This window comes from Microbacterium sp. str. 'China' (assembly GCF_002993305.1).
Classification (GTDB): domain Bacteria; phylum Actinomycetota; class Actinomycetes; order Actinomycetales; family Microbacteriaceae; genus Microbacterium; species Microbacterium paraoxydans.
In genome coordinates, this window is record NZ_CP027434.1 from 3,085,970 (window position 1) to 3,141,867 (window position 55,898).

The window sequence follows — 55,898 nt, forward strand, 5'->3', positions numbered from 1 at the left end:
GTCCGCGCTCGCCCGCGATGTCCGTTTCTTCGACACCGCACCGCTGTACGGCTCGGGCGAGAGCGAGCGGAAGCTCGGCCTCGCCCTGCGCGGCGTGCCGCGGGACGACTACGTGATCGCGACGAAGGTCGGCCGGGTGCTGGTCGATGCGGACGGCCGCCCCGTCGCGGGCGCCGCGAGCGGGCACGACTCCGTCGTCGACCTCAGCAGGGACGGCGTGCGGAGGAGCCTCGACGGCAGCCTCGCCCGGCTGGGTGTCGATCGCGTGGACGTGCTGCACCTGCACGACCCCCTGGACGTGGAGGCGGCGTTCGCGACGGCGCTTCCGGCCCTCGTCGAACTGCGCGACGAAGGGGTGGTGCGCGCGATCAGCGTGGGGCTGGGACGGCTCGACCCCCTGGAGCGCTACGTCGCCGAGGCGCCGCTCGACGTGGTGATGGAGGCCGGTCGGCTCACGCTGCTCGACCGCACCGCCCTGGACCGGTTGCTGCCGACCGCGGCGGCCCGCGGCATCGGGGTGCTCGCGGCCGCGGTGTTCAACTCCGGCATCCTCGTCGACCCGGTCGGCTCCCCCTTCTTCGAGTACAAGCCGGCACCCCCGGAGCTCCGAGAGCGGGCACAGCGCCTGCAGGCCGTCTGCGCCTCGTACGGCATGCACCTCGCGGACGCCGCGGTGCAGTTCCCGCTGCGGCAGGGCGCGGATGCGGTGGTCGTCGGGGCACGGACCCGCGCCGAGGTGGACGCGTTCGTGGACGGCCTCGACGCCGCGCTGCCCGCCGCACTGTGGGACGCCCTCGATGCGGAGGCTGCATGACCGCGCGGCCCGGGAGCTGACGTGCGGATCGTCGACGCCCATGTGCACGTCTGGGATGCGGACGCCGTGCCGATCCCGTGGTTCCGCGACGACCTCGGGCTCCCCCGGCAGGCCGCGGCCGCTCGTCTCGGACGGGAGCTGGCCGACGCCGGCGTCTCCTCCGCCATCGCCGTGCAGGCGGCGGACTCGGTGGCGGAGGCGGAGTGGCTGACCGCGACCGCCGCCCGCGACCCGTTCCTGCGGCGCGTGGTGCTGCAGTACACCCCCGCGCCGGGACGAGCCGCCGGCGCCACGGCGGTCGCGTTCTCTCCCGCCGTCGTCGGCGTGCGCGCCGCGGTGCCGCAGTTCGCCGCGGATCTCTCGGATGTGGACGGCCTCGACGCCCTCGCCACCCACCTCGGCGCGACCGCCCGCACCCTCGAACTGCTCATCCGCCCTGACCAGCTGCCCGCCGCCGCCGCCCTGTCCCGACGGCACCCCGACACCGCGATCGTCGTCTGCCACCTCGGCCTCGGCGCCCGGACGGCCGATGGCGCATGGCTCTCCGCCCTCACCGAGGCCGCGTCGGCTCCGGGGGTGTCGGCGAAGGTCTCCGGGCTCGACCTCACGGCGCGCGGGGCGGACGAGTCGCGGGAACTGCTGCGCTCCGCTTTCGCCCTCTTCGGCGCGGATCGACTGATGTACGGCAGCGACTGGCCGATGTCCACGCGGACCACGACCTACGGGGAGGTTCTCGCCGCGACCCGGCAGGCTCTTCCTCCGCTCTCCGCTGCCGAGGCTCGAGCATTCTGGTCCGGCACCGCCGACCGCCTCTCCCCCTTCACCGCGTAGCCCCCGTCGCAGTTTCGCCCCGAGGTCGCAGGGATTCCGGGGATGGATGTGACCGCGTGCCGAATCTGCGACCTCGCGCAGGGACTCCGGCCAGCCATGCGACCTCGGTGCGAAACTGCGACCTTGCGCGGCGGGAAGCGGGGTCAGTCGAGGAGGGTGCCGGCAGCGTGGGCGCGGAACAGGGAGGACGCCGCCTCTTCGTCGCCGGCCTCCAGCGTGTCGAGCAGGCCCTTGTGCCAGTCCGCGACCTCGTGCCAGTCCCCCGTGAAGGTGGGGTCGCCGAGCACGTGCATGACGCGCAGGCTCGGCTCCAGGAGGTCCCACATGCGGGGGAGGTACACGTTGCCGCTGGCCTCGATCACCGCACGGTGGAAGGTGAAGTCGAGCTCGCGGAACCGGGCGAGGTCTTCCGCCTCAGCCGCCTCATGCATCTGCGCGATGAGGCCGACGAGCTCGGCCCGGCGAGCGGGGTCGAGCGCTCCGCAGGCCAGCCGTCCCGCCAGCCCCTCCAGCTCGACGCGCGCGACCTTCGCCTGCGCCGCCTCCTCCGCGGAGTAGCTCGCGACGAAGTTGCCCTGATGCCGCACGTGCGACACGAGCCCCTCGTGCGCGAGCCGCTTGAGGGCGTCGCGCACGGGCGCCTGGCTCACCTGCATCTGCCGGGCGAGCTGCGACTCCACGAGCTGCTCGCCGGGGGCCAGCGTCGAGTCCTTGATCATCGCCTTGATGAGCGCGTAGATCTGATCCGACAGCAGTCCGCGCTGCAGTCCGGCCGTGCCGAGAGCATCCGTCATGACCATCAGTCTACGTCCATTATCGACTATCGCTAATGGACGCGGCCGTGCGCCAGGCATCCGCGATGAGGGCGGATCCGCGGGGCGTCGGGTGCACCCCGTCCGGCGCCAGCTCGACGGCCGGATACTGCTCCGTCGCCGCCGTGAACACCTCGTGCAGGGGCACGAACGCCGCCCCGTGTTCCGCGGCGAGAGCCCGCACCGCCGCCCGCTTCCCGTCGAGGTCGTCGAGCCACGTGCGCTGCTCCTCCGTCACCGGGAGGAAGTACGGCTCCATGAGGATCAGCCGCGGGGCGTGCGCGGCCACCGCGCGGCCGAGGAGGTCGCCGAGCGTCGCGGCGAAGTCCTCGGCCGAGGTCGGGTCGTCGCTGTCGAACCGCCGCCACATGTCGTTCACGCCGACGTACACGGTCAGCAGCTCCGGCGCCGTCGGCAGCAGCTCCGCGTCCCACCGCGCGGCCAGGTCGCGGGCGCGGTCCCCCGCGACCCCGAGGTTGCGGACCGTCGCCCCAGCGGCCTGCAGCTCGGGGGCGAGGAGCGACACATAGCCGTCCCCGAAGGACTCCGGGTCGGAGCGATCGCGCCCCGCGTCGGTGATCGAGTCTCCGATGAAGGTCACCCGCATCGTGGCACGTCCTGTTCGTCGTTCTTGAGCTTCGGTCGCACCGAGATCGGGAGCTCGACGCTCGCGCCAGCGTACGTCACGGTGAGCGTGTGGTGCGGGCGCACCTTGCTGCTGTCGAAGCCGCTGACCATGTCCGCCGTCACCTGCTGGGTGGTGCGGGATCCGTCGCTCCAGTCCACGCCCAGCAGCATGCCGGTCACGTCGAGCTCCTCGCCGCGCACGTAGCGGGTCTTCGGGTCGGCTTCGGGCGCCCAGCAGATGCCGGTCACCGTCGCGGGCGGCGGTGTCGGCCGCACGGCCAGGGTGTTCGTCTTGCCGTAGTGGTAGACGTTGAAGAAGCCGTCCGCACCGATGCGGAGGTTCTCCCTGGCGTCGACCATGTTCCACACCGTCACGTCGTCGACCCGGAGCACGATGCGGGTGCCGCCGTCCTCGGCGACGGCCCCGAACTCGATCCGGTGCGTGGAGTTCGGCTCGATGACCGTGTTGGGGATGCTGTCGAGCGTGGTCTGGCCCGGGGTCCAGCTCTGGAACTCGATCACGTCCTCCTTGATCACCGCGAGGTATCCGGTGTTGGAGTTCTGCCAGGCGGGAAGGCCGGTCTGGTCGGAGCGCGCCTGGAAGCCGTACCAGCCCCCGTCGAAGGCGCCGAACTCCGCCTCGAACTGCAGCAGGGTGTCGCCGAAGCGCTCGGCCTCGTAGCCGTGCACGCCCTGACCGCTGATCACGACACCCGTGTCGTCCACCGCGATGAGGTCGGACTGGCTCCAGTTCGCCCCGTCCTTCAGCTGGCCGTCCAGGCGGGTGGTCGGGTACTCGGCATCGTCCACGGTCACGGTGACCGTGTCGCTGAGGCTCGGATCGGCGACCGAGGTCGCGGTGATCGTCGCCGTGCCGGCCGTGACCCCGGCGATGCGTCCGCCGGAGACCGTGGCGACCTCCGGCGCGTCGGTCGTCCAGGTGACCCGGGCGTCGCTGGCGTCCTCCGGGGCGACCGTGGCCGCGACGGACCGCCGCTCCCCCACGGTCAGTCCCACGGCGTCGGCGTCCAGGCTCACGCCCGTCACCGGCACCCCGGAGAGCGAGAACCCGATGTCGTCGAAGTCGAGCGAGGCGTAGTTCTCCACGTAGAACCCGACCCGACCGGCCTTGCCGGGGCCGGGGTCGGCGCCCTCCAACGCGATCGCCCCGTTCACGGAGATCCGGATCTGCCCGTCCTGCACAGCGATGCGGACGTGCGAGGTCTCCCCGGGGGTCAGGCCCTGCGCCGCCGGCACGACCTTCTCGGCGACGACCTTCCAGGCGTCGTCGAAGATCGTCCAGGTCGGCCCCGCCGCGGCCTGGCGGAAGCGGATGTAGCCGCCGCCCTCGCCGTTGCGGTCGTAGACGATGAGTCCCGCGTTGGCGGGGGTCGTGGCCGGGGCCGTGACGTCGAAGTCGAGCACGAACTCCGTGAAGTCCCGCGGCAGGATGCTGTTGGCTCCCTTGAGGATGCGGTACACCTTGTCGCCCGACGCATCCACCTGGATGGAGCGGTTCGGGTCGGTCGGCCAGCCGTTCGCCCCCGACTCGAAGTCGGTGAAGTGCAGCACGCCGTCGCCCTCCTCGACGATCACCTCGATGGTCGCGGTCTTGGCGGCATCGGCCTTCGCCGTCGCCGTGACCGTGGTCGTGCCGGGGCCCATGCCGAGCACCACGCCCTTGTCGTTGACGGAGGCGACGGCGGTATCGGCCGAGGCGTAGGTCACCGCGGCGTCGTCGGCGTTCCAGGGCAGCGGAACGGCGCGCACGCGCACCTCGTCGCCCGCGTCGATCGTGAGCGTGTCGCTGTCGAACGCGATGTCCTCGAGCGGGATGGTCTGCGGCTGCTGCGTCTGCCCGATCGCGCCGTCGACGCCGATCTCGCCGAACGCGATGGCCTCGAAGCCCGGGATCTGGTCGAACACGGCCGCGTCCGCCTTCAGCGTGTAGTCGCCGTTCGCGGCGTCCACGAAGCCGGGGTCGGCGTCGGCCACCCAGTTGTCCTCGTAGTTCAGGAGGTTCTTCCCGTCTTTCGCGCCGTGCTCGTTGACGCCGGCCATGCGGGCCCGGTTCGGGTTCCACACGACGTTCTCCGCGAACGTGCTGTGGTTCGGGAAGTAGTGGTCGTCCTCGAAGAAGTGCGCGAGCTCGGGGTACTTCGTCAGATACGGCGTGCCGACGAAGTCGTTGTTGTCGGCGAACACCTTCTCCCAGGCCGGCATGTAGTCGCGGTCGACGACGTTGCCCTCCTGGTCGCCCATCCACTGCTCGTAGTTGTCGTACGGGGCGTAGGCGTCGACGAAGACGTTGTTGCGTGCCTCGATGTAGTCGGCCGAGCCGCTCTTGATCGCGCCGTTGCCCATGTTCACGAACACGTTCTTCTCGATCGTGAGGTCCCACGTGAAGTTGTCGGCGTAGATGCCCTCGACGCCCGCCATGCCGACGCCGATGTCGTGGAAGTAGTTCTCCCGGAACACGTGGCCGCGCTGCTGCGGGGTCTTGCCGGAGTTCATGTAGATGGCACCGAGGTCGTGGAACTGCTTGCAGACGTCGTACACCTCGTTGCGTTCGAACAGGTGGTCGTTGCCGTGCACGATGATCCCGGGATGCGGGGCGTCGTGGATCTCGTTGTCCCTGGCGATGTTGCCGACGCCGTCGAACATCACGCCCGGATTGTAGGCCTTGTGGTAGTACGCGAAGTCGGCGATCTCGGAGTTCTCGACCCGGTTGCGGCCGGGTTCGAGCGTCGTCTTGTCGCCGCCCTGGAGCACCACGCCGACGCCGCCGACGTGAGTGAGCCGGCTGTCGGTCACGGCGTGGTCGCGGCCGCCGCGGTTCACCGGAATGCCGTCGTACGTGTAGCGCCCCGGCGAGTTGATGAGCACGCCGCCGTCGGTGAAGTTGCGGATGTCGCTGTGCGAGATCGTCACGTGCGAGCCGCCGAGGATCACCGCGGCCGTCGCGCGGCCGTACTCCATCACGAGGTCGTCGAAGTTCACGTAGGAGGCCCCGTCGGCGCGCAGCATCGGCTCGTCGAGCGTCGTGACCGTCACGGCGCCGCGGCCGGACGTGAAGGCCGCGTTCGGGATGAGGTACAGCTTCCCGGCGTCGCGGTCGATGTAGTACTCGCCGGGGGCGTCGAGCTCCTCCAGCAGGTTCTGCGCGAAGTGGAAGTCGGGGAACCAGCTCTTCATGATCCCGGACATCTCGCCGTAGCGGAGGGTGATGGTCTTCGCCTCGGTGTCGATGCTCTCGATCTTGTTGTACGACCACTCCCAGCTGTAGCCGAAGATGCCGTCCAGCCAGACGTCCTCGGCCTGGGTCCAGTGCTTCGGGCGGTCGTAGCCGTAGCTGAACGTGCCGCCGCGCTCCTGCAGGTCGGCGTCGTTGCGGTCCGGCCCGGCGTCGATGATGTCGCCCATCTGCACGGTCGGGGTGGCCGCGTCGGCGTTGGGCCAGCGCGCGAGGGTCATGCCCTGGCCGTCGATGAACAGCTCCATGGGCGGGGTGGTGCTGACGTCGTTGGCCTTCCAGTAGCCGTGGCGGCTGAGCTGGCCGTAGTCGGTGATGCCGAGGTCGGCGAGGTCGATCCCGACGACACGGTCGCGGGCAGCCGGGTCGATGATGCGCTCGGTCACCGCCGCGTCGTCGACCGCGGCGAACTGGTCGCGCGGCAGCTCGCGACCGCCGGTGAGGGTGGCGGTCTCCCCCGGGTACGAGCGGTAGGTGATGGGGGCGTCGGCAGTGCCCGAGTCCTGCGCGCCGATCTCGAACGACGCCGAGCGGGGGTACGTGCCCTCCCGGAGGTACACCGTGAGGCCGTCGTCCGGGAGCGCGGAGTCCGCCTTCAGCGCGCGGATCCGGTCGCGGGCGCCTTCCAGCGTCGCGAGGGGGTCGTCGATCGTGCCGGAGGCCGCGTCGTCACCTCCCGGCGCGAGGTAGAGGGCGTCGTCGTCCGCGGCCGCAGCCGCCGACGGGACCGCCGCAGCGAGGGCGGATCCGAACACCGCCGCCAGGGTCAGGCTTGCCAGTACACGCTTCATCGCGTCTCCGAACTGTCGCTTCCCGCACGGCCGATGCGCGCGGCGCCGCGGGAGCGGCTGCTCCGACCGTAGCCAATCGATAATCGACTAGCAAGGATCGATACTGATCGTTTCGGTTCGTCGCTGCGTCACGACGCGCGCCCCACGCCGAGCAGGTGCGCCTAATGTTCTCGGGCCGCGAGGAGGGAGGTCGGGATGTGCCCGACCGCGAGGACGACCGCGGCCAGCGCGATCCACGGGTTCTGCAGCCAAGCCGCTGTGCCGAGGAAGGCGGCCACCGGCGCGAGGGCCATCGGGACCGGGATGCCGAGGACGGTGTCGAACAGCGCCGACCCGGGCCGGCCGCGGCGGAGGTAGCGGATCCAGAGGGCCCCGTACGCGAGCACCGCCAGCGCCACCGGCACCGCCCACCCCCACGCGATCGGGCCGGCCGCCGTGATCGCAGGGACCGTCATGCAGAGCGCCTGCCCTGCCCTCTCGAACACCAGGAGCACTCGGGGCACCGCCGGGCTCTCGAGCTTCGGTCTCGGCGGGAAGGGGATCAGCAGCAGGTTCGGCAGGAAGATCGCGAGACTCACCGCCAGGCCGAGCAGTGAGAACCCCATGTCGCGATCGTACCGAGGGCTACTCTCGCGGAATCAGTTCACAAAAGAAACACTTTCCACCAGTTTTTGACTATTGCGCTCTCCAGTTGACGTCGCCGTAATCTGCCGGAAATACTGAGGAAGCCCGAGACCGCACCGCGAGAGTGCGGACACATCACCCCAGGCCAAGGATGACCTAGATGACAGAACAGACCATTTCCTCACAGATAGGAACAGGTCGCCGGCCCCGTCGCCTCTCGGACGGGATGTTCGCGCTCCTCCTCACGGCTCCCGGCCTCGCGCTCCTCGCCGCCGTGGTCGTGTACCCGCTGATCACGGCCCTCATCACCGCGTTCTACAAGCAGAGCCTCGTCGAGCCCGGCCGCGAGTTCGTGGGCTTCCAGAACATCGTCGACGTGCTCACCGGCGAGTTCTTCCCGCTCCTCACCCAGACGCTCGTCTTCACCCTCGGCACGACCATCGCGCCGTTCGTGATCGGCTTCGGCCTCGCCCTCGCCCTGAACACGCGCATCCGCGGCGCCAAGGTGCTCCGCGGCCTCATGCTCATCCCGTGGCTGATCCCCGGCGTGGTCGTGTCGTTCCTGTGGATGTGGATCTTCAACGCCAACTACGGCGTGCTCAACGCGGCCCTGGAGACCGTCGGCCTCATCGACTCCCCCCAGGCGTGGCTCGCGAACCCCACCACCGCCATGATCGCCGTGATCGTCGCGAAGACGTGGCAGTCGTTCCCCTGGATGATGGTCATGCTCCTCGCCGGCCTGCAGACCGTGCCGATCGAGCTGCATGAGGCCGCCGAGATCGACGGCGCCGGCACCATCCGCCGCTTCTTCTCCATCACGGTCCCGCAGATGAGCGGCATCATCGGCCTCGTGATCCTGCTGGAGTTCATCTGGAACTTCCAGCACTTCGACATCATCTACGTCCTCACCGGCGGCGGTCCCGCCGGCTCCACCCAGACGTTCGCGACCGCGGTGTACGAGACCGCGTTCGACGGCTTCGACCTCGGCCACGCCGGGGCGATCGGCCTGCTCTGGATGATCCTGCTGATGGCGCTCGTCGTCGTCTACGTCCGTCTGTCCGAGAAGGGAGAGAAGCGATGACCGCCGTGCTGACCGAGGAGACGGTGGCCGCCGTCTCCGCCCCGCCCGCCGCGCCCCGCCGTCGGCGCCACCGCGCCGACCGCCGTGCCTCCACCGTGAGCGCCTGGATCGCCGTCGTCGTGTTCGGCGGGTTCGCCCTGCTGCCCGTGTACTGGCTGCTCGCGACCTCGCTGACCCCGCGTACCGAGGTGTTCAGCTACCCGCCGAAGCTGTTCCCCACCGAGATCACGTTCGAGGCCTACGCCGCCCTCGCGAACAACCCGGCCCTGTTCGGCTACCTCCGCAACAGCATCGTCGTCTCCGTCATCACCGCGATCCTCTCGGTGCTGGTATCGGCGTACATGGGCTACGCGTTCTCGAAGTTCCGCTACCGCGGCCGCCGCAGCCTCATGTACTTCGTGCTGGCGTCGCAGATGTTCCCGCAGGCGCTGCTGCTCATCACCCTCTACGCGGTGTTCTCGGCCTACGGCCTGCTCAACACCTACACGGCGCTCGTGCTGTCGTTCACGACGTTCACGCTGCCGCTGTGCGTGTGGATGCTGAAGGGCTTCTTCGACACGATCCCGGACGAGCTCATCGAGGCCGCCCGCGTCGACGGCGCCTCCCGCCTGCGCATCATCCACTCGATCGTGCTGCCGCTGGCCGCGCCCGGCCTCATCGCCGCAGGACTGTTCGCGTTCGTCCGAGGCTGGAACGACTTCATCTTCGCCCTCACGCTCGCCGGTCCCGACAAGCAGACCCTGCCGCCGGGACTCGTCAACACGTTCATCGGCGAGGCGTCCACCGCCTGGCCCGAGCTCATGGCGGCTTCGCTCGTGGTCTCGCTCCCCGTGGCCATCGCGTTCATCGCCCTGCAGCGCTTCCTCGTCGGCGGACTCACCGCCGGCGCGGTCAAGGGCTGACCCGCACCACCCCCTCATCCGCAGTCCCTCGAAGAAGAGAGCACCCCCATGTCCGAGAACACCACCGTCTCCCGTCGCCAGCTGCTGCAGTTCGCCGGGCTCGGCGCCGCCGGCCTCCTCCTCGCCGGTTGCATGCCGAGCGGCGGCGGCAGCGGCAGTCCGTCCTCCTCCCCCGGCGCCGGGCTCGGCGCGGGCGACTTCACCGCCACCGACTTCTCCTTCTCCAGCTGGTCGCTCACCGAGGAGGCCGCCGCCCCGGCCACCCGCGCGCTGCTCGACGGCTACAAGAAGACCAACGACGTCGGCATCACCGAGGTCTCCTTCCCCTACAACGAGTACTTCAAGCAGCTCATGCTGCAGGTGCGCGGCGGGCAGTTCACCGGCGCCGCGCACGTCGACGTCGCCTGGCTCGCCTCGCTGGCCGCGCTCGGCAAGCTGGAGGACGTCTCGGCACTCACGAAGGGCCGCGGCTACACCGCCTCGAGCCTGGAGGCCACGCAGCTCGACGGGAAGCAGTACGCGTTCCCGTGGACCATCGGCGCGATCGGGCTCATCACCAACTCCGAGCTCCTGAAGAAGGCGGGGATCTCCACGTTCCCGACCACCGTCGACGACTTCGAGGCGGCGCTGAAGAAGCTCAAGGCCCTCGGCGGCGGCCTCATCCCCTACGCCGCCTCGACCAAGGCCGCCCAGCTCAAGGACGTCCTCATCTGGATGCAGACGTTCGGCAGCGACCTCGTCAAGGACGGCAAGGTCACGATCGGCGACGACGCGAGCATCGAAGCGGTCACCTGGTACAAGTCGCTGTACGACCAGGGGCTCATCGCCGCCGACGTCGACCGCTTCGACGCCCGCTCCCTGTTCGCCCAGGGCCGCGCCGCGATCTACGACGACGCCCCCGTGGGCCGCGCGTCCGTCACGAAGGACTCGCCGGATCCCGACCTCGCCTCCAAGCTCGTGCCCGAGTCCCGCCCGGTGCTGAAGAAGGGCGACACCCCGCGCGCCCTCGTCTGGGGCGGCGCCATCGCCATCGTCGGCGGCGACTCCGGCGACAGCACCCGCACGGCCGCGGACTTCGGCCAGTGGGCCACGAGCGACCTGAAGGCGGTGCTCGGCGACTACGAGCTGCGCGGCCTGCCGCCCGTGACCGAGGAGGCGCAGTCCTCGAAGGAGGTGGCGTCCGACGCGTTCGGCGCCCGCTTCGCCGAGAAGATCACGGCGACCGCCACCACCAACCCGTTCTGGCAGTACCCGCAGTACGCCCAGATCGAGACCGTGATCGCCGACCGCGTGCAGGCCGTCCTCGTCGGTCAGCAGAGCGCCAAGGACGCGATGGCGCAGGCCGGCGACCAGGCGCAGAAGCTGCTGGGCTGAGGAGCATCGCCATGACCCTCCGCTGGAAGGCCGGCGCCACCGCTGCCGCCGCCCTCGCCGCGCTCGTCCTCGCCGTGCCCGCTCCGGCCGCCGCCGCGACCCCCGACGTCGAGACCGTGCCCGTCACGGTCGACAGCTCCAACCAGTCCGGCTGGTGGAACCCGCTCGTCGTCGACGGCGACGAGACGTACTTCGCGTACAACGTGCCCGGCTCCGTGGCCGCGAAGCACCAGGTGAACCTGGCCGTCCGCGCCGCCGACGGCTCGTGGACCTCCGGCTGCCTGCGTCTGGCGACCGGGGCCTGCGCCGAGTACGCGGACGACAACGGCCACAACCAGCCGTCGATCGCGATCGACGGCGACGGCTACATCCACGCGTTCGTCTCGATGCACCACGAGCCCTGGAAGTACTTCCGCTCCACCGCGCCGTACGACGCGACCTCGCTCGTCGATGCGAGCGCGGAGATGCCCGACGCCGGGGCCGCGGTCTCCTACCCGGTCACGGCGCAGGGAGCCGACGGCGACATCTGGCTCATGGTGCGCATCGGCGCCGACCCGCAGGCTCGCCGCGACGGGGTGCTGTACCACTATGACCCCGTGGCCGGGACGTGGACCCGCGAGACGACGATCGCCGCCGCCGTGAACCACTCCTTCTACCCGGACGACCTCGAGGTCGATGCCGGCGGCAAGGTGCACGTGCTGTGGGAGTGGGGCCCGTGGCCCGCCGATCCCTACCGCCACCTCGGCTCGTACGCGGTGTACGACCCGGCCGCAGGCGGCTTCCGCGACGTCGCCGGGCAGGCGCTGCCGACCCCGATCCGCCCGGACACCCCCGGCGCCGTCGTGTGGCGCGGCTACGAGCCCGGCGAGACCATCGGCGACGCCGTGCCCGCGGTGCAGACCGCGAAGATGGCCCTGGCCGACGGCGAGCTCGTGGGCGTGACCTACCGGTACGCGGACGAGACCGAGAACGCCTTCGACGTGCGGTGGGCGACCTGGACCGGCTCCGCCTGGACGAGCGAGACCCTCGTGGACACGGACGCCCTCGGTGGCGGCGTGCAGACCATCGCCGCCCTCGACACCACCACCGCCGGCGGCGAGACCCGCGTCTACGCCGTGGTGTCGGTGCAGGACTGCGGCATCACCCGCAGTCAGACGGTGCTGCTGACCGCCGGAGCGTCCGGATGGACCGCCGACACCGTGGGCGACCCTGTCGTGGGCCAGCAGCGCCTCCGCGCGGCGACCCGCACGGACGGCACCGACGTCGTCTACCTCAGCGCCCCTGCTGTCCCCAGCGGAGGCACGCTGCGGCATGCCGAGATCCCGCGCGACGGCCAGCCCGGCACCACCAACCTCTCCGCCATCGTCGCTTCCCTCCGCGGCGACGCCGGCGGCGAGAACCTGGCGCTCGGCGGCACCGCGACCGCCTCGTCCCAGCTCCGCGCCGACACCGGCCCGGAGAAGGCGATCGACGGCGGCTGCACGGATGCGAGCCGGTGGATCTCGGCGGCCTCCGACACCCAGCCGACCATCACGGTCGAGTGGGACGAGGCCGCGCCGCTCGACGTCGTCCGGGTCCGCAGTGGGTACACGGTCGGCCCGCCGCAGACCTCCGTGCTGCGCGACTTCGCCGTCCAGCTGCGCACCGCGAGCGGCTGGGTCACGGTCGGCACCGTCACCGGCAACACGCAGACGACGGTCGTGGTCGACGCCCAGGGGCGGACGGCCGATGCCGTGCGCCTCGTCATCACCGACCCGTCCGACTCCGCCACCGACGTCGCCCGCGTCTACGAGATCGAAGCGATCGCCGCGCGCTGAGCGGCATCACCACCCCTCCCGAAAGGAACCCATCCCCATGCGCACCCAGACCGTCGAAGCCGACATCATCGTCGTCGGCGGCGGCCTCGCCGGAGTGAGCGCCGCCGTCGCGGCCGCCCGCCTCGGCCGACGTACCGTGCTGATCAACAACCGGCCGGTGCTCGGCGGCAACTCCTCCTCGGAGGTGAGGGTCTGGGTGTGCGGAGCGACCGCCCACGGCAACCAGCGGTGGGCGCGGGAGACCGGGATCATCGGCGAGATGTACCGGGAGAACCAGTTCCGCAACCCCGAGGGCAACCCCGTGTACTGGGACGACGTGGTGCTCGACATCGTGCGCCGCGAGCCCAACCTCACGCTGTTCCTCAACACGGAGGTGCTCGAGGCCGAGGCCACCGGACCCGACGACGCCCGTCGGGTCCGGTCGGTCACCGGTTGGACGATGGGCTCGGAGATCCGCACCGTCTTCCGCGGGCCGCTCTTCCTCGACTGCACCGGAGACGGCCTGGTCGGACGGCTCGTCGGCGCCCGGCACCGACTGGGCAAGGAGAGCCGCAGCGAGTTCGGCGAGGACTGGGCGCCCGAGCAGCCCGTGCGCGAGTTCCTCGGCTCGACGCTCCTCTTCTATACGAAGGATCTCGGGCACCCGGTGAAGTACGTCGCGCCGGAGAGCGCGAAGGACATCTCGACCACCCCGATCCCCTCGTCGCGCATCATCCGCAGCGGCGACAGCGGCGCGCACTACTGGTGGATCGAGTGGGGCGGCACGCTCGACATCGTCGACGACAACGAGGCCATCCGCGACGAGCTGCGGTCGGTGATCCTCGGCATCTGGGACCACATCAAGAACTCCGGCGAGTTCGACGCCGACAACCTGACCCTGGAGTGGATCGGCAACATCCCCGGCAAGCGCGAGTACCGCCGCTTCATCGGCGACTACACGCTGCGCCAGCAGGACATCCTGGAGCAGACGTCGTTCGACGACGGCATCGCGTTCGGCGGCTGGTCCATCGACCTCCATCCCGCCGAGGGCATGTACGCGACGGGGGCGGGCGCGGTGCAGCGCTTCTCGGACGGCGTCTTCGAGATCCCGTTCCGCTCGCTCTACTCCGTCAACGTCGACAACCTGCTCATGGCGGGTCGCGATATCTCGGCCACGCACATCGCCTTCGGTGCCGCCCGAGTGATGGCCACGTGCGCGGCGATGGGCGAGGCCGCGGGCACCGCCGCCGCCCTCTGCTACGCGCACGACGCCACGCCCCGCGAGCTGTACGAGCACCATCGTGCGGAACTCCGGCAGACGCTGCTCCGCGCCGACGCCTCCCTCATCGGAGTCGCGAACGAGGATCCCTCCGACCTCGCCCGCACCGCCGCCGTCACCGCGTCCAGCACCCTGCGCACGATCGGCACCCCGGAGAGCACCCTGGCCGCGGCGACCCCGCACACCCTGACGGACGACCTCGGCATCGTCGTCCCCGTGCACCCGCGCCTCGACACGACCGAGCTGCTGCTCGGCGCCGAGGTCGACACGCAGGTCACGGTGGAGGTCTGGTGCACGGGCCGTCCGCAGAACATCGTGCCCGCGGTGCTCGAGCACCGCACCGTGATCGACGTGCCCGCCGGTGGTCCGTCCTGGGTGCGGGCGGAGACGCCTTTCGCCCCCGAGGACCCGCAGAACGCGATCATCGTGCTCCGCGCGAACCCGCAGGTGCAGGTGCAGCTCGCCGACGAGCTCCCGCCCGGAGTGCTCACCCTCGTGCACCGGGTCGACAACGACGACCGGAACGTGCAGGTCGACCGCGACGGTCTCCTCGTGCAGTGGCCGACCAAGCCGCTGCGCGGACGGGTGCCCGCGTTCCGCACGAGCCCGGACTCCGAGGCGGTCGCGCCGGAGCGCGCCGTCTCCGGGTACAACCGCCCGTTCGGCGGACCGCACCTGTGGGCGTCCGCCCCGGAGGCCGAGGGTCCGCAGTGGCTGCGCCTGGACTGGGAGCAGCCGGTCTCGGCCTCCGAGATCCGCCTCGTGTTCGACGACGACGTGGACCTCGAGCTCAACACCCTGCATCACCACCGCAGCCCCGACGAGGTGCTGCCCCAGCTCGTGCGCGACTACCGGGTCGAGGTGCAGCAGGCGGGTTCCGAGGAGTGGCGCACCGTGGCCGAGGAGCGGGACAACCGTCATCGCCTGCGGGTGCATCCGCTGCCGGATGACCTCGGTGCCTTCACGGCCGCCCGCCTCGTGGTGGAGCGGACGAACGGCGTCGCGGAGGCACGCGTGATCGCGTTCCGAGTGCAATCGTGACGGAGAGCGCTAACGTGAAGGGCATCCGTCGTCCCGGCGGAGACCGTCGTCCCTCCAGGAGGCCGCAGGTGACCACCTCGCCCGGCGGCCGCGTGCTCCCCGTCGCGCGGGCCACCCGCACGGGACTCATCGCGCTCGCGGTGCCGCATCTGGAGGAGCCGTACTTCGCGGAGCTCGGCTCGCGCATCGTCCGCGGCGCCGACGACCGGGGGCTGGCCGTGCTCATCGTGCAGACCGAGGGCGACCACGGCCGCGAGATCGACGTCGCCAACGGCGTCGGTCTGCCGCCCATCGACGGGCTGATCCACATCCCGCGCTCGCTCACGGTCGCCGACCTCACACGCCGCACCTCCCCCGGGCCGCTCGTGCTGCTGGGCGAGCACATCCAGGTGAGCCCGTTCACGCACGTCACGATCGACAACCGGGCCGCCGCCTACACGGCCACCGAGCACCTGCTCGCGGTCGGCTGCCGCCGCATCGGTTTCGTCGGACGCCGCGACGCCCGCCCCTCGGATGCCGCCGACCGTCGGCACGCCGGGTACCTGGAGGCCCTGGCCGCCGCCGGCATCCCGGCCGACCCCGCCCTCACCGCGCAGGTCGACGCCTTCACGGCGGAGGAGGGTGAGCGCGTCGCCGGGGCGATGGCCGCCGCGGTCCCCGACCTCGACGGCATCGTCTGCTCGAACGACTCCGTCGCCCTCGGTGCGCTGGCCGCCCTTCAGGCCCAGGGGCGGAGCGTGCCGGGTGATGTCGCCGTCGTCGGCATCGACGACATCCGGGCCGCGCGCTTCGCCGTCCCCGCCCTCAGCACCATCGCTCCCGACCACGCCCGCCTCGTGGACGCCGCGTTCACGGAGCTCGAACGGCAGATCGCCGCGCCGCCGGGAGCGGATCTCCCGGTGCGGCACGTGACGGTCGGCGCCCGGCTGATCCCGCGGGCGAGCACGGCCCGATGACGGCGGCGGACTCAGTCCGCGAGGGCCGTCGCGAGCGCACGCTCGTCGCCGCCGTCGCGCGGCGCGACGTGCAGGGTGCCGACGTGCGCGGCGAGCAGCTCCCGCGCGCCGTCGTCGAGGCCGTCGTCGGTGACGAGGCGGTCGATGTCGCTGAGGTCGGCCACGGTCGTGAGCCCGACCACGCCCCAGCGGGTGTGCTCCGCGAGGACGACGACCTCCCGGCCCGCGGCCATGAGCGCGCGATTGGTCTCGGCCTCCAGCAGGTTCATGGTCGTGATGCCGGCCTGCTCGTCGAGGCCGTGGGCGTCGAGGAACACGAGGTCGCAGTGCAGGTGCTCGAGGGCGCGAACGGCGACCGGCCCGACGAGCGCCTGGGAGGGCGTGCGCACGCCCCCGGTGAGCACGACCGTCTGCGTGTACGGAGCGTCCGCGCGGTCCGGCGGCGAGAACAGGTCGGAGACCGGCAGAGCGTTCGTGACGATCGTGAGCTCCGGGACGCGCACGAGCTCCCTCGCGAGCGCCAGGGCCGTGGGTCCGCCGGAGATGCCGACCGCCATACCCGGCTCGACGAGGCCCGCGGCCGCCGCGACGATCGCCCGCCGTTCCGCCGAGGCCGCCGGAGCCGGAACCAGACGCTGGAGGCCCCGCGCCCGCACGCCGCCACGGATGCGCTCGACCGCGCCCTCCTCGGCCAGCTGATCGACGTCGCGCCGCACCGTCATCTCGCTCACCTGCAGCGTGGCCGCGAGCTCGCCGATGGAGGCGGTACCGCGATCGCGGGTCAGGGCCAGGATGCGCTCGCGTCGTTCCGTGACCAGCACGCGGTCTCCTTCCGATGGAGCCTCCAGTCTGCCACGCACCCCCGCCCGCCCCACTCCCGGAACAGGACCCCTCAGCCCGCATGACCTTCCCCGAGCCCTACGCCACCTGGTTCCCCGATGCCGCGTTCGACGGCAGCTACGGCCGCACCGAAGCCGACCTCCGCGCCGTCCACCCCGTGCCCGCGCCGCCCGGTTTCGCCGACCGCTGGGGGCGCTGGCGGCGCGAGGCCGCCGCGGTGGACGCGGCCCCCGTCGTCCTCTCCACCTCCGAGGAGCAAGGCCGTCGAGTGTCCGTCGTCGAGCATGCCGGCGTCGACGGTGTGCGGCTGCGGGCCTGGGTGGTCGAGCCCCTCGACGGCTCTCCCCGCGCGGGCGTCGTGCACGGCCACGGCTACGGGGGTCGCGACGCGGTCGATCTCGCCCGGGTGCCGGACGATGTGGCGGCGATCTATCCCGTGGCCCGCGGGCTCGGCGTGCTGAACGCGGGGATCGGAGCGCCCGAGCCGACCCCCGAGCACGTGCTCGCGGGCATCGACGACCCGGAGCGCTACGTGCTCGGCCTCTGCGCCCGTGACCTGTGGCTGGCGGCCGACGTCCTCGCCTCGGTCGTCGGCGCGCTTCCTCTCTACTACGTCGGGGAGAGCTTCGGCGGCGGCATCGGCGCGCTCGCCCTGCCGTGGGACGACCGGTTCGTGGGGGCCACCCTCATCGTGCCGAGCTTCGGCCAGTACGACGAACGGCTGGCGGTGCCGTGCCTGGGGAGCGGGGAGACCGTGCGTCAGCACGTCCTGCGGCATCCCGAGGCCCGCGAGGCGCTGCGCTGGTTCGACTCCTCGACGGCGATCGGCTTCACGGAGGTGCCGGTCCGGGTGGAGGCGGCCCTGTGGGACCAGTACGTGCCGCCGCAGGGGCAGTTCGCGGTCGCCGCCGGGGCGCGCGACCTCGACCTCGCGGTCCTTCCCGCCGGTCACGCCGAGTACCCGGGGTCGGCGGACGTGACGGCGGGCGCCATCCGCGGCGGGCGCGAGCACCTGGAACGGGTGCTCGGCGGCTGACGGCCATCGCGCGCGCGGCCTGCTCCGCGCAGGAGAGCACTGGACGCAACCTGTCATAACAGGTAAAGTGAGCTTGTCATTACAGGTTGCGCGACGACGCAGCACCCGTTTCGAGGAGCATGGATGCCCGAGTACCAGACCCCACCGATCTCCCCGATGGCGATCGCCTTCGACGCCGAGAAGCTCACCCTCTCCCCCGAAGGCCCCACCCTGACCCGGCGGATGTCCGACCTCGAGGGCCTGTTCCGCGATCACGACGCCTGGGCGGCTGCCGCCGCGGGCGAGGACCCGATCGTCTACACGGTCGTCAGCTCCCCTGTCCCCGAGATCGAGCGCGAGCTGCCGCAGTCGATCACCACGATCATGCCCGGCGACACGGGCGGCGAGCTCTGGATGACCAAGGGCCACCAGCACCCCGACCATCAGGGCGAGATCTACCTCGCGCTGCACGGCCGCGGCGGACTGCTCATGTTCGACGGCGAGCGCACCGAGTGGCTCGACATGCTCCCCGGCACCATCGGCTACATCCCGCCGGGCTGGGCGCACCGCTCCGTGAACACGGGCGATGAGCCGTACTCCTTCCTCGCCGTGTACCCCGGCGGCGCCGGCCACGACTACGGCTGGGTGCTGGAGCACGGCATGGGTTCGCGGGCGTTCCGCGCGGAGTCCGGCGTCGACCTGCGCCCCTACGCGGAATAGGCTCCGGCCATGATCATCGCCCACGACCTCGGCACCACCGGGAACAAGGCGTCCCTGCACCACGACGACGGTCGCCTGATCGCCGCGGTCACCGTGCCGTACCCGGCCCACTTCGCGGCCGGCGGCATCGCCGAGCAGGACCCGGCCGACTGGTGGCACGCGGTCGTCACGGCGACCCGCGACCTCGTCGCGCGCACCGGCACCGCCGCCGCCGAGGTCGCCGGCCTCGTGGTCAGCGGACAGATGATGGGCGCCGTGCTGCTCGACGCCGACGGCGAGCCCGCGCGGCCCGCGATCATCTGGGCGGACACCCGCGCCGGCGCCCAGCAGCGCGAGCTCGAGGCGGCGGTCGGCGCCGAGCGCGCCTACGGGATCCTCGGCCACCGCCTGAACCCCACCTACTCCCTCGAGAAGATCATGTGGGTACGCGACAACGAGCCCGCGGTGTGGCAGCGCGTGCGCCGGGTGTGCGTCGCCAAGGACTTCATCGTGCTGCGGCTGACCGGGCGGCTCGCCACGGACCGCTCGGACGCCTCGGGCACCAATGCGTACGACCAGGTCGCGGGCACGTGGTCGCCGGAGATCCTCGCTGCCGCGCGACTCGATCCCGCCCTCTTCCCCGAGATCCTGGAGTCGACGCAGATCGCGGGCCCGCTCACGCCCGCCGCGGCCGAGGCGCTCGGGCTGCACACCGGCGTCCAGGTCGTGATGGGCGGGGGCGACGGACCGCTCGCCGCGGTCGGCTCCGGCGTCGTGGCGCCGGAGGACGGCGCCTACGTGTGCCTCGGCACCTCCTCGTGGATCTCCTTCGCGGCCGACGCCCCGCTGCACGACCCCGCGATGCGCACCTTCACGTTCGACAACGTCGTCCCCGCGTCGTTCGTGCCGACCGCGACCATGCAGGCCGGCGGCGCCTCGGTGCAGTGGATCGCCGAAGCCCTCTCCGTCGACCCCGCGCACCCGGAGACGGGGCGCCTCGTCGCCGAGGCCGCGAGCGACATCGACACCGACGACCTCTACTTCCTCCCCTACCTGCTCGGCGAGCGCTCCCCGCTGTGGGACCCGGATGCGCGCGGGGCCTTCGTCGGTCTCGCCCGCCACCACGGGCGGGCCCACCTCGTGCGCGCGGTCCTGGAGGGGACGGCTTTCAACCTCCTCACCTGCATCCAGGCGTTCCGCGAGGCCGGCGCGACGATCGACCGCATCGACGCCGTCGGCGGCGGGGCGCAGAGCGACGTCTACCTCGCCGTCCTCGCCGACGTGTGGGGCGTGCCGGTGCGACGCCGCACGATCGTGGAGGAGGCGAACAGCCTCGGTGCCGCGGTCACGGGAGCCGTCGGCCTCGGCCTCACCGACTTCTCCGCCGCCCGGGCGCTCAGCGAGGTCACCGCCGAGTTCACGCCCGACCCGTCCCGGCATGCGGTCTACGCCGAGCGTCACGCCCGCTTCACCGACGCGTACACGGCCCTCGCACCGTGGTTCGCCGGAAGGCAACGCTGATGGGCGTCATCCTCGTCACGAGCCGCTCCTTCTCGGACGGCGACCTCGACCTGGTCGGGCGCGCCGCGCAGGCCGGACACCGCATCCTCCGCGGACCGGCCCATCACGACCTCGACGAGCTGCGCGTGCTGCTGCACGGCGCCGACGCCTGGATCGCCGGCACCGGACCGATCACCGACGCGCACCTCGCTGCCGGCCCGAAGCTCAAGGTCGTGGCGCGCTACGGGGTCGGCACGGAGGCGGTGGACCTCGCGGCGGCGCGCGACCGCGGCATCCCGGTCACGAACACCCCCGGCGCGAACGCGGATGCGGTCGCCGACCACGCGGTCGGCCTCATGCTCGCCGCCCTGCGCACCATCCCGGACGGCGACCGCCGCGTGCGGACCGGCGACTGGAGCGTGCGCCGCGGACGGGAGCTCGGCGCCGCGACCGTCGGCATCGTCGGCTTCGGGCGGATCGGCCAGGGGGTCGCGCGGCGACTGAGCGGGTTCGGCCCGCGGCTGCTCGCCTCCGACCCGTTCCTCCCCGCCGACCTCGTGCGGGACCACGGCGCCGACCCCCTCGGCCTCGATGACCTGTTCCGCACCGCCGACGTGATCACGCTGCACGCCCCCGGCGGTCAGCGACTCGTCGACGCCGAACGCCTCGCCGTGATGCGACCCGGCACCGTGCTCGTCAACACGGCCCGCGGCGACCTCGTGGACGAGCAGGCCGTGGCGGACGCGCTGCGTGACGGCACCCTCGCCGGTTACGCCGCCGACACTCTCGACGGCGACACCGCCGCGCACGACAGCCCCCTGCTCGACCCGGCTCTCGCCGACCGCGTCATCGTCACCCCGCACCTCGGCGCCCAGACCACCCAGGCCGTCGACAACATGGGAGAGCTTTCGCTCGCAGATGTGCTCGCCGTCCTCCGCGGCGCCGACCCCGCCCACCTCGTCCCCGTCCCCGCGTCCGCCCCCGAGGAGAACCGATGACCACCGCCGCGACGTCCGCCCCCTCCACCGCCGACTACATGGGCTTCGTCGGCGTCACCACCGCCTCCTCGTCGATCATGAACGTGTTCCCGCTGTGGGCCGACATCCTCGGCCTCCCCACCCGGACCCTCGTCGGCCACGATCTGCCGATGGATGCCGACCCCGCCCAGTACCGCGCCATGGTCGAGCAGATCCGCGACGACCCGCACCACCGCGGCGCGCTGGTCACCACGCACAAGATGAACGTGTACGCGGCGGCGTCCGACCTGTTCGACGAGCTCGACCCGTTCGCCGTGTCCTGCGCCGAGATCTCCAGCATCGCCAAGCGCGGGTCCACGCTGTCCGGCCGCGCGAAGGACCCGATCACGGTCGACCTGGCACTGCGCGACTTCCTCCCGGCCGACCACTTCGCGCGCACCGGTGCCGAGGTCCTCATCCTGGGTGCGGGCGGATCGGGCACCGCGCTGAGCTGGGCCCTCGCCGAGCGGGAGGATGCGCCGGCCCTCATCACCGTCACCGCGCGCACGCAGGACAAGCTCGACCACCTCCGCGAGGTGCACCGCCAGCACGGCACCCCCGAGGGACTGCTCCGCTACGTCGTCACCGAGACGCCGGAGGAGGCCGACGCCCTGGTCGCCGCTGCGCCCGCGGGATCGGTCATCGCGAACGCCACCGGGCTCGGCAAGGACCGCCCCGGCTCCCCGCTGACCGACGCCGTCGTGTTCCCCGAGGGCGCGTACGTGTGGGAGTTCAACTACCGTGGCTCCCTGGAGTTCCTGCACCAGGCCGAGGCACAGGAGGACGACCGCGGCCTGCACGTGGTCGACGGCTGGCGGTACTTCATCCACGGCTGGTCGCAGGTCGTGGCGGACGTGTTCGACCTCGACCTCACGCCGGAGACCGTCGAGCGCCTCGCGGAGGCCGCGGAGTCGGTGCGCTGATGCCCGCCGTGCGGACCGTCCTCGGCGACCTCGACCCGGCGCGGCTCGGGCGCGTGGACTACCACGAGCACCTCTTCCAGGTGTCGCCGCTGCTGGTCGGGGACGAGCTCGACGACCAGGCCGCGTCCGGCGAGGAGGCCGGTCTGCTGCGGGCGAGCGGTTTCGAGGCCATGGTCGACGCCACCCCGTTCGGCCTCGGTCGCGACCCCGCCGCCGTCGCCCGCATCAGCGCCGCGACCGGACTGCACGTGGTCGCCACGACGGGCCGGCACCGTGAGGCCCACTACGGCCCCGACCACCCGATGCAGGTGTGGGGCGCGGACCGCCTCGCCGCCCTGTTCGTGTCCGACCTCACGCGGGGGATGCCGGCGGACGACACCGCGGTGTTCGAGACGCCCGACGTGCCTCTCGCCGCGGGTCCCGATGGGCAGCCCGTCCGCGCCGGCATGCTCAAGGGCGGGGCCGACTACTGGCGTCTCAGTCCGTTCGAGCGGACGACCCTCGTCGCCGTCGCTCAGGCGCACCGGGAGACCGGAGCCCCCGTCATGGTGCATCTGGAGTTCGGTACCGCGGCCCACGAGGTCCTCGACCTGCTGGGAGCCGAGGGGGTGCCGGCGGATCGCGTCGTGCTGGCCCACGCCGACCGCGACCCCGACCCCGGTCTGCACGTCGCGTTGGCCGAGCGCGGTGCCCACCTCGGGTACGACGGCTTCGCCCGCCCGCGCACCCGCTCCGACGCCGAGCTGCTGGCCCTCACGGTCGCCGTGGTGGAGCGCGGCGCCGGTGACCGGATCCTGCTCGGGGGCGACGTCGCCCGCCGCACCCGATACATCGCGTACGGCGGCATGCCGGGTCTCGCCTACCTGGGCGACCGCTACCTTCCGCGGCTCCGCGAAGCCGTGGGTGACGACGCCGTGCACCGGATGCTCGTGACGACGCCCGCGCGCTTCCTGACCCTCCACTCCTGACCACCCGAACCCGAGGAGTCGTCATGCCCGAACCCACCGTCCTCCACGCCGTCTTCACCGCGCAGCCGGGAGCCGCCGACCGGGTCGCCGCGCTGCTGCGGGACTTCGCCGAGGTGGTCCGCGCCGAGGAGGGCAACATGGTCTTCGACGCCCACCGCCTCGTCGACGACCCTGACCGCTTCTTCGTGTACGAGGTCTACCGCGACGAGGACGCCTTCCAGGCCCACCTGCACGCACCCGCCGGCATCCCCTTCAACGCTGCCCTGCAGGAGCTCATCGTCGAGCCCACCTCGATCCTGACCTTCCTCCGCCCCCTCTGACCCCACCCCTCTCCGTCTCCCTGTTTCAGCCGCACGACCCCGACACGGGTGCACGAGGAGACCAGGGGTCCGATCGTGCAGCCGCCCCGGACCACGGACCGGAGCCGGAGTTCCCCCGGACACGACGAAGCCCCCCGCCCGAAGGCGAGGGGCTCCGTCGTGCGGGTCACTCGTAGAGGACCGCGGCGATCTTGTCGTCCTCGATGTTGTTCTTGTCGTACCAGTAGGAACCGGTGTCGTAGAACTCCTCGACGTCGTCCCCGTTGGCCGCGTCGTAGGCCGCCTGCACGACCTGGGCGCCGATGCCGATCGGGTCCTGCGTGATGGCGCCGGCCATGGTGCCGTCCTTGATGGCGTTGATCTGGGCCGCACCGGAGTCGAAGCCGACGATGGTGATCTTGCCCTTCTCGAGGCCGAGCTCGTTCACGGCGTTCACGACGCCGATGGCCGAACCCTCGTTGGTGCCGTAGATGCCCTTGAGGTCGGGGTGGGCCGCGATGAGCGTCTTGGCGATGTCGGCCGACTTCAGGTGGTCGCCGTCACCGTACTGGATGTCGACGATCTCGATGTCGGGGTAGTCCGCCTCGATCTTCTCGACGAAGCCGTCGCGACGCTCGACACCCGTCGAGTTGATCTGCGAGTGGCCGACGATGGCGACCTCGCCCTCGCCGCCGATCAGCTCGGCCATGTGCTCGGCCGCCAGCGCACCGGCGACCTTGCTGTCCGTCGCGGAGAGGCTGAGTCCGACGTCGCCGTTGCACGGGGCGTCGAAGTAGACGACGGGGATGTCCTTCGACTTCGCCTGCTCGAGCGGGGCGACGCACGCCTCGGGGTCGAGGGCGGCGTAGGCGATGGCGTCCGGGTTCTTGTCGATCGCGGCGGTCAGCATCTCGAGCTGCTGCGCGATCTCGGTCTCGGCGGCCGGGCCCTCGAAGGTGATCTTGACGCCCAGCTCCTGGGCCTTCTCCTCGGCGCCCTTCTTGACGGCCTGCCAGAACTGGTGCTGGAAGCCCTTCGAGACCATGGCGATGTACATCTCGCCGTCGCCGCTGCCGGTGTCGCTGCCCGAGCCCTCTTCGATCACGTCGCCGCCGCCGGCACAGCCGGCGAACACGAGCGCGGATGCGGCCACGAGTGCCGCGAATGCGGTCTTCTTGCCGAATTTCATGGAAACTCCGTTGTTCTGTGTGGGTGCCGGCCAGGACCGGCGGGTGGACATTCGTGGTGCCTGTGCGGAGGTTTTCCGCGGGGTCCGGCCGGAGCCGGGGACGGCGGCGGGCACGGGTTTCGCCGCCGCCGTGTCTCAGGTCCGCTGGCGGTTGCGCAGCGAGTCGAGGAAGACGGCCAGCAGGACGACGACGCCGACGACGATGTTCTGCCATTCGGGCTGGATCGACATGATGCGTAGGCCGTTGACGAGGACGCTCATGATGAGCGCGCCGATCACGGTGCCGAGGATCGAGCCGCGGCCGCCGAGCAGCGAAGTGCCGCCGATGATCACGGCCGCGATGGCCTGCAGCTCGTAGCCGGTGCCGATCTGCGGCTGGGCCGAGTCGAGGCGGGCGGCGATCACGATGCCCGCGATGCCGGTGAAAGCGCCGGCGAACATGTAGATGAGGATCGTCCAGCGACGGGTGTTGACGCCGGAGAGGCGCGTGGCCTCCTCGTTCGATCCGATCGCGAACGTGTAGCGGCCGAGCAGCGTCTTCGACAGCACGAGCCAGGCGACGATCGCGAGGGCCGCGGTGATGAGCACGGCGTTCGGGATGCCGGGGATGAGCACGCCGAGCGCGATCTTCTTGAAGTCGGGAGCCGAGGTCGAGAAGTAGATCGGCGCGACGTTCGAGATGACGAGGGCGAGGCCGCCGGCGATCATCATCATGGCCAGCGTCGCGATGAACGGAGGCAGCCGCAGGAACGTGATGTTGACGCCGTTCACCAGGCCCATGAGCACACCGGTCGCGATGCCGCCGAGCACACCGACCCACACGGGCAGGCCCATGTTGGTGATGAGGACACCCGTCATCACGGCGCAGAGCGCCATGCCGGTGCCGATCGACAGATCGATGCCGCCCGTGATGATGACGAACGTCGTGCCGAGGGCGAGGATGCCGATGACCGCGGTCGACAGCAGCACGGTGGCGATGTTGCTGAAGGTGAAGAAGTTCGGGCTGGCGATCGAGAAGAAGATGACCAGGACGATCAGGGTGCCGAACGCGAGCGACTGCTGGAACTGCCGCTTGAGGAACCCGGCGACGTCGCGCTTGTCGGTGTCCTCGTTGACGGCCGTCTGGATGATCGTCGTCGTCGACGATCCGGACTGCTGTGGGGTGCTCATCAGTCTTCCTCCCCGTGGGCTGCGAGTTGCATGATCTTCTCCTGGCTGGCTTCCTCGTTGCGGAGCGTCCCGGTGATGCGGCCGTTCGCGAACACGGCGATGCGGTTCGCGACCCGGAGGATCTCGGGGAGCTCGGACGAGATGACGATGATGGACTTGCCCGCGTCGGCGAGCTGCTGCATGAGGCGGTAGATCTCCTCCTTCGCGCCGACGTCGATGCCTCGCGTCGGCTCGTCGAAGATGAGGATGTCGCAGTCGCGCATCAGCCACCGGGCGATGACGACCTTCTGCTGGTTCCCTCCGGAGAGGAGCTTGACGACCTGGTTGACCGAGGGGGTCTTCACCCGCAGCTGCTGAACGTACTCCTTGGTGCGGTTCTTGGCCTTGCTGTCGCCCATCCACCCGATGCCGTTGGCGTAGGAGCCGAGCGACGCGAGCACGGTGTTGAAGGTGACGTCCTGCTCGAGCATGAGGCCGAGCAGCTTGCGGTCCTCGGAGAGGTAGCCGACGCCGTGCTTGACCGCGTCCGCGGGCTGCGCGATGCGGACCGTGCGCCCGCCGATCGTGATCGTGCCGCCGTCGCGGTGGTCCGCGCCGATGACGGCACGGGCGGTCTCGGTGCGGCCGGCGCCCATGAGGCCGGCGAATCCGAGGATCTCGCCCTTGTGGAGCTGGAACGACACGTCCTTGAGGAGCTTCCGCGTGGACAGCCCCTGCACGTCGAGCACGATCGGGTCGTTGAGGTGCTCCCGGGCCTGCGGGCGGGTGCCCTCGTCGATCACGCGGCCGACCATCATCTCGATGATCGTCGGGATCGTGATCTCGGACTTGTCGAGTGATCCGATGTATGTGCCGTCGCGGAGGACGGTCACCCGGTCCGCCAGGCGGCGCAGCTCGTCCATCCGGTGCGAGATGTACACGATGCCGGTGCCGCGGGCCTTGAGCTGCTCGATGAGGACGAAGAGGGTCTCGACCTCGCTGTCGGTGAGGGCCGACGTCGGCTCGTCCATGATGAGGACCTTGGCGTTGAAGGACAGCGCCTTGGCGATCTCGACCATCTGCTGCTCGGCCACCGTCAGCTCGCCCACGCGCTGGCGGGGGTCGAGGTGGATGTCCAGGCGCTGCAGCAGCTCGGCCGTCTGCCGGTTGAGCTTCCGCTCCGACAGGAACGGGCCCGTCGTGGGCTCGCGGCCGACGTAGATGTTCTGCGCGACCGTGAGGTCGGGCATCAGGTTGAGCTCCTGGTGGATGATCGTGATCCCCAGCTCCTGCGCCTGCAGCGGGCTGGTGAGCTCGACCTCCTGCCCCTCGAACGTGATCGTGCCCTCGTCCTTGGTGTAGATCCCGGAGAGGATCTTCATCAGGGTGGACTTGCCGGCACCGTTCTCACCCACGAGCACGAGCACCTCGCCGGCGCGCACCTCGAGATGCACGTCCTTCAGCGCCTGGACACCGGGGAATCCCTTGCTGATCCCCTCGACCCTCAGGATGGGTCCACTCATGCGCTCACCTGCTTCCTTGAAGGTTCTGTCGCGATTGCGGCGGACCGTTCCGCCGTAAACATCGGATCAATTCTGCGACCTGCACCCGGGTCAGTGCAAGTTGTATCTAAATGTATCTAACGATCGGCGGCGAGGGAAGACCTGTAATAACATCTTGGTCTCGAACCGCCGCCCGGCGTCAGTGGAGGCGGATCGAATCGACGGCGACGAGCTTGTCGCGGATGTAGGCGTTCGCGTGCGCACCCAGCTCGTCGTTGTCGGTCCAGAGGTTGCGCCAGATGCCGAGCATGCGGCTGAGGTCGGGCGCGACCACGGCCGAGGAGAACGACTCGAACACGATGGGGCCGTCGTAGCCGATGCGCCCGAGCGCCTTGAAGAACGTGTCGAAGTCGACCGTCCCGGTGCCGAGATAGCCGCGGTGGCTCTCGCCGATGTGCACGTACCGCAGGGCGGGAGCCGCATCGAGCACCGGCGCGAACATATCCGACTCCTCGATGTTCATGTGGTACGTGTCCAGGTGGATGCCGAGGTTCGGGCGGTCGACCTCGCCGAGGTACGCCAGCGCCTGGCGTGCGGTGTTCAGCACGTTGGTCTCGTAGCGGTTCACGACCTCGAGCGAGACGGAGACTCCCCGCTCGGCGGCGTGGTCGGCGACCCGCGCGATGGTGCGACGACTCGATGCCAGACCCTCCGGCGTCACCGGATCCATGTACTTCTTCATGGCGCTGTAGATCACCCCGCAGAAGTGCGTACCGCCGAGCTCGGCGAGCACGTCGACCGCGCGGAGCAGGAGCGCCTCGCCCGCGGCGACCACGGCGGGGTCGCCGCTGGTGATGTCGGTCTCGTCGGAGAGCCCGAGCGAGGCGCTGACCGCGAGTCCGTGCTCCGCGAGGGCGGCCTGGGCGGCGGCGACGTCGAACGAGAACGGGTCCATGAGCGGGAACTCGATGAGGTCGAAGCCCGCCTGCTTCGTCTTCTCGACCGCGAGCCGGATGCCGTCCGCGTCGAAGGTCCCCGTCCAGACGAGTCCGTGGCAGCCGATGTTCATGAGCGCTCCTCCGGCGGGTGTCCGGCACCGTCGCCGCACGGACTTGGCACGTTACAAGTCCGGTGTTCGAGTCACGCTACGTCGCCCTCCGCGGAAGTGTCAAGAACTTTCTTGGCACGTTACAACTGGTCCGCTAGCCTGGGCCTCATCCGGCCGCGCGCCTGCGGCCCCACCGCCGAAGGAGGCCCATGCCCGCGAGCGTGAAGGATGTCGCGGCTCTCGCGGGGGTCTCGGCGTCGACCGTGTCGAACTACCTGAACCACCCGCACGTCCTCGGCGCCGCCAGCCGGGAGCGCGTGCGCGCCGCGATCGCCGAGCTCGGCTTCGTGCCGAACGAGTCGGCCCGCCAGCTCCGCGCGGGATCGAGCAAAGCCCTCGCCCTCATCCTCCTCGACGCCTGGCTGCCGTACTTCAACGATCTCTCCCGCGGCGTCGACGACGTCGCTCGGGAGGGCGGCTGGTCGCTCTTCTTCAGCGACAGCGCCCGCGACGTCGCCCGCGAGGAGCAGAACATCGACATGTTCGAGGCCCACCGGGTGCAGGGCATCGTCATCTACCCGCGCGGCGATGTCGTGCCACGGCTGGAACAGCTCGCGACTCGCGGGATCCGCTCGGTGGTCGTCGGCCCCATCCGGGATTCGCCCTCCGTCGCCGCGGTCACCTTCGACGACCGCGGCGGCGGACGGCTGGCCGGGGAGCACCTGCTCTCCCTCGGCCGTCGCCGCATCCTGTTCCTCGGAGCCCCGACGGTGAGCCAGTCGAACGATCGTCTCGCCGGGCTGCGCGACGCGGTGGCGGGGACCGACGCCCGCGTCTCCGTCCTCGACGTCGAACACCTCACGACCGAAGACGGCCTCCGGGCCGGGGCGCACCTGACGGACCTCCCGGCGGAAGAGCGACCAGACGCGGTCTTCGCCGCGAACGACGGGGTGGCCCTCGGTGTGCTCACGCAGCTGCTCCGCCACGGCATCCGCGTGCCGGAGGAGATCGCGCTCGTCGGGTTCGACGACATCGCCGCCGCGCACCAGGGCGTGGTGCCGCTGACGAGCGTCCGGCAGCCCGGCTACGAGATCGGCCGCGCCGCCGGGGCCGCGCTGCTGCAGCTCCTCGCCGATCCGACCGCCGCGCCTCCGGCGCCCACGCCGTTCCCCGCCGAGCTCATCGTGCGGGAGTCGACCGTGGGGCGGTGAACCCCGCGTTCACAACTCAGGAGAAGCGCGCCGCTCGGCGTCGAAACGGCCCGTCCGGCTGTTTCCCCGACGTTTCTCCTGAGTTGTGAACGACGTCAGGCCGAGGGGTGGCCGACCACGCCCTTCCGGAGCAGTGCGTTGCCGTACTTGCGCGTCTCTCCCGTGCGCACCATGAGGTAGGCCTCCTTCGCGACCTCGTAGTACGCGAAGCGCTCGACGAAACGCGTGGTGTCGAGCTCCGTGCCGGCGGCGGCCATCAGTTCGCGCTGCACGTCCAGCACCTCGCCGTCGGCCGAGGTCATCAGGTCGATCCCGGGCGCGTCGTCGAGCGGCAGTACGCTGCGGATGGCCGCGACGACCTCGGGTGTCGTGGTGCCGGGAAGATCGACCACGCGCGCCCCGAGGCCCCAGGCCGGGAAGTGCGCGTCGGCGACGACCACGGCGTCGGAGTGCCCCATCCGGTCGAGATGCAGCAGCAGCTCCCCGGTCAGCAGCGGGTGGATTCCTTCGAGCACGGCGGCTCCTCTCGGTGGACGGACGTCAGGAGGCGGGAATGAGGCCCTCGGCCGCGAGGTTCTCCCACAGCGCGGAGGGGATCTGCAGCGAAGCGTACTCGGCGTTCTGCCGGAGCTGCGCCGGGCGACTGCCGCCGACCACCACGGAGCGCACCACGTCGGCCTGGAGCGGGAACCGGATCGCGGCGGCCGGCAGGGGCACGTCGTGATCGGCGCACACCGCGGCGATGCGCACGAGGCGGTCCCACAGCTCGTCGGGGAGCTGTCCGTACTCGTACCGGCCGTCCCGACGCGGCTCGTTCGCCGCGAGGAGTCCGGAGTTGAACACCGACGCCGCGACGATCCCGGTTCCGGTGTCGCGGCACGCGGGCAGCACGTCGACGGCGGCGGGCTGCTCCAGCAGCGTGTACCGACCGGCCACCATCACGAGGTCGAGGTCTGCGGAGCGCACCGACGCCGCCAGAGCCTCCGAGACCATCGAGCCGATGCCGATCGCGGTCACCTCGCCGTCCGCGCGCAGCTGCTCCAGGGCGGGAAGGGCCTCGGCGAGCGCGAGGTCGAGGTCGTGCCGCTCCGGGTCGTGCAGATACAGGAGGTCGATGCGCTCGACGCCCAGCCGCTCGCGGGACTCGTCCAGGCTCGTCCGGATGCCGTCCGCTGAGAAGTCCCACACGCGCTGGAGGTCGTCCGGCACGTGGAAGTCGTTCGCGGTGTCGAGGCCGCCGGCGTGGTCGGGGTTCGGGCGCAGCAGCCGGCCGACCTTGGTCGAGAGCACGTACTCGTCCCGCGACTTCGTCTGCAGGAAGGCTCCGAGTCGACGCTCGGACAGCCCGAGGCCGTAGTGCGGAGCGGTGTCGTAGAAGCGGATGCCGCTCTCCCACGCCGCGTCCAGCACCGCCCATGCGTCGTCGTCGGACAGCTCACGGAAGAGGTTGCCGACGTTCGCGGCACCGTAGCCGAGGGTCGGGACGGTCAGGCGCTCAGGCGTGGACATGCGCACCCGTCCAGGTGTACTCCGCGATGCTGTCGGCCTTCATCTCCATGCCCGTCCCCGGCGCGGTCGGGGCCATGTAGGAGCCGCCCTGGATGTCGGTCGGCACGACGAAGTGCTCGTGCAGGTGGTCGACGAACTCGATCAGTCGGCCCTCGCGGGTGCCGGAGACGGCCACGAAGTCGAACATCGACAGGTGCTGCACGGCCTCGCACAGCCCCACGCCGCCGGCGTGCGGGCACACCGGCACGTCGAACTTCGCCGCGAGCAGCAGGTTGGCGATGTTCTCATTGACCCCCGCGACGCGGACGGCGTCGATCTGCATGACCGAGATCGCGTCGGCCTGCAGGAGTTGCTTGAAGATCATCCGGTTCTGCGCGTGCTCACCGGTGGCGACACGGATGGGCGCGACGCCGCGGGCGATCTCGGCGTGGCCGAGGATGTCGTCGGGGCTCGTGGGCTCCTCGATCCAGGCGGGGTGGAACTCGGCGAGCGCGTTCACCCACTCGATCGCCTCGGACACCTCCCAGCGCTGGTTCGCGTCGATCGCGATGGGGAAGTCCGGGCCGCACACCTCGCGCGCCTTGCGGAAGCGGCGGATATCGTCGTCGAGATCGGCACCGACCTTGAGCTTGATCTGCGTGAAGCCGTCGGCCATGGCCTCGCGGGCGAGGCGCTCGAGCTTCTCGTCGGAGTAGCCGAGCCAGCCGGGGCTGGTCGTGTAGCCGGGGTATCCCGTGGCGAGGAGCTGCTGCTCGCGCTCGGCCCGGCCGGGCTCCGCCGCGCGCAGGATCTCCAGCGCCTCCTCGCGGGTGAGGGCGTTGGTGAGGTAGCGGAAGTCGACGAGGTCGACGAGCTCCTCCGGGGTCATCCGGGCGAGCAGCTGCCAGAGCGGCAGGCCCGCGCGCTTGGCCTTGATGTCCCACAGCGCGTTGACGACCGCGCCGATGGCCATGTGCATGACGCCCTTCTCCGGGCCCAGCCAGCGGAGCTGCGAGTCGCCGATGATCTCGCGGAACGTGCCGCCCATGTCGTCGAGCAGCGGCTCGATCTCACGCCCGACGAGGTGCCCGGCGAGCGCGTCGATGGCGGCGACCTGCACGTCGTTGCCGCGGCCGATCGTGAAGACGAAGGCGTGCCCCTCGATGCCGTCGCCGGCGTCCGTGCGGACGATGACGTACGCGGCGGAGTAGTCGGGGTCCGGGTTCATCGCGTCGGAGCCGTCCAGGCTCAGCGACGTGGGGAAGCGGATGTCGGTGGTGTCGAGGGCGACGATACGGCTCACGGGGTTCCTCTCCATGCGCGGGTCATTCTTCCGCGCGGATCTCTTGGAGTGTAAACATCCGATGTCTATACTGTCAACGAGACCGGCCGCTGAGCAGCGGCCTCCCGAACGATCAGGAGAATCATGAAGTTCGCGCGGCTCGGCACCCCGGGGGCGGAGATCCCCGTCCTCCTGGAGGGTGACCGCTACCTCGACCTCCGCCCGGTGACATCCGATGTCAACGGCGACTTCCTTGCGGGAGACTTCGTCGCCCGCGTCGCCGCCGCCCGCGACGCCGGGGAGCTCTCCGAGCTGCCGGACGCCGCGACGATGCGCATCGGCGCCCCGATCGCCCGCCCGAGCGCGGTGATCTGCATCGGGATGAACTACGCCGCCCACGCCGCGGAGTCGGGGTCGGAGCCGCCTACCATCCCCATCATCTTCCTCAAGACGCCCAACACGGTGGTCGGCCCGAACGACACCGTGACGATCCCGCGCGGGAGCGAGAAGACGGACTGGGAGGTCGAGCTCGGCATCGTCATCGGCACCCGCACCGCGTACCTCGACTCCCCGGACGAGTCGATGGCGCACGTCGCCGGCTTCGTCGCCGCGAACGACGTGTCGGAGCGCGACTTCCAGATGGCGGTCTCCGGTGGGCAGTGGTCGAAGGGCAAGATCGCCTTCGGCTTCAACCCCACGGGTCCGTGGCTGGTCACGCCCGACGAGGTCGACCACCAGGCGCTCGGCCTCCGCAGCTTCGTGAACGGCGAGCCGCGGCAGGACTCGAACACCAGCGACATGATCTTCACGGTCGAGCAGATCGTGCACCACCTGTCGCAGTACGTGACGCTCGAGCCCGGTGACCTGATCCTCACGGGCACGCCGCAGGGCGTGGCCCTGTCCGGCAAGTACCCCTACCTGGCGGCGGGCGACGTGGTCGAGATCGAGATCGACGGCCTCGGCCGCCAGCGCCAGGACTTCATCGCATGGGAGGCAGAGAAGTGACCCTTCGACAGGCTCAGGGACCCGACGCCGGCACGGAAGGCCTCGTGGCCATCGTCACCGGTGGCGCCTCCGGCATCGGCGCGGCGATCGCCGACCGTCTGCACGCGGACGGCATCACCGTCGCGGTCCTCGACCGCGACACCACACACGCCGACGAGCGCTTCGCGGCGTTCACCGCCGACGTCTCCGACCGCGCGAGCGTGGACGCCGCCGTCGCCGCTGTCGCCGAGCGCTTCGGCCGCATCGACATCGTCGTCAACAACGCCGGCATCGGCGCGCAGGGCGACATCGCCGCGAACGACGACGACGAGTGGGCGCGCGTCCTCTCCATCAACGTCACCGGCATCGCACGGGTGACATCGGCGGCACTGCCCTGGCTGCGGAAGTCCCCGGCCGCCGCGGTGTGCAACACGGCCTCGATCGCCTCGACCACCGGGCTCCCGCAGCGGGCGCTGTACTCCGCGTCGAAGGGCGCCGTGTCGGCTCTGACCCGCGCGATGGCCGCCGACCACCTGCGCGAGGGCATCCGCGTCAACGCGGTCAACCCCGGCACCGCAGACACGCCGTGGGTCGGACGACTGCTCGACTCCGCGGCCGACCCCGCCGCCGAGCGGGCCGCGTTGGAGGCACGACAGCCCCACGGACGCCTGGTGAGCCCCGACGAGGTCGCCGCCGCGGTGGCTTACCTCGTGAGTCCCGCCGCGGGCTCCACCACGGGCACCTTCATCGAGGTCGACGGGGGGATGGCGCAGCTCCGCCTCCGCCCCGAGTGACCCGATCTTCCCGACGGCCCGGTGTCTCCCCGCGAGACCCCGGGCCGTCCCCGTCCCCACCCGCCGTTCCGCCCCTGCCGGGATCAATCCCGCTCCCCCATCCCGCCCCGCAGGCCCCTTTCTCATCCCGCACGCCGCATCGCCGCGCAGGCGGGATCAGAATCGCTCCTGAAGCCCGCCCCGCACGCCCGTTTCTGATCCCGCACGCCGCACGCTTTCTGCACGCCGTGCGCTCCCCGCCCGCCCCACCGTTCGGGATCAATTCCGCTCCCCCACCCCGCCCCACAGGCCCCTTTCTCATCCCGCACGCCGCCTCGCCGCGCGGGCGGGATCAGAATCGCTCCTCGATGCGGCTGCCGCGGACCGTTTCTCATCCCGCGCGCCAGAAGGGCGCACCGCCGGGACGACCGTGAGCGGCACGGCACCCATGCGGCCCGGATCAGAATCGGGCCTGGACGGGGCTCCGGAGGTGGCATATTGCACCCGCTCCGCTTAGGGGCGGGGGTGGGGTTAGAGGGAGTAGACGGAGGCGGCGGTGGCGTGGAAGAGGGCGTCGGGATCGATGCCGCGGGAGGAGGCCCACGTCGCCACGGCGTCGGCCCAGCGGCTGCGGGCGGACGGCTGATACACCGGTGCACCGTCGGCGGGAGCGTGCGTGCCGTCGTGCTCCGCGGGACCGACCGCCGACACGGGCCAGTCGCTCCCCCACATCAGGCGCTCGGGACCGAAGACGTCGGCCGCGGTGTCGAGGAAGGGTTCGAGCTGCGCGAGGCTCCAGTCCCCTCCGGCCTCCGCGGGCAGTCCGGACACCTTGCAGAACACCCCGGGGTGTCGCGCCAGCTCGGCGAGGTCGCGCTCCCACTCCACCGAGGGCGTGCGCGGAGCAGAAGCCGTCCCGACCTCCGGCTTCCCCAGGTGGTCGAGCACGATCCGCAGCTCGGGGATCGCACCCGACAGTCGTGCGAGGTCCGGGAGCTGCGCGGCACGCACGCATGCGTCGAAGGTCCACCCGTGCGCCGCGACCTCCCGGGCTCCGGTGATGAAGGCCGACGAGAGCATCACGCCGTCCGGCTCCCCCTGCAGGAGATGACGCACCCCGACGACCAGGGGCTCCGCGGTGAGACTCTCCAGGTGCACCGTGGTGTCGGTGCCGCGATCGAGCCGAGCGCCGGCGACGATGCCGACCACCCCGAGCCGCTCCGCCTGCCCGGCCACCCACCGCACCTCCGCGAGGAAGTCGTCCTCGATGGTCTCGGCCTGCACGAACACGGCCCGCTCGTCCGTGGCCCGCTCGACCCGCGCACGCTCGAACTCGTCGGCGCCGAAGCGCCCCGCGAGCGGCCCTTCGAGCCACGTGTACCCGAGGGCTTCCGGGTCCCACAGGTGCAGGTGCGAGTCGAGGATGCGCATGTCCCCATCCTGCCGCAGACATCGGATGTTGTGCGAGGATGAGCGCCATGGCAGTCACGGACGAGGCGATCGAGAAGATCAAGGCGATGATCGTGTCGGGCGAACTGGCCCCCGGCGATCGCCTGCCCCCGGAGAAGGAGCTGTCCGAGCGCCTCGGCCTGTCCCGCAACTCCATGCGCGAGGCGGTCAAGGCGCTGGAGGTCATCCGCGTGCTCGACGTGCGGCGCGGCGACGGCACCTACGTCACGAGCCTGGAGCCGCACCTGCTGCTGGAGGCGATCGCCTTCGTCGTGGACATGCACGACGACGACTCGATGCTGGAGATGTTCGCCGTCCGCCGGATGCTCGAATCGCAGGCCACCGGTCTCGCGGCGACCCTCGGCACGGACGAGGCGATCGCCGCCCTGCAGGAGGAGGTGGAGGCCGTCGACGCGTCCGTCGGGATCGAGGAGCTCGTCGACCACGACATCCGCTTCCACCGCGAGATCGTGGGCATGGCGGGCAACGCCTACCTCGCGAGCCTCATCGAGCACCTGAGCAGCCAGACGGTCCGGGCGCGCGTGTGGCGGGGTCTCACGGAGGGCGGCGCCGTGGAGCGCACCCTGTCGGAGCACCGCGCCATCGCCGATGCCATCGCCCAGCGTGACTCGGCGCTGGCGACCTCCCTCGCCACGGCCCACATCGCGGGTGTCGAGCGGTGGCTGCGGCAGGCGGCGTCGGCCTGAGTCGTCAGGCCCCGAGGCGCTGCATCGCCGCGTCGAACTCCGCCGCCGAGCTGTCACTCACCTCGTGGAACAGCAGCTGGTCGAGCACGTCGGGCGCGGCGGTGAAGTAGGGCACCCCGGCTGCGCGCAGCCCCGTGATGTCGTCGGCGGAGCGCAGCGATGCGGCGAGGACGTTGGAGCCGCTGCCCGCGCACATCTCCTGCATCCGGGCGATGAGCGCGTCGCCGTCCATGCCCGCGTCGCGCATGCGCCCGAGGTAAGGCGCGATGTACTGGGCGCCGATCGAGGCGCACGCGAGCGCCTGCGCGACGGAGTACACCGCGGTGACGAGGACCGTGGCCCCGTCCCGGACGAGGGCCGAGGCCGCCGCGAACCCCGCTGCGGTCGCGGGCACCTTGACCGCCACCCGGTCGCCGAGCGCGCGGATGCCCTCCGCGTTCCGGAGGAAGGAGTCCGTGTCGCCACCCCACGTCTGGAAGAAGACCTCCCGTGCACCCTCGTCCACCCAGCGGGCATAGAGGTCGGGGATCTCCGCGGCCGTCCGCCCGCCGCGCTCGAGGATCGTGGGGTTCGTCGTGACGCCGTGCACCACCCCGGCGAAGAGCAGCCGCGAGACGCGGTCGGTGTCGGCGCTGTCGACGTACAGGCGGGGCGCGATCGCGGTCATCGGGGTCTCCTCGCGGGCAACCTGTCGTTACAGGTGGGGCTTCGGCTAATGTAATGACAGCTCCCGAACCTTGTCAAAGGCCGGGGGCCCCGCGCTGTCGAGGAGGATCAGGAGCGAGATGACACCCGCACACCCCGGCGACCGCTCCGGCGTCGTCATCGTCGGCAGCGTGACGGCCGACGTCACGACCTTCTCCCAGCGGCTCCCCGCCCGCGGCGAGACCATCCTCGGCGACGAATTCACGCTGATGCTCGGCGGCAAGGGCGCGAACCAGGCCGTCGCGGCCGGACGCTCCGGAGCCCGCACGAGCTTCGTCGGCTGCGTCGGCGACGACCTGTTCCACGACCTCGTGGTGGACGGGCTCACGGCGGCCGGCGTCGACCTCGCACACCTGCGCACCGTGCCGGGCCCGACCGGCATCGCGCACATCCGTGTCGACGCCTCCGCGCAGAACGACATCGTCATGGTGCCGCTCGCCAACGCCGCCCTCAGCACGGCGCAGATCGACGAGGCCCTCGCGGCTCTCGCCCCGACGACCTCCGTCCTGCTCACCCAACTCGAGACCCCGTCCGCGCTGACCGCGCACATCACCGCGCGCGGTCGCGAGCACGGGATGACCGTGATCCTCGACCCGGCACCGGCGGCGGAGCTGGCACCGGAGATCTGGCGCAGCATCGACATCGTCACCCCGAACGAGACCGAGGCGTCGCTCATCAGCGGCATCGAGGTGACCGACGCCGCCTCCGCCGAACGCGCCGGGCACTGGTTCCTGGAGCAGGGCGTGGGCGCCGCGGTCATCACCCTGGCCGGGCAGGGGTCGTGCGTCGTCACCGCCGAGGGGGCCACCGTCGTCCCGCCTTTCCCCGTGGAGGCCGTCGACACCACCGCCGCGGGCGACGCCTACGCCGGCTACCTCGGTGCCGCGCTCGCGAGCGGAGCGGCCCTCACCGATGCGGTGCGGCTGGCGACCGCCGCGGGCGCCCTCACCGTCACGAAGCAGGGGGCCTCGCCGAGCCTCCCCTACCGCGCCGACGTCGAGGCCTTCCTCGCCGCGCGCACCGCGGCCCCCGTCGCGAACTGAACCAGGAGCACACGATGCGCAAGACCTCGACCACGATCAACCCGGCGCTCTCCCGCGTCATCAGCGAGACCGGGCACACCGATCTGATCGTCGTGACCGACGCCGGGCTGCCCATCCCGCCGGGCTCCGAGCGCATCGACCTCGCCTACCGTCCCGGCGCCCCCGCCTTCCTCGACGTGCTCGACACGGTGCTCGCGGAGCTCGTGGTCGAGGGGGCGACGGTGTCGGCCGAGATCGCCGAGAAGAGCCCGGAGGTGCTCGACGCCCTGCGCGAGCGCTTCGCCGACGCAGGTTTCGAGATCGAGCTCGTCCCGCACGTCGAGTTCAAGGAGCGCACGCACGCCGCCCGCGCCTTCGTGCGCTCGGGGGAGTTCACCCCCTACGCGAACGTGATCCTGCACGCGGGGGTGGCGTACTGATGTCTCTCATCGAGGATGCGATCGACCGCCACAGCGCGGCGCCGATGTACGACCAGCTCCGGCAGCTCATCATCGACGGCATCTCCCGCGACGGTCTGCAGCCGGGCGATCCGCTTCCCGGCGAGCACCGGCTGTGCGAGCGCTACGGCATCTCCCGCACGGTCGTGCGCCAGGCGCTCGCCCAGCTCGAGCACGAGGGACTCGTCGAGCGCGTGAAGGGCAAGGGCACGTTCGTCTCCCGCCCGCGCACGAGCGAGAGTCTCGTGCACACGCTGGTCGGGCTGTACGACGACGTCGAGCGGCGCGGCGGCCACGTGCACAGCGACGTCCTCCGACACGAGCAGACCGTCGCCGACGAGGAGGTCGCCCTCGCCCTGGAGGTGCCGGTGGGATCGCCGGTGATCGTGCTGGAGCGGCTGCGGCACGTGGACGGCGAGCCCTGGTCGCTCTCGACCACGTGGATGCCGGAGGCGGTGGGGGCGGTGACGCTCGGCGCCGACCTCACCGAGGCGTCGCTGTACCGGCTCCTCGCCGACCACGGCATCATCGCCACGCACGGCGTCCGCTCCGCCGAGGCGACGGTCGCCACGCACGAGCAGGCCCAGCACCTCGGCGTGAGCGCCGGCTCCGCCCTCCTCCGCCTGCGCAGCATCAGCCGCAGCGAGGACGGGCTGCCCATCGAGTACTTCATCGCGTATCACCGCGGCGACCGCTCGCGCTTCGAGTTCCAGCTCCAGCAGGAGCAGTCCCAGGCTTCGCTGATGCACGTGGACGGGTCGGGCGGCGCCTCCCCCGCGGGCACGGTGGGCTGAGCCGCCTCGCCCGGGCGGGGGCGGCTGTTCTCCCATGCCGGAATGACGGTGCCGGCCCCGGTACGCTCGAGGGCATGAGCGACTGGACCAGCACCGCGATCGCCCTGCTGGAAGCCGATGCCAACCGCAGCGCCGACACGCACCTGCACCTGTTCCCGCTGCCGCCGGAGTGGGGCATCGACCTCTACCTCAAGGACGAGTCGGTGCACCCGACCGGCTCCCTCAAGCACCGCCTCGCGCGCTCCCTCCTCCTCTACGGACTCGTCAACGGGCGCATCCGCGAGGACACGACCCTCGTGGAGTCGTCGAGCGGGTCGACCGCGGTGTCGGAGGCCTACTTCGCCCGGATGCTGGGGCTGAAGTTCATCACGGTCGTGCCGCGGTCGACGGTGCAGGAGAAGATCGACCTCATCGAGTTCTACGGCGGCACCTGCCATTTCGTGGATCGCGCGGAGGACATGTCACCCGAGGCGCAGCGCCTGGCGGCGGACTGCACCGGGCACTACCTCGACCAGTTCACCTACGCGGAGCGTGCGACCGACTGGCGCGGCAACAACAACATCGCCGACAGCGTGTTCGGCCAGCTCGCCCAGGAGCGGCATCCGATCCCCCGCTGGATCGTCACGGGCGCCGGGACCGGGGGCACCAGCGCCACGTTCGGCCGCTACGTGAAGTACCGCCGCCATGACACCCGGATCGCCGTCGTCGATCCCGAGGGCTCCGCCTTCTACGACGGCTGGGCAGGCACGGTCGACCCGCCTGCCGGACGGCCGAGCCGCATCGAGGGCATCGGGCGGCCGCGGGTGGAGGCCTCCTTCGTGCCGTCCGTGATCGACGAGATGATCCAGGTGCCCGACGCGGGCTCCATCGCCGCGATCCGCCTCCTCCGCGAGCGCACCCTGCACTGGGCGGGCGGCTCCACCGGCACGAACCTCTACGGCGCGTTCCAGCTCATCGCTCGGATGCGTGCCGCGGGCGAGACCGGCAGCGTCGTGACCCTGATCTGCGACAGCGGTGTGCGGTACGCCGGCACGTACTACTCGGACGAGTGGGTCGCGCAGCAGGGGTGGGACCTCGCGCCGCACCGTGCACGATTGGAGCGGTTCCTGGAGACCGGGGTCTGGGCGGACTGATCCTCGGGTTACGCTGACCCCATGACCACACTCATCCTCACTGTCGCGGGTGCCGATCGTCCGGGCCTCGTGGCCGCCGTCGCCGATGTCGTCGACGCCCACGGCGGCAACTGGGAGAACAGCTCCCTCGCCGAGCTCGCCGGCACGTTCGCCGGTGTCATCGAGGTGTCCGTGCCGACGGAGCGCACCGGGGAGCTCGAGACCGCGCTGCGAGGGATCCAGGGCCAGGGTCTCCTCACGCTCTCGGTGCTCACCGGCACGCCAGGGCCGTCCGAGGACGAGGAGCAGCTGCTCGTGATGCAGGTGCTCGGCAACGACCGCCCCGGCATCGTGCGCGAGGTCTCGGCGGTGCTGAACGCGCACGCCCTGAGCATCGAGGAGCTCACGACCGAGACCCGCGAGGCTGCGATGGCCGGCGGAAGGCTCTTCGAGGCGTCGGTGATCGCGAAGGTCCCGCCGACGGTCGACCTCGACGCCCTGCGTGCCGACCTTGAGCGCCTCGCGTCCGAGATCCAGGTCGACATCAACCTCGGCTGACCCCGTTCGCCGACCCACCCCCTTCGGTGCCGCCCACCCCCTTCCGGACGTCCGAATAGGGCCGGGGCGCACGAAAGAGGGTGGCTCGGCCGGGAAACCAGGAGTCAGAGGCCGGAGTACCGCCGCACCCAGTACTCGGTGTAGGCGACGTGGGCGGACGCGGCGGCCGAGGCGGCCACCGGATCCGCGGCGGCGAGGCCGCGCAGGATCGCGCGGTGGCCGGCGTCGGAGTGGATCTTGAGCTCCGCGGCATCCTCCGGGTCGGAGATCCGGTAGGCACGCGAGCGGGAGCGCAGCACGTCGATCAGGCTGGTCAGGGCCTCGTTGCCCGCGACCGACGAGATGGCCATGTGGAACTCGTGGTCGAGGCGGGACTGCGCCTCGAAGTCCGTCGTCGACTCGATCTCGGTGAGCACCTCGTCGAGCGCGGCCACCGTGTCGTCGTCGATCCGGGCCGCGGCGAGCGCCGCCGCATGGGGCTCGAGCACCCGTCGAAGCTCGGTCAGCTCCAGCACTCCGGCCATCGGCAGCAGTCCGACCGTGAGGGACAGGCTGCCGATGAGGTCGGCGGCGCGGAGCTCGCTGACGTAGCTGCCGGAACCGTGCCGCGTCTCCAGCACGCCCAGTGCGGCGAGCGTGCGGATGGCTTCGCGGAGCGATCCCCGCGAGACCCCGAGTCGTTCGCACAGCTCCCCCTCGCTCGGCAGCCGGTCGCCGGGGCGCAGAGCGCCGTCGGCGATGAGGGCCCGCAGCCCGTGCAGCGCCGTGTCGAGTGCGCTCATCGTCATCCTCTCTGCCACCCCCACCCCTCGTGAAGTCTGTCGGACGCCCCGGGCGTCGCAAACTCGTATGACAACTATGTTTCATCTTCGCGGTTTCGTAGCCAAAACCGAAGGCGTGTGGCAAAGTTGTGCAACAACTCGCCCCCACTCACCGATGAGGTCCGATGCCCGCTCCGCAGTTCCCCGCTCCGCTCACGCTGAACTCCGGCCTGCGGGCGCGCGATGCCTGGCCGCTCGACCCGACCGTGATCCACCTCAACCACGGGTCCTTCGGGGCTGTGCCGTCGGTGGTGGTCGCCCACCAGGACGCCCTGCGCCGCCGCGCCGACCTGAGCCCCGTGGAGTGGTTCCCTCGGATCGCGGAGCGCGTGCAGGAGGCGAGGCAGCGGACGGCTCCGTTCGTCGGCGCCCGCGCGGAGGACAGCGTGTTCGTGCCCAACGCCTCCGCCGCGGCCACCGTCGTCTACAACGGCCTCCAGCTCGACAGCGGCGACGAGATCCTCGTCACCGACCAGGGCTACGGCGCCATCACCATGGGCGCCGAGCGCCTCGCCCGACGCTTCGGCGCCTCCGTCCGCACGGTCGCCCTGCCCCTGCTCGCCGACGACGACGAGATCGTGCAGCTCTTCGCCGACGCCCTCACCCCGCGCACGCGGCTGCTCGTCGTCGACCAGATCACCTCGCCCACGGCCCGCCTGCTGCCCACCCGCCGCATCGCCGACCTCGCGGCCGAGCGCGGCGTGCGCACCCTCGTCGACGGCGCCCACGCCCCCGGCCTCATCCCGGACGCGGCGGCCGTCGCTGGCGGCGACTGGTGGTTCGGGAATCTGCACAAGTGGCCCTGCGCCCCGCGCGGCTCCGCCCTCCTCGTCACCACCGCCCCCGACCGCGACGAGCTCTGGCCGCTGATCGACTCCTGGGCCGCGCGCGAGCCGTATCCCGAGCGCTTCGATACCCAGGGCACGATCGACGCGACGACCTACCTCGCCACCCCCACCGCGATCGAGTTCATCGAGGCGGAGTTCGGATGGGCGGCCGCCCGCGACGCCATGGCCGCACGGGCAGACGCCGGTGCCGAGCTCATCGCCGAAGCCCTGCGTCCCTTCAGCGACGAGGACCCGCTGACCCCTCTTCCCTCGCCGGTGCCGTCCATGCGGCTCATCCGGCTGCCGCTCGGCCTCGGCGCCACCCGAGAGGAAGCCGACGCGCTGCGCATGGACCTCCTCGACGAGGTCGGCGTGGAGACCGCGTTCACCAGCTTCCGCGGCGTCGGCTACTTCCGCCTGTCCGCGCACCTGTACACGGAGGCCTCCGACATCGAGGCGTTCGTCGAGCGCTGCGTCCCCGCGATCCTGCGCCGCGCCGGCATCCGCCCCGCGGACGCCCTCATCCTCCCCTGACCCGCTTCACCTTCCGCACGACCCACCCGAACACCCACCCACCCCCACCGAGAGGCACATCGTGAAGAACAAGATCTTGACGACCGCAGCCGGAGTCGGCACCGTCGCCGTCCTCGCACTCACCGGCTGCTCCGGAGGCTCCGGCTCGTCCGGCGGCGACGGCAGCGTCACCCTCCAGATGGTCGAGAGCCTGACGAACCCGGCGCGCACCGAGCTGCTCCGCGGACTGCTCGACGAGTTCGAGAAGGACAACCCCGACATCACCGTCAACCTCGTCTCCCCGCCCACCGAGCAGGCCGACCAGAAGATCCAGCAGATGCTGCAGTCCGGCAAGGGCGTCGACGTGCTCGAGGTGCGCGACATCACCGTCGGACCGTTCGCGAACAACGGCTGGCTCTACGACCTCGGTCCGGATCTGAAGAAGTGGGACGGCTGGGACGCCCTGACCGAGAACGCGCAGTCGGCCTCGGTCGCGGAGGACGGCAAGAGCTATTTCGTCCCCTACGGCTTCTACGGCCTGTCGCTGTTCTACCGCAGCGACCTCGTCGAGCAGGCCGGCTTCGACGGCCCGCCGCACAGCTGGAAGGACCTGCTGGAGCAGGCGTCGGCGATCCAGGACCCGTCGAACAACATCTACGGGTACGCGTTCCGTGGCGGTCAGAACGCGAACAGCAACGTCGTCGCCGCGATCGAGGCCTACACGATCGACGGTCTCGACACGGAAGACGCGTTCCTCATGGAGGACGGTTCGACGATCTTCGCCGCCCCCGAGGCGCAGGAGGCCGTCGACGACTACTTCGACCTGTTCAAGGAGGCCTCGCCGCCGTCCGCCGTCTCGTGGGGCTACCCCGAGATGGTCGCCGGGTTCACCAACGGCACCACGGCCTTCCTCCTGCAGGACCCCGAGGTCATCGCGACGGTGCAGGACTCCTCGCTGACCGAGGACCAGTGGGACACCGCGCCGCTGCTCGTCGGCCCGTCCGGCAAGGCCGCACAGCCCCTCGCCGTCGCCGGCTGGGGTGTCGCGGAGAACAGCGAGCACAAGGAGGCGGCGGTGAAGCTCGTCGAGTTCCTGTCGTCCGCCGAGCCCGCCACCGAGTTCGCGCAGGCGAACAGCCTCGTCCCGATCATCGCGGCCGCCGCGGACGACGAGTTCTACTCCACCGGCCCCTGGACCAGCTACGTCACCATGACCGAGGACCCGGAGACCTACGTCAACGTGCGTCAGCCGCGCGGTGTGAGCTGGTGGACCGAGTGGATCCAGAAGTCCGACCAGGACGTGCAGAGCGTGCTGCTCGGCAACATGTCCACCAAGGACCTCCTCGCCTCGTGGGACGCGTTCTGGACCGAGAAGTACGCCGCGGAGAAGGGTTGATCCGTGGCCCGCACCATCCGTGAAGGGGGCTCCGTCGGCACCGCCGGCGGGGCCTCCCCGGCATCGCGTCGTCGCCCCTTCCGGGGCCGCACCGCACTCACGCTGCTGGCGTTCCTCGCGCCGGCGATCGTCTTCGTCTGCTGGTTCACCTACTGGCCGATGCTGCAGGGCGCCCGCATGGCCTTCCACGACTGGAACCTGTGGGATCTCACGTCGACGCCGTTCGTGGGCTTCGACAACTTCCTCGCCGTCTTCCGCGACCCGGCGTTCCCGACCGTGGCCTGGAACTCCGTGCTCTGGGTGGTCGGCTCGCTCGTGCCGCAGCTCGTGATCGGGTTCCTCATCGCGCTCGCCCTGCGCAAGCGGTTCCGCTTCCGCGGTCTCTACCAGGCGCTGGTCTTCTTCCCGTGGGCAGTGTCCGGCTTCCTCATCGGCATGCTGTTCCGCTGGATGTTCAACGCCGAGTTCGGCGTCGTCAACGACCTGCTCATGAAGGCCGGCCTGATCGACGCGCCGCTGCCGTGGCTGGCCGACCCGAAACTCGCGATGTTCGCCGTGATCGTCGCGAACATCTGGTACGGCGTGACCTTCTTCGCGATCATGATCCTCGCGGCTCTCCAGTCGGTGCCGGACGAGATGCTGGAGGCGGCGAGCCTCGACGGCGCCGGCAAGGTGCGGCAGCTGTTCTCGATCATCATCCCGTACATCTCGATGACGCTGCTGCTGACGATCCTGCTGCGCGTGATCTGGATCTTCAACTTCCCCGACATCATCTACGCGATGACGAACGGCGGCCCCGCCAACCAGACCCACATCATCACGACGTGGATGATCAACTACACGCAGCAGGGCAACTACGGCATCGCGAGCGCCATCGGGCTCATCGTCGTGGCGTTCCTCATGGTGTTCTGCGCGTTCTACCTGATGGCGATGCGGAGAGTGCAGCGATGACCATCACCTCATCCATCCGGACCGGCTCCTCGGTCACGGAGACCCGTCGCATCACGGTGCCCGACCCGAAAGCCGCCCCGCGCCCCAAGCCCCGCGTCACGGTGGGCGGCGTGGTGCGTATCGTCGGCCTGGGGCTGTGGCTGCTCATCACGCTGTTCCCGCTGTACTGGATCACGCTCACCGCGTTCAAGTCGCCGGGGACCATCAACCGCTTCCCGATCGAGTACTGGCCGAGCGAGCCCTCGCTGGACAACTTCACGAGCCTGTTCGAGAAGAGCTCCTTCGGGACGTTCCTGGCGAACTCGGCCATCGTGGCGGTGTCGGCCGGCGCGGTGGCGACGCTCATCGCCCTGCTCAGCGCCTACGTGCTGGCGCGGTTCGAGTTCCGCGGCAAAGGCACGGTGCTCATCGCGTTCCTGCTGACGCAGATGATCCCGGCGTTCATCGCCCTCGGACCGCTGTACTCGATGATGACCGACCTCGGACTCGTCGACACCAAGCCGGGGCTCATCCTCGTCTACATCGCGATCTGCATCCCGTTCTCCACGGTGATGCTGCGGGGCTTCTTCGAGAACGTCCCCGATGCGCTGGAGGAGGCGGCGATGATCGACGGCTGCTCGCGGCTGGGCGCCCTGTTCCGGGTGCTCGTGCCGGTGATGACCCCCGGCATCATCGCCGCGTTCATCTTCAACTTCGTGAACTGCTGGAACGAGCTGTTCCTGTCGGTCGTGCTGATGAACACCGATGCGAACCGCACCGTGCCCTCGGCGCTCAACGGCTTCATCTCGACGTTCAACATCGACTGGGGCTCCATGAGCGCTGCGGCCGTGCTGACGATCCTCCCGACGATGGTGATGTTCGCGCTCGCCAGCCGCTGGATCGTCCAGGGCCTCACGGCGGGGGCCGTCAAGGAGTAACCCGCCCGAGTAGCGCAAATGGTCCCATTCCGCGACGGAATGGGACCATTTGCGCTATTCGAAGGCCTAGACGAGCCGGGACTTCGGCGACACCGAGTACGTGTGCTCGGCGTCGCGGTTGACCGCGTCGCCGAGGGCCTCGTCGATCGCGGTCATGGTGTCGGCGTCGAGCGTCACGCCGGAGGCCTTGACCGTGTCGGCGAGCTGCTCCGGACGGGAGGCGCCGACGAGGGCAGCCGCGACGTTCGGGTTCTGCAGCACCCACGCGATCGCGAGCTGCGGCATCGACAGCCCCGCCTGTTCCGCGATCGGCTTGAGGCGCTGCACCGCGGTGAGGATGTCGTCCTGCAGGAAGCTCTTGATGAAGCCCGCTCCCGAGTTCTGATCCGTCGCCCGAGACCCCTCCGGCACCGGCTGCCCCGGCACGTACTTGCCGCTCAACACGCCCTGCGCCATCGGCGACCAGACGATCTGCGAGATGCCGAGCTCCTCCGACGTCGGGACGACCTTGCCCTCGATGACCCGCCACAGCATCGAGTACTGCGGCTGGTTGGAGATGAGCTGGATGCCGAGCTGCTTGGCCAGGGCGTGCCCTTCGCGGAGCTGCTCCGCGGTCCACTCCGAGACCCCGATGTAGAGCGCCTTGCCCTGCCGGACGACGTCGGCGAAGGCCTGGAACGTCTCCTCCAGCGGGGTCTCGTAGTCGAAGCGGTGCGCCTGGTACAGATCGACGTAGTCGGTGCCGAGGCGCTGCAGCGAGCCGTTGATCGAATCCATGATGTGCTTCCGGCTCAGACCGGTGTCGTTCGGACCCTTCGGGCCGGTCGGGAAGTAGACCTTGGTGAAGATCTCGAGGCCCTCCCGACGCTGGCCCTCCAGAGCCTTGCCGAGCACGACCTCGGCGGCCGTGTTGGCGTACGTGTCCGCGGTGTCGAACGTGGTGATGCCGGCGTCCAGGGCGGCGTGCACGGTCTTGACCGCGGCGTCGTCCTCGACCTGCGAGGCGTGCGTGACCCAGTTGCCGTACGTGATCTCCGAGACCTTGAGACCGCTGTTGCCGAGATAGCGATAGTTGACCATGGACCAACGCTAGTCCCGCCGGCGGGCCGGCGGGCCGGATCGACCGTGATCGTCAGGCGGTGGCAGGCGCCGGTCCGCGGCGGCGGGACGTGAGCGCGGCCCCGACCAGCACCCCGACCGCGGCGAGCGCGCTGACGGCGTACAGGGGCAGGGCCCACGGGGAGGCATCGGCGCCGCTGATGTGGAAGGTGTCGGCGAGCCCCATGCCCGGCCCGAACGACGCGACGAAGTAGGCCGGCGCCCCGCCCATGAGCAGCGCGAGGAAGGTCATGCCGGCCACCACCGCCGGAGCCCGCGTGAGGAGGCACACGACCGCCGTCCCGATGGCCAGGCACACGCCCGCGGCAAGGATGCCGAGGACGGTCGGCGCCATGAGGCTCTCCCCGGCGTTCGACATCGCGGCCCGGACCTCGTCCAGCGAGAGGCTGCCCGGAGCCGCGGCGATCGGGTTGAGCACGAGGATCTGCACCGCGGCGAGGGCGGCGTACGCGGTGAAGGCGAGCACGCCCGCGACGCAGATCCAGAGGGTGGGGCGCGGCACCGGTGTCATGCGGTCACCCTAGGCAGGGCTGCTGAGAGTCTCCCGGTACTCACGCCAGGCGTCGCCCAAGCGGCGCACCCCCTCGGTGAGCACGTCGTCCGGCGCGGTGAACGGCAAGCGCACGTGGTCGTCCGGCGCGGCGGCCGAGACCGCGAAGGCCCCGGTGCCCGCGATCGAGACCCCGTGCGCCGCGGCGACGCGCGCGAGAGCCGATGCGGAGCCCCGAGGCAGCGCGGCCCACAGCGAGAGTCCACCCCGCGGGGTCTCAGAGGTCCAGTCGGGGAGGTGCGCGGCCATCAGCTCCTGCAGCAGGAGGAGCCGCTCCTGGTGCACGCGGCTGTTGGCGCGGCGGAGCTCCGTCGCGTGCGCGATGAGGTCGAGCGCGAGGAGCTGGCCGGGCACGCTCGTGGATTGATCGGCGAGCTGCCGGGCGCCGCGGAGCCGCCGGACCAGCACGGGATCGGCCCGCAGCCACCCGATCCGCAGCCCGGCCCAGGCCCACTTCGACACGGACTCGACGACGAGCACCGGGGCATCCGGCCGTTCCGAGGCGAGCGTGGGCGGCACGACCCCGTCGAACGAGATGCCGGCGACGACGCGGTCCTCGATCACGGGCACCCCGTACTGCGCGGCGAGTTCGGCCACGCGGTGCCGGGCCGCCGCGGGCAGTCGCGTCCCCGTGGGATTCTGGTGGTGCGGGTTGAGCGCGACGAGCACAGGACGCAGCCGGGCCATCGCCTGCTCCAGCGCGTCGACGTCGAGGCCGTCCGCGCCCATCGGCACGCCGTGGACCGTCCCGCCGCGCAGCCCCACGGAGTCGGTCACGCCCGGCCAGGTGATCTCCTCCGCGAGCACGACGTCACCCGGTTCCACGAGCGCGTTCACGACGAGGCTGATGGCCTGCTGCGCGCCGTGGGTCACGAGGATCTGCTCGGGCGTGGTCGGCGTCCCCTCGGCGCGGTACATGTCGGCGATGAGTTCGCGGAGCGCGGGGAGCCCCGCGGGGTCGGTCTCCGGGAGCAGGGCGAGGTCGAGCCGCGGCTGGTGGTCGCGGATGAGCTGCACACCGAGGTCCGGGATCTGCGGCACCGTGCGGAGCAGATCGATCGCGTTGGGGAGAGCGGAGAACAGGGCCTCGCCGCGGCCGGGACGGCGGTCCGCCGCGGGCGCCGTCCTCGCCCCCGACACCCTCGTCCCACTGCCCTGCCGGCGCTCGACGAGACCCTGCTCGGCGAGGGTCGCATAGGCGGACACGACCGTGCCCCGCGAGACCGCGACCGCCGCGGAGAGGGCGCGTTCGGCGGGCAGGCGGTCGACGGGGCGCAGCTCACCGCTGCCGATCAGGGCGGCGATCGCCGCGGCGAGTCGGGTGGAGAGGGTGCCGTCGCCGTGGGACCAGCGGCCGAGGCGTGCGGCGAGGGCGGTCGCGGAGACCTCCCCGGCCTGGACGAGGGGCCCGGAGGCCGATCCGTGGGCCACCGGCGTCGCATTGGCCCTGTCGAGGGTGTCCATGAGATCCGATTCTGGACCAATGACAGCTTCCACGACCAGCTTCGGTCTCGATCTCGGTCCAATTCAGCGGGATTGGACCATCGGCGAACTCCTCGCGTGGCTCGAGGACGATACCCGCACGCACGACCCGGCCCTCCGCGAACCGCTGGCCCGCATCGAGGCCGCCGTGACCGGCACCCCGTGGCCGACCGCGCCGTCCACGGTCGCCCCGTCCACGGTCGCCCTGATCCGTTCTCTCGCGCTGGCGTCCCGGTCCGGAGGCCTCTCCCGCGTTCGAATCGCTCACTTTGCTCCGAATCCGGCCGGAATGGAGCACAGTGCGCGACTCGAAACGAGTCAGGTGGCCTGAGCCCCCGCGCCGGAGACGGGAGTGGTGACGATGTCGGCGCGGTCGCGGAAGCCCTCCGCCGTCACCTTGTCCAGCGCGACCTGCTTGCGGATGGCCAGCGCCTTCTCATAGAGGCTCGGGTCGCCGTAGCTCGTGAGCACCTTCACCAGCACCGGCAGCAGCTCGATCATGAAGAACAGCGCCGCGATGAGGATGTGCGCCCAGAGGATCGCGGGCTCCTTCTCGCTCAGGCGATTGAGGCCGCTGATCTGGCTCAGCAGCCCCACCGCCCCGGCATTGCCCTGCGCCACGGAATCCGCGCGGGCGTTGTAGGCCGCGAGCGCCTGCTCGTACGTGTCGCGCGCGGCCGGGAGCTCGTCCTTCGCCTGCTGACGGTTCTGCGACTCCGAGGCCGTGGTGTTCTCCTTGGCGGCGCTTCCGGCAGCGGCGAGCTCCTCGTTCGCGGTGCGAAGCTGGGCCGCGAGCGCGTCGTAGGTCTGCTGGGCCTCGGCGAGCTGGGCCTGGGCGGCCTGAGAGCTCGCGCCCTCGCCGTTCACGCCGGTGCAGCCGGGGACGGTACCCGCGCCCTCGCCCGTGAGCTCGCACTGGTACAGCGTCCGCGCCTGGTCGATCACGGCCTGCTGCTCCGTGAGCTTCGCCGTCAGGTCATCGACCGTGGACTGGGCGGCGGACTCGGTCGCCGACGACGACTCGGTCCCGGCGACGATGCCCGTCGCCGCCTGGTTCTCCAGCGCCGCGACCCGCTCGGACGCCGCGTCCAGCGCCTTCTTCTCCGGGCCGGTCTCGAGCGCCTCCTGGTCGGCCTGCGCCTGGACGATGTTGGTCGCGGCGACCTCGCGGGAGATGTCGTTGTGGAAGATCTGCAGCACGAGCGGCTCCGCGACGACGAAACCGATGATCGCCGCCATGATGACGCGGGGGATCGCGAGGCCGATGAGCTTCCAGACGTTGCGGGTCGACGTCATGGTCGAGGTCAGGAAGCGGTCGAGGTTGAAGATGATCAGCGCCCACACGATCGCGAGCGGGATCGCCAACCAGACCGCCGCGCGCACGCCCGTCGTGAGGGCGAAGAGCATGGAGATCGCGCTGACCAGGGCGGTCCCGGCGAGCACGAAGAACATCTGCACGAAGCGCGGGGTCTCGCCGGGGACCCGGTCGAGGATCTCGCCCTCGGCCCCGCCGAGGATCGCGAGAGCACGGAGGCGCTCGGCGGCGGTGCGACGGCGACGCGGCTTCCGGACGTGCGGCGGACGCGCCTTCCGGTCGAGGACGGGCTCCGCGTCGGCCGGGGCATCCGGCGCCGTCACCGGCTCGGGCGTCGGGTCGTCGGACGCGACGTCGGACTGCGCGGACGTGTCGCCGGTCGGCTCGTACTCGCGCAGGAAGTCGAGGTCATCCGTCTCGGCGTTCGGGTCGCCGTCGAGGATGATCCGACCCTGCGAGTCGAAGCGACCCGGGCGGTGGGCGGAATAGGGCATCCCGACAATCTACGAAACTCCGCCTGTGCATACCGTGGAAGATCCCTTGGACAGGCCTTCGAGTCGCGCGAATGGCGGCATCCGGGCCGGATTTGGAGCCAGGTGAGCGATTCGAACCGGGGTCAGGCCATCGCCGCGGCGGCAGCTTCGTCCTCGGTCGTCGCGACGAGCTGCCCGCAGGCGCCGTCGATCTCCTTGCCGCGGGTGTCGCGGAGGGTCGTCGGGATGCCGGCGTCGTTCAGCCGTCGCACGAACTCGTCGGTGACGTCCTTCTCTGACGAGGTCCAGATCGAGCCCGGCGTCGGGTTCAGCGGGATCGGGTTCACGTGCACCCACCCGCGACCGCGCTGGTTGAGCTTGTCCGCCAGGAGATCGGCCCGCCAGGCGTGGTCGTTCATGTCCTTGATGAGGGCGTACTCGATGGACACGCGGCGCCCGGTCTTGGCGTAGTAGTCGTAGGCCGCGTCGAGCGCCTCGTCGACCTTCCACCGCGAGTTCACGGGGATGAGCTCGTCCCGCAGGTGGTCGTCAGGGGCGTGCAGCGACAGGGCGAACGTGACGGGGATGTTCTCGTCGGCGAGCTTGCGGATCGCGGGCACGAGTCCCACGGTCGACACGGTGATGCCGCGGGCGCTCATGCCGAGACCGTCGGGCTGCGGGGCGACCATGGTGCGCACCGCGTCCATGACGCGCTTGTAGTTGGCGAGCGGCTCCCCCATGCCCATGAAGACGATGTTGGAGACGCGCTCCATGCTGTGGTCGTCGCGCTTCTTGCCGCCCAGCTCGCCGTTCGCGATGGCCCGGTTGGCCCTGACGATCTGCTCGATAATCTCGGCGGTGGACATGTTGCGGGTCAGCCCCGCCTGGCCCGTGGCACAGAACGGGCAGTTCATGCCGCAGCCGGCCTGGCTCGACACGCACAGCGTGATGCGGCCGGGGTAGCGCATGAGGACCGACTCGACGAGCGCGCCGTCGTGCAGACGCCAGAGGAACTTGATGGTGTCGCCGCGGTCGGTCTCCAGCCGCCGCACCTCGGTCATGAGGGGCGGGAGCATGCCGGCGACCAGCTCCTCACGGATGCCGGCGGGGAGGTCCGTCATCTCCGCGGGGTCGGACGTGTAGTGGCGGAAGTAATGCGTGGCGAGCTGCTTGGCGCGGAACCCGGGGAGTCCGAGCTCCTTCACCTTCTCGATGCGCTCGGCCGGGGTGAGGTCGGCGAGGTGGACCGGCGGCTTGCCGCGCTTCGGGCTCGCGAACTGCAGCAGCGGGCGCCCCTCGGCGTCCTTCTTCTGGGTCCAGCCCTCGGTCGCGGGGCGCACCTGCGGGGCACGGGTCTCGCGGATCGCCCCCGAACGGGACGACGCGGGCGCTGTCGCGGAGCGCGTCTCGGGTGTGCGGGGGTTCTCGGCCATCCCTCCAGGGTACCGGGATGCGGGTGGGAGGCGCCTGGGCACGATCCCTGTCGCGGAGCGGGGCCGAGGATACTTGTAATTACAAGTTGCCGTGCGGAAGAATGGGCGCATCCCCCTCGATCAAGGAGCAGCATGTCCGACCGTCTCGCCCGCGCCCGCACCACCGGCATCCTCGCCGTCCTCCGCGCCCCGTCGCCGGAGCTGGCTCTGGAGGCCTCGGAGGCGATCATCCGCGGCGGCGTCTCGGGTATCGAGGTGACCTTCTCGACCCCCGACGCGCCGGCCGTGATCCGCGAGCTCATCGCCCGCCATGGGGACGCCGCGTACATCGGCGCCGGCACCGTCACGACGGCGGAGCAGGCGACCCAGGCCGCCGACGCGGGTGCCGCCTTCCTTGTCAGCCCGGGAACCCTCCCCGACCTCACGCGCGCCATGCTCGACACCGGCCGCGTGGTGATGACCGGTGCGATGACGCCGACCGAGGTCATGGGGGCCCTCGAACTGGGCGTCGACGTCGTGAAGATCTTCCCCGCCTCCCTCGGCGGCCCGTCCTACCTCGGGGCCCTGCGCGGACCGTTCCCCGACGCCCCGCTGATGCCCACGGGCGGCGTGAAGCCCGACAACCTCGCCGACTGGTTCGCGGCCGGCGCGGTCGCCGTGGGGGCCGGTGGCGACCTCGCGAACGGCGCCGCGATCGCGAACGCGGACTGGGCGGACATCGAGCAGCGGGCCTCGCGGTTCGCGGCCGCCCTCGCTGCCACGCGAGGCTGAACCGCCCACCTCCGGGATCATTTGGTATACCGGATGCATGCGGATGAGACGGGTGGCGGCGGCTGTCGCGCTCGCGGGCGCGCTGCTGCTCGCCTCGGCCTGCACAGCCGCGCCGTCGCATCCCGCACCACCGACCCCGGAGGCTCCCATGACCGACGCCACGTCCGATCTGCTCGCCGCGGCCGCCGCGGGCGACGCTGACGCCCTCCGCCGCGCGCTCGACGCGGGCGCCGACATCGAGGCCCGCGGCGACGGCGGCATGACTCCCCTGGTCGCGGCCACCAAGGCGAACCGCGTCGACGCGGCACGGCTCCTGATCGAGGCCGGCGCCGACCTAAACGCGAAGGACGACATCCAGGACTCCGCCTATCTCTACGCCGGCGCCCGCGGGCATGACGAGATCCTGCGGATGACCCTGGCGCACGGGGCCGACCTCCGCAGCACGAACCGCTTCGGCGGCACCGCGCTGATCCCGGCGTCCGAGCGCGGTCTGCTGCCGACGGTCGAGATCCTGCTGGACGCAGGAGTCGATCCGGATCACATCAACAACCTCGGCTGGACCGCCCTGCACGAGGCGATCGTGCTCGGCGACGGCTCCGCCCGCTACGTCGAGGTGGTGCGCGCGCTCCTCGACGGCGGCGCCGATGCGACCATCCGCGACGGCGACGGCGTGCTGCCGCTGGACCTCGCGACCGACCGCGGGTATGACGCCATCGCCGCCGAGCTCCGGCGGTGACAGCGCTCGATCCCTGGGCCTGGGCCGCGCTCGGCGTGGCCGCGGTCGTCATCGGGATCTCGAAGACCGCTCTTCCAGGCGGCAGCATCCTCGCGATCGCCCTGTTCGCCGCGGTCCTCCCCGCACGCACCTCCACGGCCGCGACCCTCCTGCTGCTGATGGTGGGCGACGTGTTCGCGCTGCTGGCCTACCGACGGCACGCGCATTGGCCGACGTTGCTCCGCCTCGCGCCGGCGGTGGTGGCGGGACTCCTCCTCGGCTTCGCCTTCCTCGCCCTGACCGGAGACGGGGTCGTGCGCCGCGCCATCGGCGTGATCCTGCTGCTCATGATCGCCGTGACGCTGTGGCGGCGATGGCGGCAGGCGCGGGCGGAGCAGGAGGCTGCGGCGCGGGGCGGCGCGCTGCTGGCCGGCGTCTACGGCACGCTCGGCGGCTTCACGACCATGGTGGCGAACGCGGGCGGTCCGGTCATGTCGATGTACTTCCTCGCTACGCGGACGCCCGTCCAGGTCTTTCTCGGCACCTCCGCCTGGTTCTTCGCGATCATCAACGTGATCAAGGTGCCGTTCCTGGCCGGGATCGGACTGTTCACCGGCCCCGTGCTGCTCACCGATGCGATCCTCGCGCCGCTCGTGGTGCTCGGCGCGCTGCTCGGTCTGCGGGTCGCGCGGCGCCTGGACCAGCGGCTCTTCGACCGCATCGTGATCGTGCTGACGATCCTCGGTGCCGTGTACCTGCTGCTCTAGCCCTTCGACGGGCTCACCCTTCGACCGGCTCGGGGACCCACCCTTCGACGGGCTCAGGGACCCACCCTTCGACGGGCTCAGGGACCCACCCTTCGACGGGCTCAGGGACCCAGATCTGGGTCGCTGAGCCTGTCGAAGCGCGTCAGTCGAGGAAAATGTCCGGGAACAGCGCGCTGTCCGGAGTCCCCGGGACGGCGGCGTAGCCCGAGAAGTCGGTGACTCCGTTCGCCTCGAGCACATCCTCCACGATGAGCGACTGCCCGGTGTACGTACGCGCCGGCTGGGTGAGCACGACGTAGGCGGCGTCGGCGTAGATGTCGGCCGTGCGGCTCGCGGCCATCACCTTGTCGCCGCCGAGGAGGTTCTGCACCGCGGCCGTCGCGATCGTCGTGCGCGGCCAGAGCGTGTTGGCGGCGATGCCGTCGTCCGCGAACTCCGCCGCGAGTCCGAGCGTGACCATCGTCATCCCGTACTTGGCCAGCGTGTACCCGGTGTGCGCACCGAGCCACTTCGGGGTGGGGTTCAGGGGCGGCGAGAGCGAGAGGATGTGCGGGTTCTCGGCGTCCTTGAGGATGGGGACCGCGGCCCGGGAGAGCATGAAGGTGCCGCGGACGTTCACGTCCTGCATCAGGTCGTACTTCTTCGCGGAGAGGTCGAGCGATCGGGAGAGGTCGATGACGCTGGCGTTGTTGAGGACGATGTCGATCCCGCCGAACTCGCCCTGCGTCTTCATGACGGCTTCGGTGATGTGGTCGTCGTCCCGCACGTCGCCGACGATCGGCAGCGCCTGGCCGCCGGCGGCGCGGATCTGCTCGGCCGCGCTGTGCACGGTGCCCTCGAGCTTCGGGTGCGGGGAGTCGGTCTTGGCGAGCATCGCGATGTTCGCGCCGTCCGCGGCCGCGCGCAGGGCGATCGCGAGGCCGATCCCGCGGCTGCCGCCCGACATGAGGATGGTCTTTCCGGCGAGTGTGCTCAT

Annotated in this window: 53 protein-coding genes (1 of these 53 cut by a window edge); 32 read left to right on the forward strand and 21 right to left on the reverse strand. The window is 71.0% G+C overall.

Annotation, left to right across the window (positions count from 1 at the left end; genetic code table 11):
- Positions 1-814: the 3' portion of an aldo/keto reductase gene (locus C6C15_RS15045; RefSeq protein WP_105950500.1), read on the forward strand. Its footprint begins 131 nt before the window's first position; 814 of the gene's 945 nt are visible here — the last part of the coding sequence; its start codon lies off the left edge, out of view; its stop codon occupies positions 812-814.
- A gap of 21 nt (positions 815-835) precedes the next feature.
- On the forward strand, positions 836-1,645 hold the full coding sequence (locus C6C15_RS15050) for an amidohydrolase family protein (protein ID WP_105950501.1): 810 nt from the start codon (positions 836-838) through the stop codon (positions 1,643-1,645).
- Between the two features lie 143 nt (positions 1,646-1,788).
- Here C6C15_RS15050 and C6C15_RS15055 read toward each other — a convergent pair whose 3' ends face one another.
- From C6C15_RS15055 to C6C15_RS15070, 4 genes are all read right to left on the reverse strand, one after another.
- Entirely contained in the window at positions 1,789-2,439 is a 651-nt protein-coding gene (locus C6C15_RS15055) for a GntR family transcriptional regulator (protein WP_105950849.1), read from the reverse strand.
- Between the two features lie 19 nt (positions 2,440-2,458).
- A complete protein-coding gene (locus C6C15_RS15060) occupies positions 2,459-3,064 on the reverse strand; it encodes an SGNH/GDSL hydrolase family protein (RefSeq protein ID WP_105950502.1) in 606 nt (201 codons plus the stop codon).
- On the reverse strand, positions 3,055-7,128 hold the full coding sequence (locus tag C6C15_RS15065) for an Ig-like domain-containing protein (RefSeq protein WP_105950503.1): 4,074 nt from the start codon (positions 7,126-7,128) through the stop codon (positions 3,055-3,057). Before C6C15_RS15065 ends, C6C15_RS15060 begins: the two co-directional genes overlap by 10 nt.
- 161 nt (positions 7,129-7,289) lie before the next feature.
- The gene (locus C6C15_RS15070; protein WP_105950504.1) at positions 7,290-7,733 is read right to left on the reverse strand and encodes a hypothetical protein; all 444 of its coding nucleotides are present in this window, start codon (positions 7,731-7,733) and stop codon (positions 7,290-7,292) included.
- A gap of 245 nt (positions 7,734-7,978) precedes the next feature.
- Here C6C15_RS15070 and C6C15_RS15075 point away from each other — a divergent pair, with 245 nt between their 5' ends.
- The 6 genes from C6C15_RS15075 (at position 7,979) to C6C15_RS15100 (ending at position 16,181) form a co-directional block, all read left to right on the forward strand.
- Positions 7,979-8,833, forward strand: a complete 855-nt coding sequence (locus C6C15_RS15075) for a carbohydrate ABC transporter permease (RefSeq protein WP_174235390.1) — start codon at positions 7,979-7,981, stop codon at positions 8,831-8,833.
- Positions 8,830-9,735: a carbohydrate ABC transporter permease gene (locus C6C15_RS15080; protein WP_025105392.1), complete on the forward strand. Its 906-nt coding sequence runs from the start codon at positions 8,830-8,832 to the stop codon at positions 9,733-9,735. Before C6C15_RS15075 ends, C6C15_RS15080 begins: the two co-directional genes overlap by 4 nt.
- A 48-nt stretch (positions 9,736-9,783) precedes the next feature.
- Positions 9,784-11,109 carry an extracellular solute-binding protein gene (locus C6C15_RS15085; protein ID WP_105950505.1) on the forward strand — a complete coding sequence of 442 codons (1,326 nt, stop codon included), beginning with the start codon at positions 9,784-9,786 and terminating at the stop codon, positions 11,107-11,109.
- Between the two features lie 11 nt (positions 11,110-11,120).
- The gene (locus C6C15_RS15090; RefSeq protein ID WP_105950506.1) at positions 11,121-12,926 is read left to right on the forward strand and encodes a BNR-4 repeat-containing protein; all 1,806 of its coding nucleotides are present in this window, start codon (positions 11,121-11,123) and stop codon (positions 12,924-12,926) included.
- 37 nt (positions 12,927-12,963) lie between these two features.
- A complete protein-coding gene (locus C6C15_RS15095) occupies positions 12,964-15,225 on the forward strand; it encodes an FAD-dependent oxidoreductase (protein ID WP_105950507.1) in 2,262 nt (753 codons plus the stop codon).
- Between the two features lie 68 nt (positions 15,226-15,293).
- Positions 15,294-16,181 carry a LacI family DNA-binding transcriptional regulator gene (locus C6C15_RS15100; RefSeq protein WP_231919662.1) on the forward strand — a complete coding sequence of 296 codons (888 nt, stop codon included), beginning with the start codon at positions 15,294-15,296 and terminating at the stop codon, positions 16,179-16,181.
- An 11-nt stretch (positions 16,182-16,192) separates the two neighbouring features.
- On the opposite strand, the gene C6C15_RS15105 is transcribed toward C6C15_RS15100, so the two are convergent.
- Complete coding sequence (locus tag C6C15_RS15105; protein WP_083370935.1) at positions 16,193-17,002, reverse strand: DeoR/GlpR family DNA-binding transcription regulator; 810 nt, start codon at positions 17,000-17,002, stop codon at positions 16,193-16,195.
- A gap of 80 nt (positions 17,003-17,082) precedes the next feature.
- Between C6C15_RS15105 and C6C15_RS15110 the strand changes: the two genes are divergently transcribed.
- From C6C15_RS15110 to C6C15_RS15140, 7 genes are all read left to right on the forward strand, one after another.
- Complete coding sequence (locus tag C6C15_RS15110) at positions 17,083-18,057, forward strand: acetylxylan esterase (RefSeq protein ID WP_105950508.1); 975 nt, start codon at positions 17,083-17,085, stop codon at positions 18,055-18,057.
- 123 nt (positions 18,058-18,180) lie between these two features.
- Complete coding sequence (locus C6C15_RS15115) at positions 18,181-18,756, forward strand: glucose-6-phosphate isomerase family protein (protein WP_025105385.1); 576 nt, start codon at positions 18,181-18,183, stop codon at positions 18,754-18,756.
- Positions 18,757-18,765: 9 nt separating this feature from the next.
- Complete coding sequence (xylB, locus tag C6C15_RS15120; protein WP_105950509.1) at positions 18,766-20,256, forward strand: xylulokinase; 1,491 nt, start codon at positions 18,766-18,768, stop codon at positions 20,254-20,256.
- Positions 20,256-21,233, forward strand: coding sequence for a phosphoglycerate dehydrogenase (locus C6C15_RS15125; RefSeq protein ID WP_234024167.1), 978 nt, complete (start codon positions 20,256-20,258; stop codon positions 21,231-21,233). The genes xylB and C6C15_RS15125 overlap by 1 nt, the downstream gene beginning before the upstream one ends.
- A complete protein-coding gene (locus tag C6C15_RS15130; protein WP_105950511.1) occupies positions 21,230-22,174 on the forward strand; it encodes a shikimate dehydrogenase family protein in 945 nt (314 codons plus the stop codon). The genes C6C15_RS15125 and C6C15_RS15130 overlap by 4 nt, the downstream gene beginning before the upstream one ends.
- Positions 22,174-23,142: a phosphotriesterase family protein gene (locus tag C6C15_RS15135; protein WP_105950512.1), complete on the forward strand. Its 969-nt coding sequence runs from the start codon at positions 22,174-22,176 to the stop codon at positions 23,140-23,142. The genes C6C15_RS15130 and C6C15_RS15135 overlap by 1 nt, the downstream gene beginning before the upstream one ends.
- 23 nt (positions 23,143-23,165) lie before the next feature.
- A complete protein-coding gene (locus C6C15_RS15140; protein WP_060922355.1) occupies positions 23,166-23,462 on the forward strand; it encodes a putative quinol monooxygenase in 297 nt (98 codons plus the stop codon).
- Between the two features lie 166 nt (positions 23,463-23,628).
- On the opposite strand, the gene C6C15_RS15145 is transcribed toward C6C15_RS15140, so the two are convergent.
- The 4 genes from C6C15_RS15145 to C6C15_RS15160 form a co-directional block, all read right to left on the reverse strand.
- Positions 23,629-24,630, reverse strand: coding sequence for an ABC transporter substrate-binding protein (locus C6C15_RS15145; protein ID WP_060922356.1), 1,002 nt, complete (start codon positions 24,628-24,630; stop codon positions 23,629-23,631).
- 135 nt (positions 24,631-24,765) lie between these two features.
- Positions 24,766-25,800 (reverse strand): ABC transporter permease, encoded by a 1,035-nt coding sequence (locus tag C6C15_RS15150; RefSeq protein ID WP_174521432.1) that lies wholly within the window; start codon positions 25,798-25,800, stop codon positions 24,766-24,768.
- Positions 25,800-27,302: a sugar ABC transporter ATP-binding protein gene (locus C6C15_RS15155; RefSeq protein WP_025105377.1), complete on the reverse strand. Its 1,503-nt coding sequence runs from the start codon at positions 27,300-27,302 to the stop codon at positions 25,800-25,802. Before C6C15_RS15155 ends, C6C15_RS15150 begins: the two co-directional genes overlap by 1 nt.
- A 178-nt stretch (positions 27,303-27,480) precedes the next feature.
- Positions 27,481-28,350: a sugar phosphate isomerase/epimerase family protein gene (locus tag C6C15_RS15160; RefSeq protein ID WP_105950513.1), complete on the reverse strand. Its 870-nt coding sequence runs from the start codon at positions 28,348-28,350 to the stop codon at positions 27,481-27,483.
- 188 nt (positions 28,351-28,538) lie between these two features.
- Here C6C15_RS15160 and C6C15_RS15165 point away from each other — a divergent pair, with 188 nt between their 5' ends.
- Positions 28,539-29,540 carry a LacI family DNA-binding transcriptional regulator gene (locus C6C15_RS15165; protein ID WP_105950514.1) on the forward strand — a complete coding sequence of 334 codons (1,002 nt, stop codon included), beginning with the start codon at positions 28,539-28,541 and terminating at the stop codon, positions 29,538-29,540.
- A 95-nt stretch (positions 29,541-29,635) separates the two neighbouring features.
- On the opposite strand, the gene C6C15_RS15170 is transcribed toward C6C15_RS15165, so the two are convergent.
- From C6C15_RS15170 to C6C15_RS15180, 3 genes are read right to left on the reverse strand one after another with little or no spacing between them, the layout of a single operon-like run.
- Positions 29,636-30,055, reverse strand: coding sequence for an RbsD/FucU family protein (locus C6C15_RS15170; protein WP_025105374.1), 420 nt, complete (start codon positions 30,053-30,055; stop codon positions 29,636-29,638).
- A 25-nt stretch (positions 30,056-30,080) separates the two neighbouring features.
- Complete coding sequence (locus C6C15_RS15175; protein ID WP_105950515.1) at positions 30,081-31,049, reverse strand: aldo/keto reductase; 969 nt, start codon at positions 31,047-31,049, stop codon at positions 30,081-30,083.
- Positions 31,036-32,331, reverse strand: a complete 1,296-nt coding sequence (locus C6C15_RS15180) for an L-fuconate dehydratase (RefSeq protein WP_101848828.1) — start codon at positions 32,329-32,331, stop codon at positions 31,036-31,038. The genes C6C15_RS15175 and C6C15_RS15180 overlap by 14 nt, the downstream gene beginning before the upstream one ends.
- A 123-nt stretch (positions 32,332-32,454) precedes the next feature.
- Between C6C15_RS15180 and C6C15_RS15185 the strand changes: the two genes are divergently transcribed.
- Together C6C15_RS15185 and C6C15_RS15190 are read left to right on the forward strand one after the other, a co-directional pair.
- Entirely contained in the window at positions 32,455-33,315 is an 861-nt protein-coding gene (locus C6C15_RS15185; RefSeq protein ID WP_105950516.1) for a fumarylacetoacetate hydrolase family protein, read from the forward strand.
- On the forward strand, positions 33,297-34,088 hold the full coding sequence (locus tag C6C15_RS15190; protein ID WP_060922360.1) for an SDR family NAD(P)-dependent oxidoreductase: 792 nt from the start codon (positions 33,297-33,299) through the stop codon (positions 34,086-34,088). Before C6C15_RS15185 ends, C6C15_RS15190 begins: the two co-directional genes overlap by 19 nt.
- Before the next feature lie 510 nt (positions 34,089-34,598).
- Here the strand turns inward: C6C15_RS15190 and C6C15_RS15195 are convergent.
- Entirely contained in the window at positions 34,599-35,498 is a 900-nt protein-coding gene (locus tag C6C15_RS15195) for an amidohydrolase family protein (protein ID WP_105950517.1), read from the reverse strand.
- A 47-nt stretch (positions 35,499-35,545) separates the two neighbouring features.
- On the opposite strand from C6C15_RS15195, the gene C6C15_RS15200 reads away from it, so the two are divergent.
- The gene (locus C6C15_RS15200; protein ID WP_025105368.1) at positions 35,546-36,223 is read left to right on the forward strand and encodes a FadR/GntR family transcriptional regulator; all 678 of its coding nucleotides are present in this window, start codon (positions 35,546-35,548) and stop codon (positions 36,221-36,223) included.
- Between the two features lie 4 nt (positions 36,224-36,227).
- Here C6C15_RS15200 and C6C15_RS15205 read toward each other — a convergent pair whose 3' ends face one another.
- Positions 36,228-36,890 carry a transaldolase family protein gene (locus tag C6C15_RS15205; protein ID WP_105950518.1) on the reverse strand — a complete coding sequence of 221 codons (663 nt, stop codon included), beginning with the start codon at positions 36,888-36,890 and terminating at the stop codon, positions 36,228-36,230.
- A gap of 118 nt (positions 36,891-37,008) precedes the next feature.
- Between C6C15_RS15205 and C6C15_RS15210 the strand changes: the two genes are divergently transcribed.
- From C6C15_RS15210 to C6C15_RS15230, 5 genes are all read left to right on the forward strand, one after another.
- Positions 37,009-37,971 carry a ribokinase gene (locus C6C15_RS15210; protein WP_105950519.1) on the forward strand — a complete coding sequence of 321 codons (963 nt, stop codon included), beginning with the start codon at positions 37,009-37,011 and terminating at the stop codon, positions 37,969-37,971.
- A 14-nt stretch (positions 37,972-37,985) separates the two neighbouring features.
- A complete protein-coding gene (rbsD, locus tag C6C15_RS15215; protein ID WP_105950520.1) occupies positions 37,986-38,390 on the forward strand; it encodes a D-ribose pyranase in 405 nt (134 codons plus the stop codon).
- Complete coding sequence (locus C6C15_RS15220; protein ID WP_105950521.1) at positions 38,390-39,202, forward strand: GntR family transcriptional regulator; 813 nt, start codon at positions 38,390-38,392, stop codon at positions 39,200-39,202. The genes rbsD and C6C15_RS15220 overlap by 1 nt, the downstream gene beginning before the upstream one ends.
- A 74-nt stretch (positions 39,203-39,276) precedes the next feature.
- Entirely contained in the window at positions 39,277-40,335 is a 1,059-nt protein-coding gene (locus C6C15_RS15225; RefSeq protein ID WP_102209423.1) for a PLP-dependent cysteine synthase family protein, read from the forward strand.
- A gap of 21 nt (positions 40,336-40,356) precedes the next feature.
- A complete protein-coding gene (locus tag C6C15_RS15230) occupies positions 40,357-40,872 on the forward strand; it encodes a glycine cleavage system protein R (protein WP_062637081.1) in 516 nt (171 codons plus the stop codon).
- A 104-nt stretch (positions 40,873-40,976) separates the two neighbouring features.
- Here the strand turns inward: C6C15_RS15230 and C6C15_RS15235 are convergent, their stop codons facing one another.
- Positions 40,977-41,654: a FadR/GntR family transcriptional regulator gene (locus C6C15_RS15235; RefSeq protein ID WP_060922368.1), complete on the reverse strand. Its 678-nt coding sequence runs from the start codon at positions 41,652-41,654 to the stop codon at positions 40,977-40,979.
- Between the two features lie 164 nt (positions 41,655-41,818).
- Here C6C15_RS15235 and C6C15_RS15240 point away from each other — a divergent pair, with 164 nt between their 5' ends.
- From C6C15_RS15240 to C6C15_RS15255, 4 genes are all read left to right on the forward strand, one after another.
- Positions 41,819-43,054 (forward strand): aminotransferase class V-fold PLP-dependent enzyme, encoded by a 1,236-nt coding sequence (locus C6C15_RS15240; RefSeq protein WP_105950522.1) that lies wholly within the window; start codon positions 41,819-41,821, stop codon positions 43,052-43,054.
- A 61-nt stretch (positions 43,055-43,115) separates the two neighbouring features.
- Positions 43,116-44,429: an ABC transporter substrate-binding protein gene (locus C6C15_RS15245; RefSeq protein WP_105950523.1), complete on the forward strand. Its 1,314-nt coding sequence runs from the start codon at positions 43,116-43,118 to the stop codon at positions 44,427-44,429.
- A 3-nt stretch (positions 44,430-44,432) separates the two neighbouring features.
- Positions 44,433-45,380 (forward strand): carbohydrate ABC transporter permease, encoded by a 948-nt coding sequence (locus tag C6C15_RS15250; protein WP_025105358.1) that lies wholly within the window; start codon positions 44,433-44,435, stop codon positions 45,378-45,380.
- Positions 45,377-46,297, forward strand: coding sequence for a carbohydrate ABC transporter permease (locus C6C15_RS15255; RefSeq protein WP_199787660.1), 921 nt, complete (start codon positions 45,377-45,379; stop codon positions 46,295-46,297). The genes C6C15_RS15250 and C6C15_RS15255 overlap by 4 nt, the downstream gene beginning before the upstream one ends.
- 66 nt (positions 46,298-46,363) lie before the next feature.
- Here C6C15_RS15255 and C6C15_RS15260 read toward each other — a convergent pair whose 3' ends face one another.
- From C6C15_RS15260 to yczR, 3 genes are read right to left on the reverse strand one after another with little or no spacing between them, the layout of a single operon-like run.
- A complete protein-coding gene (locus C6C15_RS15260; protein ID WP_105950524.1) occupies positions 46,364-47,377 on the reverse strand; it encodes an aldo/keto reductase family protein in 1,014 nt (337 codons plus the stop codon).
- A gap of 52 nt (positions 47,378-47,429) precedes the next feature.
- Positions 47,430-47,927 carry a hypothetical protein gene (locus C6C15_RS15265; RefSeq protein WP_105950525.1) on the reverse strand — a complete coding sequence of 166 codons (498 nt, stop codon included), beginning with the start codon at positions 47,925-47,927 and terminating at the stop codon, positions 47,430-47,432.
- A 9-nt stretch (positions 47,928-47,936) separates the two neighbouring features.
- A complete protein-coding gene (yczR, locus tag C6C15_RS15270; RefSeq protein WP_105950526.1) occupies positions 47,937-49,430 on the reverse strand; it encodes an aminotransferase-like domain-containing protein in 1,494 nt (497 codons plus the stop codon).
- A gap of 19 nt (positions 49,431-49,449) precedes the next feature.
- Here yczR and C6C15_RS15275 point away from each other — a divergent pair, with 19 nt between their 5' ends.
- Positions 49,450-49,779 carry a hypothetical protein gene (locus tag C6C15_RS15275; protein ID WP_105950527.1) on the forward strand — a complete coding sequence of 110 codons (330 nt, stop codon included), beginning with the start codon at positions 49,450-49,452 and terminating at the stop codon, positions 49,777-49,779.
- Here C6C15_RS15275 and C6C15_RS15280 read toward each other — a convergent pair.
- On the reverse strand, positions 49,767-51,257 hold the full coding sequence (locus C6C15_RS15280) for a DUF4407 domain-containing protein (protein WP_105950528.1): 1,491 nt from the start codon (positions 51,255-51,257) through the stop codon (positions 49,767-49,769). The two genes, C6C15_RS15275 and C6C15_RS15280, sit on opposite strands and share 13 nt — an antisense overlap.
- Before the next feature lie 122 nt (positions 51,258-51,379).
- Positions 51,380-52,669 carry a 23S rRNA (adenine(2503)-C(2))-methyltransferase RlmN gene (gene rlmN / locus C6C15_RS15285; protein WP_231919663.1) on the reverse strand — a complete coding sequence of 430 codons (1,290 nt, stop codon included), beginning with the start codon at positions 52,667-52,669 and terminating at the stop codon, positions 51,380-51,382.
- A 132-nt stretch (positions 52,670-52,801) separates the two neighbouring features.
- Here rlmN and C6C15_RS15290 point away from each other — a divergent pair, with 132 nt between their 5' ends.
- Genes C6C15_RS15290 through C6C15_RS15300 form a run of 3 tightly spaced genes read left to right on the forward strand, consistent with a single transcriptional unit; the run spans position 52,802 to position 54,922 of the window.
- Positions 52,802-53,440, forward strand: a complete 639-nt coding sequence (locus C6C15_RS15290; protein ID WP_060923635.1) for a bifunctional 4-hydroxy-2-oxoglutarate aldolase/2-dehydro-3-deoxy-phosphogluconate aldolase — start codon at positions 52,802-52,804, stop codon at positions 53,438-53,440.
- Between the two features lie 37 nt (positions 53,441-53,477).
- The gene (locus tag C6C15_RS15295; protein WP_105950529.1) at positions 53,478-54,176 is read left to right on the forward strand and encodes an ankyrin repeat domain-containing protein; all 699 of its coding nucleotides are present in this window, start codon (positions 53,478-53,480) and stop codon (positions 54,174-54,176) included.
- Positions 54,173-54,922, forward strand: a complete 750-nt coding sequence (locus C6C15_RS15300; protein ID WP_060923668.1) for a sulfite exporter TauE/SafE family protein — start codon at positions 54,173-54,175, stop codon at positions 54,920-54,922. The genes C6C15_RS15295 and C6C15_RS15300 overlap by 4 nt, the downstream gene beginning before the upstream one ends.
- Positions 54,923-55,064: 142 nt before the next feature.
- On the opposite strand, the gene C6C15_RS15310 is transcribed toward C6C15_RS15300, so the two are convergent.
- The gene (locus tag C6C15_RS15310) at positions 55,065-55,898 is read right to left on the reverse strand and encodes an SDR family oxidoreductase (protein ID WP_105950530.1); all 834 of its coding nucleotides are present in this window, start codon (positions 55,896-55,898) and stop codon (positions 55,065-55,067) included.

Bases quoted from the DNA above. Each gene is read 5' to 3' on its own strand.
- C6C15_RS15155 (WP_025105377.1), bottom strand. From the start codon at position 27,302: ATGAGTGGACCCATCCTGAGGGTCGAGGGGATCAGCAAGGGATTCCCC.
- C6C15_RS15095 (WP_105950507.1), top strand. From the start codon at position 12,964: ATGCGCACCCAGACCGTCGAAGCCGACATCATCGTCGTCGGCGGCGGC.
- C6C15_RS15295 (WP_105950529.1), top strand. From the start codon at position 53,478: ATGCGGATGAGACGGGTGGCGGCGGCTGTCGCGCTCGCGGGCGCGCTG.
- yczR (WP_105950526.1), bottom strand. From the start codon at position 49,430: ATGGACACCCTCGACAGGGCCAATGCGACGCCGGTGGCCCACGGATCG.
- rlmN (WP_231919663.1), bottom strand. From the start codon at position 52,669: ATGGCCGAGAACCCCCGCACACCCGAGACGCGCTCCGCGACAGCGCCC.
- C6C15_RS15165 (WP_105950514.1), top strand. From the start codon at position 28,539: ATGCCCGCGAGCGTGAAGGATGTCGCGGCTCTCGCGGGGGTCTCGGCG.
- C6C15_RS15080 (WP_025105392.1), top strand. From the start codon at position 8,830: ATGACCGCCGTGCTGACCGAGGAGACGGTGGCCGCCGTCTCCGCCCCG.
- C6C15_RS15205 (WP_105950518.1), bottom strand. From the start codon at position 36,890: ATGACCGCGATCGCGCCCCGCCTGTACGTCGACAGCGCCGACACCGAC.
- C6C15_RS15135 (WP_105950512.1), top strand. From the start codon at position 22,174: ATGCCCGCCGTGCGGACCGTCCTCGGCGACCTCGACCCGGCGCGGCTC.
- C6C15_RS15195 (WP_105950517.1), bottom strand. From the start codon at position 35,498: ATGCGCATCCTCGACTCGCACCTGCACCTGTGGGACCCGGAAGCCCTC.
- C6C15_RS15125 (WP_234024167.1), top strand. From the start codon at position 20,256: ATGGGCGTCATCCTCGTCACGAGCCGCTCCTTCTCGGACGGCGACCTC.
- xylB (WP_105950509.1), top strand. From the start codon at position 18,766: ATGATCATCGCCCACGACCTCGGCACCACCGGGAACAAGGCGTCCCTG.
- C6C15_RS15235 (WP_060922368.1), bottom strand. From the start codon at position 41,654: ATGAGCGCACTCGACACGGCGCTGCACGGGCTGCGGGCCCTCATCGCC.
- C6C15_RS15085 (WP_105950505.1), top strand. From the start codon at position 9,784: ATGTCCGAGAACACCACCGTCTCCCGTCGCCAGCTGCTGCAGTTCGCC.
- C6C15_RS15290 (WP_060923635.1), top strand. From the start codon at position 52,802: ATGTCCGACCGTCTCGCCCGCGCCCGCACCACCGGCATCCTCGCCGTC.
- C6C15_RS15130 (WP_105950511.1), top strand. From the start codon at position 21,230: ATGACCACCGCCGCGACGTCCGCCCCCTCCACCGCCGACTACATGGGC.
- C6C15_RS15110 (WP_105950508.1), top strand. From the start codon at position 17,083: ATGACCTTCCCCGAGCCCTACGCCACCTGGTTCCCCGATGCCGCGTTC.
- C6C15_RS15185 (WP_105950516.1), top strand. From the start codon at position 32,455: ATGAAGTTCGCGCGGCTCGGCACCCCGGGGGCGGAGATCCCCGTCCTC.
- C6C15_RS15230 (WP_062637081.1), top strand. From the start codon at position 40,357: ATGACCACACTCATCCTCACTGTCGCGGGTGCCGATCGTCCGGGCCTC.
- C6C15_RS15210 (WP_105950519.1), top strand. From the start codon at position 37,009: ATGACACCCGCACACCCCGGCGACCGCTCCGGCGTCGTCATCGTCGGC.
- C6C15_RS15090 (WP_105950506.1), top strand. From the start codon at position 11,121: ATGACCCTCCGCTGGAAGGCCGGCGCCACCGCTGCCGCCGCCCTCGCC.
- C6C15_RS15070 (WP_105950504.1), bottom strand. From the start codon at position 7,733: ATGGGGTTCTCACTGCTCGGCCTGGCGGTGAGTCTCGCGATCTTCCTG.
- C6C15_RS15150 (WP_174521432.1), bottom strand. From the start codon at position 25,800: ATGAGCACCCCACAGCAGTCCGGATCGTCGACGACGACGATCATCCAG.
- C6C15_RS15240 (WP_105950522.1), top strand. From the start codon at position 41,819: ATGCCCGCTCCGCAGTTCCCCGCTCCGCTCACGCTGAACTCCGGCCTG.
- C6C15_RS15065 (WP_105950503.1), bottom strand. From the start codon at position 7,128: ATGAAGCGTGTACTGGCAAGCCTGACCCTGGCGGCGGTGTTCGGATCC.
- C6C15_RS15260 (WP_105950524.1), bottom strand. From the start codon at position 47,377: ATGGTCAACTATCGCTATCTCGGCAACAGCGGTCTCAAGGTCTCGGAG.
- C6C15_RS15225 (WP_102209423.1), top strand. From the start codon at position 39,277: ATGAGCGACTGGACCAGCACCGCGATCGCCCTGCTGGAAGCCGATGCC.
- C6C15_RS15055 (WP_105950849.1), bottom strand. From the start codon at position 2,439: ATGACGGATGCTCTCGGCACGGCCGGACTGCAGCGCGGACTGCTGTCG.
- C6C15_RS15075 (WP_174235390.1), top strand. From the start codon at position 7,979: ATGTTCGCGCTCCTCCTCACGGCTCCCGGCCTCGCGCTCCTCGCCGCC.
- C6C15_RS15220 (WP_105950521.1), top strand. From the start codon at position 38,390: ATGTCTCTCATCGAGGATGCGATCGACCGCCACAGCGCGGCGCCGATG.
- C6C15_RS15275 (WP_105950527.1), top strand. From the start codon at position 49,450: ATGACAGCTTCCACGACCAGCTTCGGTCTCGATCTCGGTCCAATTCAG.
- C6C15_RS15115 (WP_025105385.1), top strand. From the start codon at position 18,181: ATGCCCGAGTACCAGACCCCACCGATCTCCCCGATGGCGATCGCCTTC.
- C6C15_RS15160 (WP_105950513.1), bottom strand. From the start codon at position 28,350: ATGAACATCGGCTGCCACGGACTCGTCTGGACGGGGACCTTCGACGCG.
- C6C15_RS15145 (WP_060922356.1), bottom strand. From the start codon at position 24,630: ATGAAATTCGGCAAGAAGACCGCATTCGCGGCACTCGTGGCCGCATCC.
- C6C15_RS15140 (WP_060922355.1), top strand. From the start codon at position 23,166: ATGCCCGAACCCACCGTCCTCCACGCCGTCTTCACCGCGCAGCCGGGA.
- C6C15_RS15200 (WP_025105368.1), top strand. From the start codon at position 35,546: ATGGCAGTCACGGACGAGGCGATCGAGAAGATCAAGGCGATGATCGTG.
- C6C15_RS15265 (WP_105950525.1), bottom strand. From the start codon at position 47,927: ATGACACCGGTGCCGCGCCCCACCCTCTGGATCTGCGTCGCGGGCGTG.
- rbsD (WP_105950520.1), top strand. From the start codon at position 37,986: ATGCGCAAGACCTCGACCACGATCAACCCGGCGCTCTCCCGCGTCATC.
- C6C15_RS15190 (WP_060922360.1), top strand. From the start codon at position 33,297: ATGGGAGGCAGAGAAGTGACCCTTCGACAGGCTCAGGGACCCGACGCC.
- C6C15_RS15175 (WP_105950515.1), bottom strand. From the start codon at position 31,049: ATGTCCACGCCTGAGCGCCTGACCGTCCCGACCCTCGGCTACGGTGCC.
- C6C15_RS15060 (WP_105950502.1), bottom strand. From the start codon at position 3,064: ATGCGGGTGACCTTCATCGGAGACTCGATCACCGACGCGGGGCGCGAT.
- C6C15_RS15255 (WP_199787660.1), top strand. From the start codon at position 45,377: ATGACCATCACCTCATCCATCCGGACCGGCTCCTCGGTCACGGAGACC.
- C6C15_RS15280 (WP_105950528.1), bottom strand. From the start codon at position 51,257: ATGCCCTATTCCGCCCACCGCCCGGGTCGCTTCGACTCGCAGGGTCGG.
- C6C15_RS15310 (WP_105950530.1), bottom strand. From the start codon at position 55,898: ATGAGCACACTCGCCGGAAAGACCATCCTCATGTCGGGCGGCAGCCGC.